Annotated in this window: 54 protein-coding genes, 2 tRNA genes and 1 riboswitch (1 of these 57 only partly in view); of the genes, 26 read left to right on the forward strand and 30 right to left on the reverse strand. The window is 65.5% G+C overall.

Annotation, left to right across the window (positions count from 1 at the left end; translation table 11 throughout):
- Position 1: 1 nt before the first annotated feature.
- Together ACESL9_RS05280 and ACESL9_RS05285 are read right to left on the reverse strand one after the other, a co-directional pair.
- Positions 2–76 (reverse strand) — tRNA-Gln (locus tag ACESL9_RS05280).
- A 114-nt stretch (positions 77–190) separates the two neighbouring features.
- Positions 191–685 carry an SH3 domain-containing protein gene (locus tag ACESL9_RS05285; protein ID WP_372613331.1) on the reverse strand — a complete coding sequence of 165 codons (495 nt, stop codon included), beginning with the start codon at positions 683–685 and terminating at the stop codon, positions 191–193.
- Positions 686–795: 110 nt separating this feature from the next.
- Here ACESL9_RS05285 and ACESL9_RS05290 point away from each other — a divergent pair, with 110 nt between their 5' ends.
- The 3 genes from ACESL9_RS05290 to ACESL9_RS05300 all read left to right on the forward strand — a co-directional run bounded on the left by ACESL9_RS05290 (position 796) and on the right by ACESL9_RS05300 (position 6,498).
- On the forward strand, positions 796–1,782 hold the full coding sequence (locus ACESL9_RS05290; protein WP_372613329.1) for a 2-hydroxyacid dehydrogenase: 987 nt from the start codon (positions 796–798) through the stop codon (positions 1,780–1,782).
- A 293-nt stretch (positions 1,783–2,075) separates the two neighbouring features.
- The gene (gene ggt, locus ACESL9_RS05295) at positions 2,076–3,848 is read left to right on the forward strand and encodes a gamma-glutamyltransferase (RefSeq protein ID WP_372613336.1); all 1,773 of its coding nucleotides are present in this window, start codon (positions 2,076–2,078) and stop codon (positions 3,846–3,848) included.
- A 145-nt stretch (positions 3,849–3,993) separates the two neighbouring features.
- Entirely contained in the window at positions 3,994–6,498 is a 2,505-nt protein-coding gene (locus ACESL9_RS05300) for an FAD-dependent oxidoreductase (protein ID WP_372613327.1), read from the forward strand.
- Between the two features lie 207 nt (positions 6,499–6,705).
- Here the strand turns inward: ACESL9_RS05300 and ACESL9_RS05305 are convergent, their stop codons facing one another.
- The 7 genes from ACESL9_RS05305 to ACESL9_RS05335 form a co-directional block, all read right to left on the reverse strand.
- Entirely contained in the window at positions 6,706–7,509 is an 804-nt protein-coding gene (locus ACESL9_RS05305; protein WP_372674572.1) for a GH25 family lysozyme, read from the reverse strand.
- Positions 7,510–7,638: 129 nt separating this feature from the next.
- Positions 7,639–7,977, reverse strand: coding sequence for a carboxymuconolactone decarboxylase family protein (locus tag ACESL9_RS05310; protein ID WP_372613323.1), 339 nt, complete (start codon positions 7,975–7,977; stop codon positions 7,639–7,641).
- 107 nt (positions 7,978–8,084) lie between these two features.
- The gene (locus ACESL9_RS05315) at positions 8,085–8,744 is read right to left on the reverse strand and encodes a DUF938 domain-containing protein (RefSeq protein ID WP_372674573.1); all 660 of its coding nucleotides are present in this window, start codon (positions 8,742–8,744) and stop codon (positions 8,085–8,087) included.
- 52 nt (positions 8,745–8,796) lie between these two features.
- Positions 8,797–9,876, reverse strand: coding sequence for an NAD(P)/FAD-dependent oxidoreductase (locus tag ACESL9_RS05320; RefSeq protein ID WP_372613319.1), 1,080 nt, complete (start codon positions 9,874–9,876; stop codon positions 8,797–8,799).
- Positions 9,873–10,817, reverse strand: a complete 945-nt coding sequence (locus ACESL9_RS05325; RefSeq protein ID WP_372613317.1) for an aldo/keto reductase — start codon at positions 10,815–10,817, stop codon at positions 9,873–9,875. Before ACESL9_RS05325 ends, ACESL9_RS05320 begins: the two co-directional genes overlap by 4 nt.
- Before the next feature lie 104 nt (positions 10,818–10,921).
- On the reverse strand, positions 10,922–12,466 hold the full coding sequence (locus ACESL9_RS05330) for an alanine/glycine:cation symporter family protein (protein WP_372613315.1): 1,545 nt from the start codon (positions 12,464–12,466) through the stop codon (positions 10,922–10,924).
- Positions 12,467–12,492: 26 nt separating this feature from the next.
- Positions 12,493–12,927, reverse strand: a complete 435-nt coding sequence (locus ACESL9_RS05335; RefSeq protein WP_372613313.1) for a universal stress protein — start codon at positions 12,925–12,927, stop codon at positions 12,493–12,495.
- A gap of 157 nt (positions 12,928–13,084) precedes the next feature.
- Between ACESL9_RS05335 and ACESL9_RS05340 the strand changes: the two genes are divergently transcribed.
- Positions 13,085–13,543 carry an Lrp/AsnC family transcriptional regulator gene (locus ACESL9_RS05340; RefSeq protein WP_372613311.1) on the forward strand — a complete coding sequence of 153 codons (459 nt, stop codon included), beginning with the start codon at positions 13,085–13,087 and terminating at the stop codon, positions 13,541–13,543.
- A gap of 166 nt (positions 13,544–13,709) precedes the next feature.
- Here ACESL9_RS05340 and ACESL9_RS05345 read toward each other — a convergent pair whose 3' ends face one another.
- The 4 genes from ACESL9_RS05345 to ACESL9_RS05360 are packed head-to-tail and all read right to left on the reverse strand — an operon-like array spanning position 13,710 to position 18,346.
- Entirely contained in the window at positions 13,710–14,783 is a 1,074-nt protein-coding gene (locus tag ACESL9_RS05345) for a BMP family ABC transporter substrate-binding protein (protein ID WP_372613309.1), read from the reverse strand.
- Between the two features lie 47 nt (positions 14,784–14,830).
- Entirely contained in the window at positions 14,831–15,751 is a 921-nt protein-coding gene (locus ACESL9_RS05350; RefSeq protein WP_372613334.1) for an ABC transporter permease, read from the reverse strand.
- Positions 15,751–16,833 carry an ABC transporter permease gene (locus ACESL9_RS05355; RefSeq protein WP_372613307.1) on the reverse strand — a complete coding sequence of 361 codons (1,083 nt, stop codon included), beginning with the start codon at positions 16,831–16,833 and terminating at the stop codon, positions 15,751–15,753. Before ACESL9_RS05355 ends, ACESL9_RS05350 begins: the two co-directional genes overlap by 1 nt.
- Complete coding sequence (locus tag ACESL9_RS05360; RefSeq protein WP_372613305.1) at positions 16,820–18,346, reverse strand: ABC transporter ATP-binding protein; 1,527 nt, start codon at positions 18,344–18,346, stop codon at positions 16,820–16,822. The genes ACESL9_RS05355 and ACESL9_RS05360 overlap by 14 nt, the downstream gene beginning before the upstream one ends.
- Positions 18,347–18,611: 265 nt before the next feature.
- Between ACESL9_RS05360 and ACESL9_RS05365 the strand changes: the two genes are divergently transcribed.
- Both ACESL9_RS05365 and dnaE read left to right on the forward strand, forming a co-directional pair.
- Positions 18,612–19,439 carry a DUF6544 family protein gene (locus ACESL9_RS05365; protein ID WP_372674574.1) on the forward strand — a complete coding sequence of 276 codons (828 nt, stop codon included), beginning with the start codon at positions 18,612–18,614 and terminating at the stop codon, positions 19,437–19,439.
- Positions 19,440–19,512: 73 nt separating this feature from the next.
- On the forward strand, positions 19,513–23,025 hold the full coding sequence (gene dnaE / locus ACESL9_RS05370; RefSeq protein ID WP_372613301.1) for a DNA polymerase III subunit alpha: 3,513 nt from the start codon (positions 19,513–19,515) through the stop codon (positions 23,023–23,025).
- Between the two features lie 36 nt (positions 23,026–23,061).
- Here the strand turns inward: dnaE and ACESL9_RS05375 are convergent, their stop codons facing one another.
- Genes ACESL9_RS05375 through ACESL9_RS05395 form a run of 5 tightly spaced genes read right to left on the reverse strand, consistent with a single transcriptional unit; the run spans position 23,062 to position 27,173 of the window.
- Complete coding sequence (locus tag ACESL9_RS05375; protein WP_372613299.1) at positions 23,062–23,688, reverse strand: hypothetical protein; 627 nt, start codon at positions 23,686–23,688, stop codon at positions 23,062–23,064.
- Positions 23,689–23,731: 43 nt separating this feature from the next.
- On the reverse strand, positions 23,732–23,866 hold the full coding sequence (locus ACESL9_RS05380; RefSeq protein WP_372613297.1) for an aa3-type cytochrome c oxidase subunit IV: 135 nt from the start codon (positions 23,864–23,866) through the stop codon (positions 23,732–23,734).
- 55 nt (positions 23,867–23,921) lie between these two features.
- Entirely contained in the window at positions 23,922–24,407 is a 486-nt protein-coding gene (locus tag ACESL9_RS05385; RefSeq protein ID WP_372613295.1) for a DUF6173 family protein, read from the reverse strand.
- On the reverse strand, positions 24,370–25,452 hold the full coding sequence (locus ACESL9_RS05390) for an MBL fold metallo-hydrolase (protein ID WP_372613333.1): 1,083 nt from the start codon (positions 25,450–25,452) through the stop codon (positions 24,370–24,372). Before ACESL9_RS05390 ends, ACESL9_RS05385 begins: the two co-directional genes overlap by 38 nt.
- Positions 25,452–27,173, reverse strand: a complete 1,722-nt coding sequence (locus ACESL9_RS05395) for an acyl-CoA dehydrogenase (RefSeq protein WP_372613293.1) — start codon at positions 27,171–27,173, stop codon at positions 25,452–25,454. The genes ACESL9_RS05390 and ACESL9_RS05395 overlap by 1 nt, the downstream gene beginning before the upstream one ends.
- 115 nt (positions 27,174–27,288) lie before the next feature.
- Between ACESL9_RS05395 and ACESL9_RS05400 the strand changes: the two genes are divergently transcribed.
- Entirely contained in the window at positions 27,289–28,236 is a 948-nt protein-coding gene (locus ACESL9_RS05400; RefSeq protein WP_372613291.1) for an L-threonylcarbamoyladenylate synthase, read from the forward strand.
- Between the two features lie 138 nt (positions 28,237–28,374).
- Here the strand turns inward: ACESL9_RS05400 and ACESL9_RS05405 are convergent, their stop codons facing one another.
- Positions 28,375–28,965: a YqgE/AlgH family protein gene (locus tag ACESL9_RS05405; RefSeq protein WP_372674575.1), complete on the reverse strand. Its 591-nt coding sequence runs from the start codon at positions 28,963–28,965 to the stop codon at positions 28,375–28,377.
- A 144-nt stretch (positions 28,966–29,109) separates the two neighbouring features.
- Between ACESL9_RS05405 and ACESL9_RS05410 the strand changes: the two genes are divergently transcribed.
- Positions 29,110–29,916 (forward strand): protein-disulfide reductase DsbD domain-containing protein, encoded by an 807-nt coding sequence (locus ACESL9_RS05410; RefSeq protein ID WP_372674576.1) that lies wholly within the window; start codon positions 29,110–29,112, stop codon positions 29,914–29,916.
- Positions 29,917–30,011: 95 nt separating this feature from the next.
- Here ACESL9_RS05410 and ACESL9_RS05415 read toward each other — a convergent pair whose 3' ends face one another.
- Both ACESL9_RS05415 and ACESL9_RS05420 read right to left on the reverse strand, forming a co-directional pair.
- Entirely contained in the window at positions 30,012–30,335 is a 324-nt protein-coding gene (locus ACESL9_RS05415) for an AzlD domain-containing protein (RefSeq protein ID WP_372613285.1), read from the reverse strand.
- Complete coding sequence (locus tag ACESL9_RS05420) at positions 30,335–31,069, reverse strand: AzlC family ABC transporter permease (RefSeq protein WP_372613283.1); 735 nt, start codon at positions 31,067–31,069, stop codon at positions 30,335–30,337. Before ACESL9_RS05420 ends, ACESL9_RS05415 begins: the two co-directional genes overlap by 1 nt.
- Positions 31,070–31,150: 81 nt before the next feature.
- Between ACESL9_RS05420 and mobA the strand changes: the two genes are divergently transcribed.
- Positions 31,151–31,777: a molybdenum cofactor guanylyltransferase MobA gene (mobA, locus tag ACESL9_RS05425; protein ID WP_372613281.1), complete on the forward strand. Its 627-nt coding sequence runs from the start codon at positions 31,151–31,153 to the stop codon at positions 31,775–31,777.
- A 131-nt stretch (positions 31,778–31,908) separates the two neighbouring features.
- Here the strand turns inward: mobA and ACESL9_RS05430 are convergent, their stop codons facing one another.
- Positions 31,909–32,934, reverse strand: a complete 1,026-nt coding sequence (locus tag ACESL9_RS05430; RefSeq protein ID WP_372613279.1) for a hypothetical protein — start codon at positions 32,932–32,934, stop codon at positions 31,909–31,911.
- A gap of 22 nt (positions 32,935–32,956) precedes the next feature.
- Positions 32,957–33,427: a transcription elongation factor GreA gene (greA, locus tag ACESL9_RS05435; RefSeq protein ID WP_372613277.1), complete on the reverse strand. Its 471-nt coding sequence runs from the start codon at positions 33,425–33,427 to the stop codon at positions 32,957–32,959.
- Between the two features lie 242 nt (positions 33,428–33,669).
- Here greA and ACESL9_RS05440 point away from each other — a divergent pair, with 242 nt between their 5' ends.
- From ACESL9_RS05440 to ACESL9_RS05460, 5 genes are all read left to right on the forward strand, one after another.
- Positions 33,670–35,313, forward strand: a complete 1,644-nt coding sequence (locus tag ACESL9_RS05440) for an electron transfer flavoprotein-ubiquinone oxidoreductase (protein ID WP_372613275.1) — start codon at positions 33,670–33,672, stop codon at positions 35,311–35,313.
- Between the two features lie 169 nt (positions 35,314–35,482).
- Positions 35,483–37,192 (forward strand): tetratricopeptide repeat protein, encoded by a 1,710-nt coding sequence (locus ACESL9_RS05445; RefSeq protein ID WP_372613273.1) that lies wholly within the window; start codon positions 35,483–35,485, stop codon positions 37,190–37,192.
- Positions 37,182–38,027, forward strand: a complete 846-nt coding sequence (locus tag ACESL9_RS05450; protein WP_372613271.1) for a 4-(cytidine 5'-diphospho)-2-C-methyl-D-erythritol kinase — start codon at positions 37,182–37,184, stop codon at positions 38,025–38,027. Before ACESL9_RS05445 ends, ACESL9_RS05450 begins: the two co-directional genes overlap by 11 nt.
- 129 nt (positions 38,028–38,156) lie before the next feature.
- Positions 38,157–38,480 carry a hypothetical protein gene (locus ACESL9_RS05455; protein WP_372613269.1) on the forward strand — a complete coding sequence of 108 codons (324 nt, stop codon included), beginning with the start codon at positions 38,157–38,159 and terminating at the stop codon, positions 38,478–38,480.
- Between the two features lie 343 nt (positions 38,481–38,823).
- Positions 38,824–39,270: an MmcB family DNA repair protein gene (locus tag ACESL9_RS05460; RefSeq protein ID WP_372613267.1), complete on the forward strand. Its 447-nt coding sequence runs from the start codon at positions 38,824–38,826 to the stop codon at positions 39,268–39,270.
- 10 nt (positions 39,271–39,280) lie between these two features.
- Here ACESL9_RS05460 and ACESL9_RS05465 read toward each other — a convergent pair whose 3' ends face one another.
- The gene (locus tag ACESL9_RS05465; RefSeq protein ID WP_372613265.1) at positions 39,281–39,469 is read right to left on the reverse strand and encodes a DUF6324 family protein; all 189 of its coding nucleotides are present in this window, start codon (positions 39,467–39,469) and stop codon (positions 39,281–39,283) included.
- Between the two features lie 98 nt (positions 39,470–39,567).
- Between ACESL9_RS05465 and ACESL9_RS05470 the strand changes: the two genes are divergently transcribed.
- Together ACESL9_RS05470 and ACESL9_RS05475 are read left to right on the forward strand one after the other, a co-directional pair.
- Positions 39,568–40,050 carry a GNAT family N-acetyltransferase gene (locus ACESL9_RS05470; RefSeq protein WP_372613263.1) on the forward strand — a complete coding sequence of 161 codons (483 nt, stop codon included), beginning with the start codon at positions 39,568–39,570 and terminating at the stop codon, positions 40,048–40,050.
- A gap of 224 nt (positions 40,051–40,274) precedes the next feature.
- A tRNA-His gene (locus ACESL9_RS05475) sits at positions 40,275–40,351 on the forward strand.
- On the opposite strand, the gene ACESL9_RS05480 is transcribed toward ACESL9_RS05475, so the two are convergent.
- Positions 40,352–40,654, reverse strand: a complete 303-nt coding sequence (locus ACESL9_RS05480) for a DUF6476 family protein (RefSeq protein WP_372613261.1) — start codon at positions 40,652–40,654, stop codon at positions 40,352–40,354.
- Between ACESL9_RS05480 and ACESL9_RS05485 the strand changes: the two genes are divergently transcribed.
- The 4 genes from ACESL9_RS05485 (at position 40,654) to ACESL9_RS05500 (ending at position 43,779) form a co-directional block, all read left to right on the forward strand.
- Entirely contained in the window at positions 40,654–41,712 is a 1,059-nt protein-coding gene (locus ACESL9_RS05485; protein ID WP_372674577.1) for an RluA family pseudouridine synthase, read from the forward strand. The two genes, ACESL9_RS05480 and ACESL9_RS05485, sit on opposite strands and share 1 nt — an antisense overlap.
- A gap of 193 nt (positions 41,713–41,905) precedes the next feature.
- A complete protein-coding gene (gene rpoH / locus ACESL9_RS05490) occupies positions 41,906–42,802 on the forward strand; it encodes an RNA polymerase sigma factor RpoH (protein ID WP_372613257.1) in 897 nt (298 codons plus the stop codon).
- Between the two features lie 126 nt (positions 42,803–42,928).
- A complete protein-coding gene (locus ACESL9_RS05495) occupies positions 42,929–43,375 on the forward strand; it encodes a host attachment protein (RefSeq protein WP_372613255.1) in 447 nt (148 codons plus the stop codon).
- A gap of 104 nt (positions 43,376–43,479) precedes the next feature.
- A complete protein-coding gene (locus tag ACESL9_RS05500; RefSeq protein WP_372613253.1) occupies positions 43,480–43,779 on the forward strand; it encodes a DUF4389 domain-containing protein in 300 nt (99 codons plus the stop codon).
- Positions 43,780–43,806: 27 nt separating this feature from the next.
- On the opposite strand, the gene purD is transcribed toward ACESL9_RS05500, so the two are convergent.
- Positions 43,807–45,069 (reverse strand): phosphoribosylamine--glycine ligase, encoded by a 1,263-nt coding sequence (gene purD / locus ACESL9_RS05505; protein WP_372613251.1) that lies wholly within the window; start codon positions 45,067–45,069, stop codon positions 43,807–43,809.
- Positions 45,070–45,142: 73 nt separating this feature from the next.
- On the opposite strand from purD, the gene xseA reads away from it, so the two are divergent.
- Positions 45,143–46,690, forward strand: coding sequence for an exodeoxyribonuclease VII large subunit (gene xseA, locus ACESL9_RS05510; RefSeq protein WP_372613249.1), 1,548 nt, complete (start codon positions 45,143–45,145; stop codon positions 46,688–46,690).
- A 131-nt stretch (positions 46,691–46,821) separates the two neighbouring features.
- On the opposite strand, the gene ACESL9_RS05515 is transcribed toward xseA, so the two are convergent.
- Both ACESL9_RS05515 and ACESL9_RS05520 read right to left on the reverse strand, forming a co-directional pair.
- Positions 46,822–47,217, reverse strand: coding sequence for a hypothetical protein (locus ACESL9_RS05515; protein WP_372613247.1), 396 nt, complete (start codon positions 47,215–47,217; stop codon positions 46,822–46,824).
- 10 nt (positions 47,218–47,227) lie between these two features.
- Entirely contained in the window at positions 47,228–48,253 is a 1,026-nt protein-coding gene (locus ACESL9_RS05520) for an alkane 1-monooxygenase (RefSeq protein WP_372613245.1), read from the reverse strand.
- A 289-nt stretch (positions 48,254–48,542) separates the two neighbouring features.
- Between ACESL9_RS05520 and ftsY the strand changes: the two genes are divergently transcribed.
- From ftsY to ACESL9_RS05535, 3 genes are all read left to right on the forward strand, one after another.
- Positions 48,543–50,111, forward strand: a complete 1,569-nt coding sequence (gene ftsY, locus ACESL9_RS05525; protein ID WP_372613243.1) for a signal recognition particle-docking protein FtsY — start codon at positions 48,543–48,545, stop codon at positions 50,109–50,111.
- A gap of 64 nt (positions 50,112–50,175) precedes the next feature.
- Positions 50,176–51,078 carry an EamA family transporter gene (locus ACESL9_RS05530; protein ID WP_372613241.1) on the forward strand — a complete coding sequence of 301 codons (903 nt, stop codon included), beginning with the start codon at positions 50,176–50,178 and terminating at the stop codon, positions 51,076–51,078.
- A gap of 13 nt (positions 51,079–51,091) precedes the next feature.
- Positions 51,092–51,709: an inner membrane-spanning protein YciB gene (locus tag ACESL9_RS05535; RefSeq protein ID WP_372613239.1), complete on the forward strand. Its 618-nt coding sequence runs from the start codon at positions 51,092–51,094 to the stop codon at positions 51,707–51,709.
- Between the two features lie 198 nt (positions 51,710–51,907).
- On the opposite strand, the gene ACESL9_RS05540 is transcribed toward ACESL9_RS05535, so the two are convergent.
- Positions 51,908–52,615: a glutathione S-transferase N-terminal domain-containing protein gene (locus ACESL9_RS05540; RefSeq protein WP_372674578.1), complete on the reverse strand. Its 708-nt coding sequence runs from the start codon at positions 52,613–52,615 to the stop codon at positions 51,908–51,910.
- 21 nt (positions 52,616–52,636) lie between these two features.
- Complete coding sequence (locus ACESL9_RS05545) at positions 52,637–53,584, reverse strand: alpha/beta hydrolase (protein WP_372674579.1); 948 nt, start codon at positions 53,582–53,584, stop codon at positions 52,637–52,639.
- A 134-nt stretch (positions 53,585–53,718) separates the two neighbouring features.
- A riboswitch (SAM riboswitch) is annotated at positions 53,719–53,796 on the forward strand.
- 63 nt (positions 53,797–53,859) lie between these two features.
- Here ACESL9_RS05545 and metZ point away from each other — a divergent pair.
- Both metZ and folE2 read left to right on the forward strand, forming a co-directional pair.
- Complete coding sequence (gene metZ, locus ACESL9_RS05550; protein ID WP_372613233.1) at positions 53,860–55,041, forward strand: O-succinylhomoserine sulfhydrylase; 1,182 nt, start codon at positions 53,860–53,862, stop codon at positions 55,039–55,041.
- A 199-nt stretch (positions 55,042–55,240) separates the two neighbouring features.
- Positions 55,241–55,380 carry the 5' end (the start) of a GTP cyclohydrolase FolE2 gene (gene folE2, locus ACESL9_RS05555; RefSeq protein ID WP_372613230.1) on the forward strand. It continues 955 nt past the right edge of the window, so the window shows 140 of its 1,095 coding nt (coding positions 1–140); it begins with the start codon at positions 55,241–55,243; its stop codon lies off the right edge, out of view.

The raw sequence follows: 55,380 nt of genomic DNA on the forward strand, positions 1-55,380 counted from the left end.
CTGGCTGGGGTGGTAGGATTCGAACCTACGGTACACGGTACCAAAAACCGCTGCCTTACCACTTGGCTACACCCCAATGTGGCGTGGTAATTACGCAAGGATCAGCGTGCTTGCAAGAGCCGTGGTCAATATTTTTCATTCTCCACCAGCCCGGCCTTTTGCTGCCGTGTCTGCTGGTGCGGGATAGCACTCAATCTTCGGTCTCGTCGGAGGTGACCCCCCACAAGGCGCTCTTGCGGGCCCAGCCCTTGTGGCCGCCTGCGGTAACGTGGCACCAGTCGTTCTTGCATTCCCCAAGCCTTGCGATCACGCCCATTTCGAAATGCGCGCCCACGGGGGCCTCGGGGTCGGGTGTCAGGAAAACTTCAAGCATGTCTTCCTCAACGATCACGGTGCGGATGCCGGACAGGAGTGAGTAGTGCACCCATCCGCCCGCGCCGTCCCGGTCGCGGACCCGCCGCCAGTGGCCATGTTCGGCGGTGATTTCCACCGGCATGCCCCTGCGCTGGAACACCCAGTCGATGCGATGGGTGAGCGAGGGGCCGCGCCGGACATTGGTTTCTTCGGTCTTGGTCGACACGAAGCGGGGAATGGGAAGATTGGTGACGCCGCCGCGCGTCTCACTCGCCATGAGGCCAGCCGAGGATAGAAAGAGCACCAAAAGAGAGAGAATGGCCCTGCGCATCGGACTGCCTGATATTCCTCGTGAAATCGCCAAGAGGTTCTTGTGCCTCGGCTGACTATCCGTCACTTTGCCAGTAACGCGCGCCCAAGGAAAGCGAAGGGAGGACCTATATGCCAACTGGACGTCTGAGTGTTGTCGTAACGCGACGTTTGCCCGAAGCGGTCGAGACGCGGATGAAGGAACTCTTCGATGTGCGGCTGCGCGACGATGACACTCCGATGACGCGGGCGGAGTTGACGGAAGCGGTGGAGAGCGCCGATATTCTGGTGCCGACGATCACCGACGAGATCGATGCGAACCTGCTGGCGCGCGCAGGCAACCAACTGAAACTTATCGCGAATTATGGCTCCGGGGTGGATCATATCGACGTGGCTTCGGCCCGGCAGCGTGGTATCCTGGTGTCCAACACGCCCGGCGTTTCGGCGGATGATACGGCGGATATGACGATGGCGTTGATGTTGGCGGTGAAGCGGCGGATTCCGGAGGGGCTGGCGCGGATGAAGGAGGGCGCCTGGGCGGGTTGGGCGCCGACCGCGCTTTTGGGGCAGCGGGTGCATGGCAAGCGGCTGGGCATCCTCGGGATGGGGCGGATCGGGCAGGCGGTCGCGCAGCGGGCGCGGGCCTTTGGCATGCAGATCCATTACCACAATCGCCGCCGGCTGCGCGAGGAGATCGAGGCGCAGTACGAGGCCACCTACTGGGAGAGCCTCGACCAGATGGCTGCGCGGATGGACGTGATCAGCATCAACTGCCCGCATACCCCCTCGACCTTTCACCTTATGAATGCCAGGCGGTTGAAATTGCTCAAGAAAGACGCGGTCCTCGTCAACACGTCGCGGGGCGAGGTGATCGACGAGAACGCCCTTGTCCGACGGCTGGAAGCGGACGAGATCGGCGGTGCGGGGCTGGACGTTTTCGAGCATGGAAACGCGGTCAATCCGAAGCTGCGCGAACTGCCCAACGTGGTGTTGAGCCCGCACATGGCGAGCGCCACGCAGGAGGGGCGGCTGGAGATGGGCGAGAAGGTCATCATCAATATCAAGACCTTCGACGACGGTCACCGCCCGCCCGACCTGGTGGTGCCGTCGATGCTGTGAGGCCAGAGGTTAACGCCGCAACGGGCGCGAAATCCGGGGGGTGACTCCCGGCTGCTGCCCGGCTGCCGGGCGTATGACAGGCGCCACGGTACGGAGACCGGTCGGAACCGGTTAACGCAGCGTGCGCCGGCGACCGGGCGCCGCGACCGGGACAGTGGGCGGGGATTGGTGGATTGCCAAAGTGGCGTTTTTTTGCGCAGTCTGGCGGTGGGGGTGACAAGCGCACGAGGAAGGGCACGATGAAGGCGAGCGAGCAGGGCCGGGGCAGCGCCCTTTGGGCGGGTGTCCTTGCGATGACGGTCTGGGCCGGGGCGGCGGCTCTGCCGGCGTGGGCGCAGGATGCGGCCGATGCGTTGGCCCCCGAGGCCGCGACCGAGACGGGGCGGGCCGCGATCAGCGAGTTGAGCGCCGGGGCGCAGGCTGCCAAGGACGCGGGAACGCCGGTCACCGGCCGCGACTGGATGGTATCGGTGGCCAACCCCTATGCCGCGGAGGCGGGCGCGCAGGTTCTGGCCGAAGGGGGGACCGCGGCGGATGCGATGGTCGCGGTGCAGGCTGTGCTTGGGCTGGTCGAGCCGCAAAGCTCGGGCTTGGGGGGTGGTGCGTTCCTCGTCTGGCACGATGGCGAGAGCGGTGAGACCACCACGCTCGACGGGCGCGAAAAGGCGCCGCTGGCTGCCGGGCCGACACTGTTTCTCGATCAGGACGGTGAGCCGCTGGACTTCTTTGAGGCGGTTGTGGGGGGACGTTCGGTGGGTGTGCCGGGCACGCCCGCACTGATGCAGGGCGCCCATGCGCGCTGGGGGCGGCTGGATTGGGCAGGGCTCTTTTCCGATGCGATCCGCCTCGCCGAGGAGGGGTTCATCGTGTCGCCGCGGCTTTCCGCGCTGGTGGCTGCGGATGCAACGCGGTTGGCGCGCGATCCGATGGCGCAGTCCTATTTCCTTCCCGGTGGGTTGCCGCTGGTCGAAGGGCAATTGCTGCGCAATCCCGAATATGCCGCCACGCTGAGGGCCATCGCGGGGCAGGGGGCGCGACAGGTCTATGCCGGCAAGATCGCCAAGGCGATCGTTGAAAAGGTGCAGGGCGCCGAAGGCAATCCGGGCCGGTTGACCGAGATCGACATGAGCCTCTACAGGGTGATCGAACGCTCGCCCGTTTGTGTGCCTTATCGCGGGCATGATGTCTGTGGCATGGGTCCGCCCAGTTCCGGCGGGTTGACCGTTGGGCAAACCCTTGGGATTCTGGCGGATTTCGACCTCGCGGCGATGGGGCCGGAGAGCGCCGAGGCATGGGGGCTTATCGGCGATGCCAGCCGTCTCGCCTTTGCCGACCGGGGCCGCTACATGGCCGACAGCGATTTCGTGCCGGTGCCGGTCAAGGGGCTGGTGGAGGCCGATTACATGGCGCGCCGGGCCGCGCTTTTGCGCGGTGACACGGCATTGCGCGAGGTCGAACCCGGTGAGCCGGAGTTCGACCATGCGCTCGACTGGGCCGATGATGCCGGGGTCGAGCGGCCCTCGACCTCGCATATCTCGATCGTCGATTCCCATGGCAATGCGTTGTCGATGACGACGAGCATCGAGAACGCGTTCGGATCGCGGCTCATGGTGGCGGGGTTCCTGCTCAACAACCAATTGACCGATTTCTCGTTTCGCAGCCATCGCGACGGGGTGCCGGTGGCCAACCGGGTGGAGCCGGGCAAGCGGCCGCGGTCCTCCATGGCGCCGACCATCGTGCTCAAGGATGGTGCGCCGGTGCTGGTTGTGGGCAGCCCCGGGGGCAGCCGGATCATCGGCTACGTGGCCAAGACGATCATTGCGCATATCGACTGGGGCATGGATGTGCAGCAGGCCGTGGCCCTGCCGCATCTGGTCAACCGCTTCGGCACATATGATGTCGAGCGCGGAAGCGCGGCAGAGGCGCTTGAGGCGCCGTTGCGCGAGATGGGGTTCGATGTCGAAACGCCGCCGCTCAATTCCGGGCTGCACGCGATCGCGCGGGGCGCCGACGGGCTGAGCGGCGGGGCCGATCCGCGCCGCGAGGGGATCGCGATCGGGGAGTGAGGCGCTGCGCCGCTTCGAAGGGCTCTTGACCCGCCGGGAACTGGGTCAGGTCGTTTTTATGTGATCAGCGGTCGGATGAATGATGCGCGGGCGCCGTGGTTTCGGCCATACGGGGGATGAATGCATTCCCGGGGAGTCGAAGATCATGAAAACCCAAGTCAAAGCCCTTGTCGTCGGCGGCGGAGCCATCGGCACGTCGATCGCCTATCACCTCGCCCGGGGCGGTTGGTCCGACGTGATGCTGATCGAGCGGGACGAGTTGACCAGTGGCTCGACCTGGCACGCGGCGGGGTTGTTGCCACTGTTCAACATGTCCTATGCGACAACCCATATCCACCAGTATTCGGTCGAGTTCTACAAGACGCTGGAAGAGGAAACCGGCCTCAACCCCGGATTCTTCACCGTCGGCAACCTGCGCATGGCCCAGACGCAGGAGCGGATGGATGAATACATGCTCTATGCCGCCACCGCCGAGACCTGTGGCGTGACCTATGAGTGGATGACGCCGGACGAGATCAGGGATCGCTGGCCACTGGTGCGCACCGAGGATCTGAAGGGTGCGATCTATCACCCCACCGATGGCTATATCAACCCGGCCGACCTGACCATGGCGATGGCCAAGGGCGCGCGGCAGCGCGGGGTGAGCATCGAGCGCAAGTGGCAGGCCGATGCGTTCGAGTGGAAGGGCGATCACTGGGACGTGACGCTCACGAAAATGGTCGAGCGGGGCGGCAACCTCGTGCCCGGAGAGGAGCAGGTGGTGGTGAGTGCCGAGCACGTGGTGACCGCGAGCGGCAACCACGCCCAGCGCACCGCCCGGATGCTGGGGATCAAGATGCCCGCGATCCCGGTCGAGCATCAGTTCATCGTGACCGAGCCGGATGCCGAACTGGTCAAATGGCGCGAGGCGGGCAACCCGCAGCACCCGGTGCTGCGCGACGCGGATGCGAAATGGTATGTGCGCGAGGAGCGCGGTGGCTGGATTCTCGGCCCCTATGAGCGGGGCGCCCCCGCGCGGTTCGAATATGGCGTGCCCGACAGTTTCCGCGCCGATCTCTTCCCGCTCGATCTCGAGCGGATCGAAGAGGAATACATGAGCATGATCCACCGGATTCCCAGCACGGAAGAGGTGGGACTCAAGGACGACTATAACGGGCCGATCTGCTACACGCCCGACGGCAACCCGCTTGTCGGGCCTGCGCCGGGGCTGCGCAACGTGTGGCTGGCCGAGGGGTTTTCCTTTGGCATCACCGCGGCGGGTGGCACCGGGCATTACCTTGCGCAGCTCATGGTCGGTGGCGAGGCCGAGATCGACATGGCGAGCCTCGATCCCAAGCGGTTCTCGTCGAACTGGATGACCACCGAGTTCGCCGCGCGCAAGAACGAGGAAGCCTATGACCACGTCTATATCCTCCACCACCCGGATGAAGAACGCCCGGCAGCGCGCCCGCTGCGTACAGCACCCGCCTATGACCGTCAAAAGGCACTGGGTGCGCAATTCGGCTGGGTGAACGGCTGGGAGCGGCCCAACTATTACGGCCCGCTCGATGCGCCCGAAAGCTTTGATCACGACGCGCGCAGCTTTCGCCGGGGCGGATGGTGGCAATACGCGGTGGACGAGGCCCGCGCGATCCGCGAGGGGGTGGGGATGATCGACGCCACCGCCTTTACCAAGCACGTGGTCAAGGGACCGGGGGCGACCGCGTTCCTCGACTGGTTCACCTGCAACAAGCTGCCCAAGGTCGGACGCATCAACCTGACCTATGCGCTCACCGATCATGGCACGACGCGCACGGAATATACCATCGTGCGGATGAAGGAGCATGAGTATTACTGCGTGTCCTCGGGCGGCTGGACCGAGTATGACGGCGATTTCCTGCGCAAGTCGGCGGCCGACAAGGCCGATGAATTCGGCTATATCGAGATCCAGGACGTGACCACGCAATGGGGCGTCTTTGCCATCGCCGGGCCGAAAACGCGGGACGTTCTGAAAGAGGTGATCCGCGACGCCGATCCCGACACGGTGCTGTCGAACAAGCGGTTCCCGTGGCTTTCGGCCCGCCCGATCGAATTGGGCATGTGCCCGGTCAACGCGATCCGCGTAGCCTATACCGGCGAGTTGGGCTGGGAGCTGCATCACCCCATCGAGATGCAGAATTACCTGTGGGATCTTCTGCTGGCCGCGGGTGAGAAGCATGGGCTGAAGCTCGTCGGCGCGCGGGCGCAGAACTGGCTGCGCCAGGAGAAGAGCTATCGCGCCTTCGGCAACGAGCTGGGCCGTGATGCGACGCCGCTCGAGGCCGACCTGCCGCGCTTTGTCGACTTGTCCAAGGAGTTCCATGGCAAGGCGGCGATGGAGGCGACGGGGATACGCTCGAAATGCGTGACGCTCCTGATCGACGGGCCGGACGACGCCGACCCCTGGGGGCGCGAGGCGCTTTATGACGGGGAGACCCGGGTGGGGCGTCTTACATCGGGGGGCTATTCGGTGGCCTTCGGCAAGAGCATCGGCATGGGCTATGTGAAGCCGGAGCAGGCGAAGGTGGGACAGAAGCTCATGGTCAGGATGCAGGACAAGCTCTGGCCCGCCGAGGTGGTCGAGGACAGCCCCTATGACCCGACCAACGCCAATATCCGCGTGGATGGGTGAGGGCCGAGCCCTGAAGATGTTGCAAGGGCCGGGGGGAAGCTCTCGGCCCTTGGTGGTTGGGGCGGCACGCCTAGGTAGAAAAATGAGCCCATTGCGGGCCATTTGACATGCGGGCAGCGCCCGACCGCCGCCCGAGCGGGCGCTGCCCGGGCGGCTTCGCCGCTGTTCCGGGCAAGGGTTTCTTCGCTTGTTCTGCGACCGCCCGTCTCACACCTGCCGCGATGCGAGCCATGCCTGCCACTGCGCCGCCGAGCCGTTGAACGCGTTGAGATCGGTGGCGCCCTCTATGCCCGGCACGATGCCGGTGGCGGTGTATTGCCAGAAGCGCCAGGGCTGGCCGGGGTAGACCCGGTTCACGTTCTCGGCGGTGGCGCGGAGCCAGAATTCCTCGCCCAGGCGGCCCAGGTCGGTCTGCAGGTAGAATTCGGGCGTGGTATAGACGATCGGGCGCTGGCCGTAGTGACGTTCCAGTGCCGCGAGGAAGATCCGCGCCTGCCTGCGCACCTCGGCCCCGGGCGGGCGCTTGGTGCAGGTGGGCGAGAACGGGTTCCATTCCATGTCGAGCACCGGGGGCAGCATCCCGCGCGTGCGCGGCACGTTGCGGATGAACCAGCGCGCCTGCACCTCGGGCGGGGTGCAGAAATAATAGAAGTGATAGGCCCCGCGCGGGACCCTGGCGCGCCCCGCGCCGCGCCAGTGGTCGGCGAACAACGGGTCGCGCAGGTCGCCGCCCTCGGTCGCCTTGATGAAGGCGAAACTGACGCCCGCCGCGCGCGCCGCGGGCCAATCGACCGCGCTCTGGAACCGGGCCATGTCGATGCCGTGAACCGCGAAACCGTCGGGGGCGGGGGCAGCGAAACTCACGGGTTTGCTGTCGCCGAAACGTGGCGGGTTGAGGACGGGCGCGCGCATCGTGCCGGAGGTTGCCGGCACCGGCTGGCCCGTGCCGCAGCCTGCAAGCGCGAGCATCGGCAGGCCGAACGCGACGCCGCGGCGGGTGAGTCTGCTCATGCTGGCCTCCGGGGATGACATGTTGTGCGGGGTCCACCCGATGGGAGCCTATCGGGCGCGGCTTGGCAAGCCTCTTGTGTGCCCGTGCCTCGAATGGGCGGAAACCCGGCCCCGGCGATCTGCCAGGTGTCAGGCCGCGGACAGTTCGTCATAGATCGCCAGTGCCTCGGCCGAGACCATCAGCCCCGGTCCCCCGGCCATCTGGATGCACATGGCCAGAACGTCGGCCACCTCGTCACGGGTGGCGCCGGCCTTGATCAGCGCCTCGACGTGAAAGGCGATGCAGGGCATGCAATGGGTGGCCACGGCGATGCCCAGTGCCACGTATTCCTTTTCCTTGAAACTCAGCGCCCCGTTTTCCTTGACCGCCTTCGACAGCCCGGCAAAGCCCTTGGTCGCCTCGGGAATGGTCTTGTTGAGTTCGCGCAGGTTGTTGCGGGTTTCGGCGATCGTGTCTGTCCAGGACATATTCTTCTCCTTGCATGTTGGTAAGAGGCAAAGAGCATGGCGCAGGGCGTGCGGCCTTGATCCGTGTCAAGTGGCGTGGTTTCCGTCACGGAAGGCGGCGGGGCCGCTCAGCCCGGCTTGCGCGCGGCCAGCAGCAGGTTGTTGGCGGGCATCTCGACCACGTGCGCCATGTCGAGCCACGCGCCCTGGAGCCAGTCGATCACGTCCCAGTCATCCTTGTATCCGATTTCCGGATCCTGGGCGGTGAGCGAGGCGTGAAACCGCGCGTCGCCTTCGGAGGTGGCCGCGCCGTCGCGCAGGAAGGGGCCATAGATCGCGAGCATTCCGCCGGGCGCCAGCGCCTGTGCGGCCTCGGTGATCAGGGCCCGCGCCTCGGGTTCGGAAACGAGGTGCAAGAGGTTCACCACAACGACCAGGTCCTGACCGGCCTGCGCCGCGCCCCAGCCGGGGGCGGTGGCGTCGAGCGCGATGGCGGGGGCAAGGTTGGGCAAACCGGCCTCGGCCACATAGGCGTCGATGCTGGCGCGGCGGGCCGCGTCGATCTCGGAAGGTTGCCAGTCAAGCCCTGGCATTGCCTGCGCCAGCGCCACGGCATGTTGCCCTGTGCCACTTGCGAGTTCGAGCGCGCGGCCCGCCGAGGGGCCAATATCGGCGATCACGGCGCAGATCGCATCGGCATTGCGCGCGGCCGAGGGTGCCACCAGTTTGCCCCTGTCGGTGGCATTGGCGACAGCGGCGCTGTCGGGCAGGTTCAGGCGGCGAGGCATGGGCGCATCTGGCTCTTTCTTGGGAAAAATACTCGAAAACCCGTCGCTTGCCTCACGCGAAACGCCGTGGAGATAGCGCGGCGACGAGATCGGGGTCGAGCGCGGGTGTGCGCCCGAGCACGAGGTCGGCGACAAGCTCACTTACCGCGGGGGCGGTCTGGAACCCGTATCCGCCCTGGCCCGCGGACCAGAAGAAGGCGGGGTGTTCGGGCGACTGGCCCAGCACCATCTTGCGGTCGGGGGAAAAGGTGCGAAGCCCGGCCCAGTTCGCGGTGACGCGGGTGACGGGTTCGCTCACCATTTCCTCGTAGCGCGCCAGCCCCTCGGCCAGCACCATGTCGTCGGCCCAGGCGTCATGCGGTGTGCTCGGCTCTTCCTCGGAGGGCGAGACGATGAGCTGTCCCGCGTCGGGCTTGGCATACCAGCGTTCCCCGGTGCCAAAGAACATCGGCCAGGTCGACACGTCATGCCCGCCCGGGGCGGGGATGCGGGCCATCGAACGGCGGCAGGGGGTGAAGCCGATGGGCGAGAGCCCGGCCATCTCGGCCACCTGCCCGGCCCATGGCCCGGCGGCGTTGAGCAGGAGCGGCGCCTGGTGGGTCTCGCCGCTTTCGGTCGTGACCTGCCAGGTTTCGCCGTGGCGGGTGATGCGGCTCACGCGTGATCTCAGGTGGATCGCGCCGCCATTTGTCCTGATCTCGCGGGCGCAGTCCTGGATGAGCAGGTCGGTGTCGATGTCATGCGCCCGGTCGGCATGGGCGGCAAAGGCGACCATATCGGGGTTGACGATGGGCACCAGCGCGCGGGCCTCGTCGACGGTGATCTCTTCGAGGTCCATCACCGCGCAATCCTTTTCGAACGCCGCGCGCTCATCGGCCCGGGCGAGAAAGAGCACGCCGCGCGGACGGCAATAGCGCATGTCGCCGCCGATGTAGAAATCGGAGCTGGCAAGGCTGAGCTGGACGGTGGTGGGAGGGCCGTAATGCGGCTCGAAGAGGGCGGCGGAACGGCCCGACGCGTGATAGGCCAGCGCCTCCTCGGCCTCGATCACGGTGACGTTCATATGCGGGGCAAGGCGGGCACCGGCGGAAAGGCCCGCGATTCCGCCGCCGATGATGAGAATGTCGGTCATGTTTCCTCGATCCGGTCGGTTGCGGGGGGTGGCGCGGGCGCGAGCGCCGAGAGCCGCGCATAAAGCGCGTCATCCATCTCGAACGTGATGGCAGCGAGCGAGGGGGCAAGCTGCTCGGACGAGCGGGCCGAGAGGATCGGCATGGGGGCGGCCGGGTGGCGCGCCACCCATGCGGCGGCGAGCGTGGCGGGATGGGTGCCGATCTCTTCGGCGATCTCCTTGAGCCCGCGCGCGGCGGCGTGCATGAAATCGGGCGCGTAGCGCGCGGCATAGCGCCGGTCCTCGGTCAGGCGGCCCTTGATCCTGTCAGCGTCATCGCCGGAATATTTCCCGGTCAGCAGCCCGCCGCCCAGCGGTGAATAGGGTGCGCAGGCGATGCCTTGCGCGGCGCACATCGGCAGGATCTCGACCTCGGCCTGGCGTTTGACGAGGTTGTACATCGGCTGGACGATATCGACCCCGTGGCCCATGTCGCGCAGAATCGCGTCGGCCTTCATCACCTGCCATGCGGCGAAATTCGACAGGCCGACATAGCGGATCTTCCCCTCGTCCCTGAGCCGGGCCAGCACCTCGAGCTGATCCTTGAGCGGGGTTTCCGCGTCATGGCGGTGCAGGTAGAGAATATCGACCGTCTCCATCCCGAGCCGTTCCAGCGACACCTCGAAATCGGCGCGCAGTTTCGCGGCTGGGGTACCGTCGGCATAGCCCACCTTGGTCGCGATCACGAGGCCCGCGCGCTCCGGCTTGACGAGGGGGGCGAGGATCTTTTCGGAATTGCCGTTGGTATAGATATGCGCGGTGTCGAAATGCGTGATCCCGGCGCTGCGGGCGGCGCGGAACATGGCGGCCGAGCTGCGTTCGTCGGCCGCGCCGCCGAATTGCATCGTGCCGAAGGCGAAACGGGAAATCGGCGTCCCGTCGGGTGAGGTGAGCGTCGTCATGGGCTCAACCTGCCACGAAAGACGGCGCTGAGAAAGAGGCGAAAGGGAAAGGGGCCGGTCTGGCCGGCCCCTTTCGTTCGGTTCGGGCTGCCCGGTCGGGCAGGTTACTGGAACTTCCTGATCTCGCCCGATTTCAGGCGGCCGAGATAGCTGTCGAGTTCGCGCTTGACGATCGGCATCAGGAAATAGAGACCGATGATGTTGACCACCGCCATGGCAAAGATCGCCGCGTCCGAGAAGTCGATCACCGGGCCAAGCTGTGCCGCCGCCCCGATCACCACGAAGATGCAGAAGATCACCTTGAAAACCAGTTCCTTGGTCTCGCCCTCGCCGAAGAGGAAGGTCCAGGCCTTGAGGCCGTAATAGGACCAGGTGATCATCGTGGAGAAGGCAAACAGCACCACGGCCAGCGCCAGCACATAGGGGAACCAGCCGATGGAACTGCCGAAGGCGGCCGAGGTCAGGCCGACGCCCGAGGTGTCGCCGACGGTCTGAACGGCTGTGCCCGCCTCGTTGAGCAGGTAGAGCCCGGTTTCGGGATCGGTCACCAGTTGCTGCGTGATGATGATCACCAGCGCGGTCATGGTGCAGACGACGACCGTGTCGATGAACGGCTCAAGCAGCGAGACGAAGCCTTCGGTGATCGGTTCGTTGGTCTTGACCGCCGAGTGGGCGATCGCCGCCGAGCCGACGCCGGCCTCGTTGGAAAACGCGGCCCGCTTGAAGCCCTGGATCAGCGCGCCGACCATGCCGCCCGCGACTCCGAGCCCGGTGAATGCGCCGGCGAAGATCTGGCCAAAGGCCCAGCCGATCAGGTGATAGTTCATCGCGATGATGATCAGCGCGGTGCCGACATAGAGGATGCCCATGACCGGCACGATCTTTTCGGTGACCTTGGCAATCGACCTGATCCCGCCGATGATCACCGCATAGACAACGCCGGCGAAGATGATGCCGGTGATCCAGCCGGGATACTGCCCGACAACGCCGGTGATCTGCTGATGCGCCTGGTTGGCCTGGAACATGTTGCCGCCACCCAGCGCGCCGAGGATACAGAAGATCGAGAACAGCACGGCGAGGACCTTGCCCCCCGGCAGCCCGCGTTCGGCAAACCCCTTGGTCAGGTAATACATCGGGCCGCCCGAAACGCGCCCGTCGGGATATTCGTTACGGTATTTTACACCGAGCGTGCATTCGGTGAATTTCGACGCCATGCCCATCAGGCCCGCAAGGATCATCCAGAACGTGGCCCCCGGCCCGCCGATGCCGATGGCGACTGCCACACCGGCGATATTGCCGAGCCCGACCGTGCCCGAAAGCGCCGTCGCCAGCGCCTGGAAATGGCTCACTTCGCCGGCATTGTTGGGGTCGGAATAGTCGCCCTTGACCAGGGCGATGGCATGGCGGGCCACGCGAAACTGAACAAAGCCGAAATAGAGCGTGAAGACCGTGGCGCCGATCACCAGCCAACCCACGATCCAGGGAAAGGACGTGCCGGGAAAATTGGAGAAAATGAGATTGACGAACCAGCCGGTGGAATCGGCAAAGATCCGGTTGACCGTCTCGTCGATGGATTGCGCCGCGGCGGGCGCGGCGAGGCCGGTAAGGGCCAAGGCACCGAAAACGGCGCGGGTGAGATTGGTTATCATGGTTTTTTTGTCCCTGTTGAACTTGGTTATGGCACGATGGTGCAGGGCACCGGCGCGATCTGGGTCAGGGTGCCGGCAACCGACCCGAAGACCCGCCGGGCCAGCCCGCCTTCGCCGTGGCGCCCGACGATGATCTGCTCGGCCTTTTCCTCGCGTGCGATGTCACAGATCGTGTCGGCGATCTGGCCATAGCGCATCGCGCCCCTGGCCTTGAGGCCGCTGCTTTCCAGCTTTTCCAGCACCGGCGCGAGGATCGCGGTTTCGGCACGCTCAAGCTCTTGCTGGCGGCGCTTGTGCCGCTCTTCCAGTTCGGTTGGCGTCAGAAAGGAATAGGGTGACCATTCCAGTACATGCGCAACGACGATCTCGCCGCCCTGTGCCTTGGCACGGGATACCGCGAAATCGAGCGCCCGGCGCGCCGCGTCGCTGTCGTCGTAGCCGACGACGAAGATATTGCTCATCTTTTCCTCCTTCGAGGGTTCCTTGGGGTTGCTTGCGCCGTTTTGACGCAGGTTCAGAATAGGCAGATCGTTGAAAGAAAAAATCCCAAGCTTGCATCAGAGTCGAAAAATTTTGCAAAATAATCGAAGAAAATCAGGAAAATTGGAAAGATTTACAATGGATCGGATAGATACGAAAATACTTTCCATATTGCAGCGTGAGGGGCAGATCTCGATGGCGCGCCTCTCCGAACGGGTCGGATTGTCGCTTTCGGCCTGTCACAGGCGGGTCAAGAACCTTGAGAGCGACGGCAAGATCTCGCACTACGCTGCCCGGCTCAACCGGCGCGCGGTGGGGCTCGAATTCCAGGTCTTCATCGAGATCAAGCTCGAATCCCAGCGCAAGGAGAATATCCGCACCTTCGAGGCGGCGATCCGCGAGATGGACGAGGTGCTCGAATGTCACCTGATCTCGGGCGAGTTCGATTACCTGATCCGTGTCGCCGCGCGCTCGACCGAGGATTATGAGAAGCTCTATCGTGACCGGCTGTCGGAACTCCCCTCGGTCACGCAGATGAAAACACTGCTGAGCCTGTCGACAGTGAAGGAGTTCCAAGGGTTCTATCTGGGAAGGTAGGCGGGCAAGCCAGGGGGCGATGCTCGGGCGGGAGCGTGCCGGAACATGCGCGGGAGCCTCAGGGACGCGGTTTCGGACCGGGCTGGCCCTCGGCGGCCCCTTCGCGCAATGAAAAAGGCCCTGCGCGAGGGCAGGGCCTTTTCCCGTGTCGTCGCGGAAAGGTCGATCAATCCGGGATTTCGCTACTCAGACCCTCGACATAGAAATCCATGCCCAGGAGCGTGCCGTCATCGGCCACTTCGCCCTCGGCAAGCCACGGCGTGCCGTCCTGCTTGTTCAGCGGGCCGGTGAAGGGGTGGTATTCGCCGTTGGCGATTGCCTCTTTCATGGCCAGTGCCTCTTCCTTCACATCTTCCGGAACCGCGTCGGTGATCTCGCCGATGCCGACCATGCCCGGGCCGATGCCGTCCCATGTGTCCTTGGTTTCCCATGTGCCGTCCATCACCGCCTGAACCCGGTCGATGTAGTAGGGTGCCCAGTCGTCGATGATCGACGACACGCGCGGGCTGGGCTTGTATTCGGCCATGTCGGATGCCTGTCCGAAGCCGATCACGTTGCCTGCTTTCTCCGCGGCGGCGAGCGGGGCGGTCGAATCGGTGTGTTGCAGGATCACGTCGGCGCCCTGTTCGATCAGGACCTTGGCGGCGTCGGCCTCTTTCGCCGGGTCGAACCACGTATAGGCCCAGATGATCTTGAACTCGACATCGGGGTTGGCCTTGCGGGCGTGAATGAAGGCCGAGTTGATGCCGCGGATGACCTCGGGGATCGGGAAGGAGGCGATATAACCGACGGTGTTCGACTCGGTCATCTTGCCGGCAATGTGGCCCTGGATGGCGCGGCCCTCGTAGAAGCGCGCGGAATAGACCGAGACATTCTCGGCGGTCTTGTAGCCGGTGGCGTGTTCGAATTTCACGTCCGGGAACTTCTTGGCCACGTTGACGGTCGCATCCATGAAGCCGAACGATGTGGTAAAGATCAGGTCCGCCCCCTGAAGCGCCATCTGGCTGATCGCGCGTTCGGCGTCCGCGCCCTCGGGCACGCTTTCCTGATAGACGGTTTCGACCTTGTCGCCGAAATGCTCGACCACGGCCTTGCGGGCCTGGTCGTGTTCATAGGTCCAGCCGCCGTCGCCGACGGGCCCGACATAGATGAAGCCGACCTTGGTCTTGTCCTGTGCCACTGCCGTGGTGGCTAGGCCAAGCGCCATGGCGGCACTGGCAAGGATATGGGTGAGTTTCATGATTGGTGACTCCCTGTTGGTTCGAGTTGGCAGCATCCCCGGGCCGATCAGCCCGAGGCGTGGAATATACGGCCAAGAGACGCGGGGGCGCGGCTCTTGTCCGCTGACATGATGACCAGCACGAGGATGGTAATCAGATAGGGTGACATGGACAGATATTCGACCGGAATGGCAAGCCCCGCGGCCTGCAAATTGAGTTGCAGAACGGTCACGCCGCCGAAAAGCCAGGCACCGAGCAGCACCCGGCCCGGTTTCCAGCTTGCAAAGACAACGAGCGCCAGCGCAATCCAGCCCGCGCCCGAGGTCATGCCTTCGGTCCATTGGGGCACGCGTATGAGGCTGATATAGGCGCCGCCCAGCCCGGCACAGGCGCCCCCGAACAGGATCGCGAGGATACGGATGCGCACCACCTTGTAGCCCAGCGCATGGGCGGCATGGTGGTTTTCGCCCACCGCGCGCAGGATCAGACCGGCGCGCGTGTACTTGAGCATGAACCAGACCGCGGCCACCAGTCCGAGCCCGAAATAGACCATCAGGTCATGCGAAAAGAACACACGCCCGATAAACGGAATATCCGACAGGAGCGGGATCTTGAAGGCCGGGGGCTGGACCGGTTTCAGACCCACGTAATCCTGGCCCAGGAGCGATGAAAGCCCCAGCCCGAAAAGCGTGAGCGCAAGGCCCGAGGCCACCTGGTTGGCCAGCGCGAGCTGGGTTAGCGCGGCAAAGAGCAACGCCAGCCCCGCACCCCCCGCCGCCGCCGCGGCGAAGCCGAGCATCGGCGAGCCGCTTTCGATGGTGACCGCGAACCCGAAGATCGCGCCGGTGATCATCATGCCCTCGACCCCGAGATTGAGAACGCCGGCGCGTTCGACGACCAGCTCGCCGATGCCGGCCAGCAGGATCGGCGTGGCCGCCACCATGAGCGAGGCCAGCAGCAGGGCCGGCGTGATCGAATCCATGTCCATCATGTGGCCTCCCGTTTGACGAGGCTGATACGGTAATTGGTCAACATGTCCACTGCCAGCAGGAAGAAGAGCAGCATCCCCTGGAAAAGCTGGATTGCCGCCGAGGGCAGGCCGAGGTTGCCCTGCGCGATCTCGCCACCGATATAGGTGAGCGCCATCAGCAGACCTGCCAGAAGGATACCTACCGGGTGCAGCCGCCCGAGAAAGGCCACGATGATCGCGGTAAAGCCATAGCCCACGTTGAAGTCGATGCTGATCTGGCCCGACGGGCCCGAGACCTCGAACATGCCCGCAAGGCCCGCCATCAGCCCGGAAATCCCGAGGCAGAAGAGGACGATCCGCGCCGGGTTGACGCCCGAGAAGCGCGCGGCGCGCGGCGCCTCGCCGGTGAGGCGGATCGAGAAGCCCAGCATGTGCCGGTTGAGCAGCACATAGGCAAAGATCACCGCCAGGAAGGCGGTGAGCACGCCCCAATGCATGCCCGTGCCGATGATGATCTCGTCATTGAAGGCCGAGGGATATTCCTTGAGGTTGCGTGAACCGGGAAAGCCCCGGCCCTCGGGGTTCTTCATCCGCCCCAGCGCCATCGCCGCGAGCAGGTTCTCGGCCACATAGACCAGCATCAGCGAGACCAGGATCTCGTTGGTGCCGAATTTCACCTTGAGAAGCGCCGGGATCATGCCCCAGACCATCCCGCCCAATGCCCCCGCGAGCACCATCAGCGGGAAGATATACCACGCCTCGAGCGGATAGAATGCGAGCGCCACGGCCGCACCGCAAAGCGCGCCCACGATGTATTGCCCCTCCGCGCCGATGTTCCAGATCCCGGCGCGAAAGCCCAGCGACAGCCCGATCGCGATGAGGATGAGCGGGCCACCCTTGACCAGCAGTTGCGGGCGATAATAGGCGGCGAAATCGCCAAAGAGCGGATCCCAGAAAATGGTGCGGATCGCCTCGACCGGGTTCTTGCCCAGCGCGGCAAACAGCAGCCCCCCCGCGAACATGGTGGCGATGACGGCCAGGACGGGCGTGAGATAGGCGAACACCCGGCTGGGTTGCGGGCGTTTCTCAAGCTTCAACATGCGCCACCTCCATCCCGTCATGGGCGCCGCCCATCATGAGGCCAATTTCCTCGATCGTCAGATCCGCGGTGCGCCGTGTCTCGGTCAGTCGCCCCTCGTTCAGCGCGGCGAAATGGTCGGCCACTTCCATGAGTTCGTCGAGATCCTGACTGATCACCAGAACGGCGGTGCCATCGCCCGCCAGGTCAAGCAGTGCCTGGCGGATCGCGGCGGCGGCCGAGGCATCGACACCCCAGGTTGGCTGGTTCACCACCAGGACCTCGGGGCGCTGGAGCACCTCGCGGCCGATGACGAATTTCTGCAGGTTGCCCCCCGAGAGCGACCGCGCAACGCTGTCCGGTCCTGGGGTGCGGACATCGAATGTCTCGATGATCCTCTCGGCGAACTTGCGTGCCTTGCCCCACCTGAGAAAGCCGTTCGTCGCCAGATCTTCGCGCACCACGCCGGTCAGCAGCGCGTTCTCGGTCAGGCTCATGTCGGGGGCGGCGGCATGGCCGAGGCGCTCCTCGGGGGCGGCGAGCAGGCCGCGGCGGCGCCGCGCGGTGGGGCCGAGATGGCCGATATCCTGCCCCTTGAGGCGGATCGCGTCTCGCGCGGCGCGCATTTCGCCCGAGAGCGCGGCCAGCAACTCGTCCTGGCCGTTTCCCGCGACCCCGCCGATGCCCAGAACCTCGCCAGTGTGCAGCCGCAGGTGCACGTTCTTGAGCGCGGTCCCGAACTTGGTGGGCGCAGGCAGCGTGAGCCCCGACACATCGAGCACCGCCGCGCCGGGCGTCGCGCCGGCCCCTTTCGGGGTTTGCAGTTCGCTGCCGACCATCATCTCGGCCATTTGGCGCGCGCTCTTCTCGCGCGGGTCACAGGTGCCCACGTTCTTGCCCAGCCGCAGGATCGTGGCGGTATCGCAAAGGGTGCGGATCTCTTCGAGCTTGTGACTGATATAGAGGATCGAGGTGCCTTCCTGGCGCAGCTTGTTGAGGGTTTCGAACAGGATCTCGACCTCTTGCGGGGTCAGGACGCTGGTCGGTTCGTCCATGATCAGGAGCTTGGGATCCTGCAGCAGGCAACGGATGATCTCGACCCGCTGGCGTTCCCCGGCCGAAAGGCCGCCGACGGTGCGGTAGGGGTCGAGCGGCAGGCCGTATTCCTCGGAGACGGTGCGGATGCGCGCGGCCAGGTCGCGCAGCGGCGGCGGGTTTTCCATGCCGAGCGCGATGTTCTCGGACACGTCAAGCGCGTCGAAGAGCGAGAAATGCTGGAACACCATGGCGACACCCGCAAGGCGCGCCGAGCGCGGCTCTGGCGGGGCGTAGGGCGCACCGCGCATTTCCATCGTGCCGCTATCGGGTTTGACAAGGCCGTAGATCATCTTGACGAGGGTGGATTTCCCCGCGCCGTTCTCGCCCAGCAGCGCATGAATCTCGCCGGTGCCTATATCGAACGAAACGGAGTCGTTGGCCACGACACCGGGATAGGCCTTGGTCAGACCTTGAATCGAAAGCAACGTCCCTGTCACGCGGTTTCCCCTTGGCGCGCCGCCGGGGCGGCCGCTGGCTGCGTCTGTTTCATTCTTCGGGCCTGCGCCCCCTGATTATGACAACAAGAAAACGGGTTTGTCCGGATTCGTGCAAGCAGGGATTCGCCGTGGCACCCATAAACTCTTTCAATGATGCGTAGATAATCAAGGTGATATTTTCGATGGGCGGCGATAAACATATGCAAATTGACGGGGTGCACGGGAAAGAGGCAGGCGCGCCGTGTCCCCGGTCGGGGGGTGTGACATGATGATGGTGGTGAAAGGTGTTGTTGGCGGGCTGGCGGTGCTGGGCGGTTTGCAGATGTGGGCCGCGTGGCGGTTTCGCAAGCAGGCTGCGGCATTGGCCGGACAGGTCATGGCAGGGCCTGCACCGGACGGGATGCGCGACGAACTCCCGGATGCGGTTGCCGCGCTTGGCCTGCGAGGCACGGGCGGGCAAGAGCCGGCGGCGTGCGCGGTGCGCCTGACGCAAGAGGCAGAGATGGCATTGGCCCCGGGCAAGGGGTGGCAGCCGATTGCAGCGCGACAGGTGATCGGCGTTGCGGCCCCCGGTTTTGTCTGGGAGGCGTGGCAGACGCGCGGTCCGTTGGTGACCCTGCGGGTGATCGACAGCTTCGTGGAGGGGCGCGGCCTGCTGGCGGCGCGGCTCTTGGGGTCGGTGCCTGTGGCGCGTGTGGAGGGCGACGAGATGGATCGGGGCGAGGCGATGCGCTATCTTGCCGAATTGCCATGGGCACCGGACGCCGTTCTGGCAAACCGTGCGGTCCAGTGGCGGGTGTTGGAAGATGGCCGGATCGAGGCGCGGCTGGCCATGACACCACGCGACGCGGTGGTGTGTTTCGCGTTGGATGCCGGCGGCGACATCGTAGAGATGAATGCACGCGACCGCCCGGCGACCGGGCCGGACGGGAGCAGCGTCTTGCGCGACTGGCACGGGCGGTTCCACGACTATGACATGATCGGCGGACGGCGCGTGCCCCTGCGCGCCGAGGTCGGTTATGTCGGGGACGAGGGCTTCGCCCCCTATTGGCGGGGGCGGATCACAAGTTTGGTCGCAGAGCCGGCTGGGTAAGGTGGACCGTCCCGGGGCGTTTTCCGTCGGGTTGATGCTTTCGCATGTGCCGTGCTGCGGGTAGTCTCGGGGTATGAGCAGTGATCCCCGATTCATTCATCTTCGCGTGCATTCCGAATATTCGCTTCTGGAAGGGGCGGTGCGGCTCAAGTCGTTGCCGGCGCTGTGCGACAAGATGCAGATGCCCGCGGTCGCGCTGACCGACACCAACAACATGTTCGCGGCGCTGGAGTTTTCCGTGACGCTGAGCGGGGCGGGGGTGCAGCCGATCATCGGGTGCCAGGTCGATCTGGCCTATGTCGACTCCGCGCCGGGGGAAAAGCCGCGGATGCCCGCGCCGGTGGTTCTGCTGGCGCAGAACGAGGGCGGGTACGGGAACCTGATGAAGCTCAATTCCTGCCTTTACGTGGACAAGCACGGCGGGTTGGTGCAGGTCACGATGGACGAGCTCGAGCGGTATTCCGGCGGGCTGATCTGCCTGACCGGGGGCCCCGACGGGCCGGTCGGGCGGCTGTTGCAGGGCGGGCAGAAACCGGCGGCGCGGGCGTTGATGGAGCGCTTTGCGGCGATGTTCGGCGACCGGCTTTATGTCGAGTTGCAGCGCCACCCGGGCGAAAACGGCCTTCCACAGGCCGAGCGGGCGACCGAGCGCGGCCTGGTCGAGATGGCCTATGACATGGATCTGCCACTGGTCGCGACGAATGACGCCTATTTTCCGCAAAGCGAGATGTACGAGGCGCATGATGCGCTGATCTGTATCGCCGATGGTGCCTATGTCGATCAGTCCGAGCCGCGCCGCCGCCTGACTCCGCAGCATTATTTCAAGAGCCCGCAGGAAATGGTGACCTTGTTCGCCGATCTGCCCGAGGCAGTCGAGAACACGGTGGAAATCGCGCAGCGCTGCGCGTTCATGGCCTACCGGCGCGACCCGATCCTGCCGCGTTTCGCCGAGGACGAGGTCGAGGAATTGCGCCGCCAGGCCAAGGAGGGGTTGGCCGCGCGGCTGGCGGTCATTCCCCATGCGGCGCCGGTGGAAGACTACGAAAAGCGGCTCGAATTCGAGCTGGGCATCATCGAGGGGATGGGCTTTCCCGGCTATTTCCTGATCGTGGCCGATTTCATCAAATGGGCCAAGGAACATGACATCCCGGTCGGGCCGGGGCGCGGCTCGGGTGCTGGGAGCCTCGTGGCCTATGCGCTGACCATCACCGATCTGGACCCGTTGCGTTACAGCCTGCTGTTCGAGCGGTTCCTCAACCCCGAGCGGGTCAGCATGCCCGATTTTGACATCGACTTCTGCATGGATCGCCGCGAAGAGGTGATCCGCTATGTGCAGGAGACCTATGGCCGCGACAAGGTGGGGCAGATCATCACCTTTGGCGCGCTCTTGTCCAAGGCCGCGGTGCGCGACGTGGGTCGGGTGTTGCAGATGCCCTATGGACAGGTTGACCGGCTTTCGAAGATGATCCCGGTCGAAGGCGTCAAGCCGGTGTCGATCGAGCAGGCGCTGGCGCAGGAGGACCGGCTGCGCGAGGCAGCGCGCGCCGAGGAAGTCGTGGACCGGCTGCTGAATTACGGGATGAAGCTCGAAGGGCTCTTGCGAAACGCCTCGACCCATGCGGCGGGGGTGGTGATCGGGGATCGACCGCTTGACGAGCTGGTGCCGCTTTACCAGGACCCGCGCTCGGACATGCCGGCGACGCAGTTCAACATGAAATGGGTCGAGCAGGCGGGGCTGGTGAAGTTCGACTTCCTGGGGCTGAAAACCCTGACCGTGATCCAGAACGCGATGGACCTGATCCACGGTGAGGGGCGCAGCCTGCATGTCGCGGCGGATGGCAGCACCATCTACACGCCCTTCCCGGGGGCCGAGAACGATATCGGGCAGATCCCGCTCGATGACGCCAAGACCTATGAACTCTATGCCCGCGCCCGCACCGTGGCGGTGTTCCAGGTGGAAAGCTCGGGCATGATGGACGCGCTCAAGCGGATGAAGCCCGACTGCATCGAGGACATCATCGCGCTGGTGGCGCTCTATCGCCCCGGTCCGATGGAAAACATCCCGAAATTCTGCGAGGTCAAGAACGGCTTGTCCGAGCGCGATACGCTGCATCCCAGCATCGATCATATCCTGGATGAAACCCAGGGCATCATCGTCTACCAGGAACAGGTGATGCAGATCGCGCAGGAAATGGCGGGTTACAGCCTTGGTGGTGCCGACCTGCTGCGCCGGGCGATGGGCAAGAAGATCCAGGCGGCGATGGACGCCGAGCGGCCCAAGTTCATCGCGGGCGCCAAGGAGAACGGCGTTGACGAGGCCAAGGCCGTCGAGGTGTGGAACCTCTTGGACAAGTTCGCCAACTACGGCTTCAACAAGTCCCACGCGGCGGCCTATGCGGTGGTCAGTTACCAGACCGCGTGGCTCAAGGCCAATCACCCGGTGGAGTTCATGGCCGGGGTGATGAATTGCGATATTCACCTCACCGACAAGCTGGGCGTCTATTTCGAAGAGGTGAAAAAGGGGCTGCGGCTGGACTGGTTGCCGCCCTGCGTGAACCGCTCCGAGGCGATGTTCACCGTGCGCGGGCAGGTGCTGCACTATGCGCTGGGCGCGCTCAAGAACGTGGGTGTCGAGGCGATGCGGCTCATCACCGACGCGCGGCGCGTGGACGGGCAGGACAAGCCATTTGCCACCCTGTTCGATTTCGCGCGGCGGGTCGATCTCAAGCGGGTGGGCAAGCGGTCGCTTGAAATGCTGGCACGGGCCGGGGCGTTCGACGAGTTGGACCAGAACCGCCGCCGGGTGTTCGAGTCGCTTGAGGCGCTGATGGGGTATTCGGCCGCGGTGCATGAGCAAAAGAGCTCGAACCAGGTGTCGCTTTTCGGGGATGCGGGCGACGATCTGCCCGAACCGCGCCTTTCGCCGGTAAACGACTGGCTGCCCGCCGAGCGGCTGGGCGAGGAGTTCCGCGCGGTGGGTTTCTACCTTTCGGGGCATCCGCTTGACGATTACGCCGCGGTGCTCAAGCGCAAGGGGGTGATGAGCCTCGACGAGGTCAGCGCCAAGGCAGAGGCCGGGCCGCATCTGGCCAAGCTGGCCGGGGTGGTCGCAGGGCGGCAGGAGCGCAAGTCGGCGCGCGGCAACCGCTTTGCCTTCGTTCAGCTCTCGGACGTGAGCGGCGCCTACGAGGTGACGCTGTTTTCGGAAACGCTCGAGAAATCGCGCGATTTCCTGGAAACCGGCGAGAAGGTGGTGATCACCGCCGAGGCAACGATGGAGGCCGACCAGCTCAAGCTGCTGGGCCGCTCCGTGGCGCCGATCGACGCGGTGGTGGCCGATGCGGGGGCGGTGGGTCTGAGGATTTTCGTCGAGGATCAGGCCGCGATCCGTGCGGTGGCCGATGTTCTCTCGGACGCGCAGGACAAGATCCGCAACGCCGGGCGCGGGCCGATCCGGTTCTGCCTGATGAATCCCGAACTGCCCGGCGAGGTAGAGGTCGATACAGGACGCGAGTTCCCGGTGAACCCACAGATCAAGGGCGCGATCCGCAGCCTTCCGGGGGTGGTGGAGGTGCAGGAGGTCTGAGCCTGTCGGCAGACGCCGGTTCCGGGGGCGGCGGGATCAACCGGAGCTTTGCGACAGTGCAAAGCGCGCCGGGTCCCAGTCTTCGAGAACGCGGGAATTGTCGTCGCTGTCATATTCATGCAGCACCCGTTCGCGCACGCCCGGCACCTCGCGGATCTGCTCGGCGAGCTTGACCGGCAACATGGTCTGGCGGATCCCTTCGAGCCCGGGCAACTGGCGCAGGATCGCGCTCGTCGAATGGGCACAATAGGCGTTGGGCACGGCGCCATAACCCTGCGCCAGCGCAAACGCCCGTTCGGCCGCCTCTGGCGTGACATCGAGTTCCTGGATGATCACATGCCATGTCTTGCGGGCGTGGTAGCGCGTGTAGACATCGGCCACCGCCGGGGTGATGCCGTATAGCAGGTCGTTACGCTCGGGGATCGTGTCGTGATGGAAGCTGCCCGACGGATCCCAGATGACCCGCTGCGAGGCATTGATCATCAGCGAGGAATGCCCGCCCGCCCCGGTTTCGTTGCTGACCATGGTGAACAAGGTCACGCGCGGCGGACCCAGATGGCGGTATTGCGCCGCCTGCACGGCCTCTTCGGGTGCCCAGACCGGGTCGGCGGCGCAGCCCGCCAGAAGGACAAGCCCGATCAGGGCCGCAAGTAGCTTGCGCATACCAGGCGATGCCCCTTTCGGAGATCAGAACCAGAACCCGAAATCAGGCATTCACCAGAGCGATGAAAAGCAAAAGGAGAATGATCGCGACAGCGGACCAGGTCATGTACTTCACGAACCCTTCAAAGGTCTTTTCCTGAACCGTGATGTCCATTTCACCGTGCTTGTGTTCACTCATTTCTGCGCTCCGATACTGATGTTGCGGATGTGGATAGACGATTTGCGCGGGCCTGTCACCCTTGCTTGTCACCGGATTTGGCGGTTTCGTTCTCCTTGTCGAGATCTTGTGCCAGGCGAAACCCGATGCGGCGCGGCACGGCGCGATCGACCTGCCGGGGCAGGGCGCGCAGCATCACGTTCAGCTGGCTGACATGCTGGATCAACTGGGTGCGCGTGCCGGTGGCGTCCGACCCGTAGAACGTGACGATGTCGGGGTCGAAGAATCCCATCCCCTCGATCCGGATCACGCCCGTGTCGCCGCCGGTAAAGCCCATCGCGACCTCGTGCTCGTTGTCGAGCTGTTCCTCGAAATTCTGAATATAGAGGATCAGCCGCTCATAGGCCCATTCGGCGGGGCTTTTGTGCTTGAGCGGCTTTTGCCTGACCGCGTCGGGCACGTCGTTGCACGCTTCGGTTTCGGGGTCGGCATGGACCTCGTGGCGGCGCGGAATCGCGCTGTCTTCATAGGCTTCGGCCGATGTCCTGATCTCGTCCTGCATCGTCGTTCCCCCCTTGCTGCCAGAGCCACGCCCCATCGGCGCGGCGGGTGCGCGTCACGCGCCCCTCGTGCAGCAGATGATTGAGATGCGCGACCGTTTCCACAAGGGCCATACCATAGATTCCCTCGTCGATCCTGCGCTTGAATAGCGGGGCAAAGCACTCCGAGGCCAGCCGGGGCTGGTCCAGATGCGCCTCGAGCCGGGCGAGCGCGCCATGGTGATTGTCGAGCAACTGGCGCAGTCGCAGCGGCAGACCGGTAAAGGGCAGCTTGTGCCCCGACAGCACCAGTTGGTCGGCGCGCGCATATTGCGCCAGGCGCTCGCAGGCTTCCATCCACTCGCCCAGCGGCTCGGCCTCGGGTTCGGTCGGATAGACGCCGATATTGGGGCTGATCGAACTGATGACCTGATCGCCCGCGATCACCAGGTTGTCGTCGCGACTCCAGAGCGTGACATGTTCGGGCGCGTGGCCGTTGCCCATGTGCACATCCCAGTCGCGCCCGCCCATGCGGATCACCTCGCCCTGCTGCACGCGGGTATAGCCGACCGGAAGGTCATGGCACATATCGGCGAAGTTGAATGGCCGCTCGCGCATCCGCTTGTCGAGCATGGCCGCATCCATGCCCGCGCCGCGCCAGAACGCCTCGGCCTGCGCGGTCGGATGCTCCTCGACATCGAGGATCAGCATCCGCGCCATGAGATAGGCCGTGCGCGAGGTCCAGAGTTCGGCCCCGCGCGCGACGAACCAGCCTGCCATGCCGACGTGATCGGGATGGTGATGGGTCAGCATCACCCGGCCCACCGGCTTGCCCGCGAGCGGCCCGTCGAGCAACCGCTCCCAAAGCGCCTCGGTCCGGCCGGTTTTCATCCCGGCGTCGATGATGGTCCAGTGGTCGCCCTCGTCCAGGGCGTAGATATTGACGTGATCGAGCGCCATCGGCAGCGGTAGGCGCAGCCATAATACACCGGGGGCCACCTCGACCGCCTCGCCTTCGGCGGGCGGGGTCTCCCACGGATAGGTCAGATGCCCGGCGCTGCCATCCATCATGCCGCCCCCAGATCGTCGTCGGTGAGCGCATAGAGATCGCCTGCGCCCTGCGTTGCGTGGGCCAGTTGCGCGGCGTATTCGGGCAGAAGCCGCTGGATATAGAAGCGTGCCAGCCGCGTGCGCGGGCCATCGCCCTCTTCGGCGCAGGCCGCGCGCAGGTGGTAATGCGCCCCAAGAACCCGCGCCCAGCCCATGAGGAACGGCACCGCCCCGGCAAAGCGTTCGGTGACGTCGCCCTGCGACACCATCCATTCGGTCGCCTCGCGCAGGGCCTCGACCGCGTCCCAGACGGCACCGGCCATGCGCGGCTGTTTCGGACGCGCGGCCTCGGCCTGTTTGGCGATCTCCTCGATCAGCGCATAGCCCGCCTCGCCCCCGTCCATGAGCTTGCGGCCGGCAAGGTCCATTGCCTGGATGCCGTTCGTGCCCTCGTAGATCGCAGTGACCCGCACGTCGCGGCTGAACTGGGCGGCGCCGGTTTCCTCGATGAACCCCATGCCGCCATGCACCTGCACGCCCAGCTCGGCCACGCGCATGCCGGTTTCCGAGCCGAACGCCTTGGCGATGGGAGTGAGGAAGGCCCCGCGTGCCTGCCATTCCTTGTCGCCCGTGGCATTGCCCATGTCGATCGCCACCGCACAGGCCAGCCCGATCGCGCGCGCGGCGAAGATGTCGGCCTTCATCGTGGCCAGCATCCGGCGCACATCGGCATGCTCGATGATCGTGCCCTTGCCGTCCTTGACCGGGGTGCGGCCCTGCTTGCGGTCCTGCGCATAGGCCAGCGCATGCTGATAGGCGGCCTCGGCCACGCCGATCCCCTGGACACCGACGCCAAGGCGGGCATTGTTCATCATCGTGAACATCGCCGCCATGCCGCCATGTTCGGGGCCCACCATCCAGCCGGTCGCGCCGTCATATTGCATCACGCAGGTCGGGCTGCCATGCACCCCCAGCTTGTGTTCGAGGCTGACCACCTTGAGTGCGTTGGCCTTGCCCGGCTTGCCATCCGCATCCGGGATATACTTGGGCACCAGGAAAAGGCTGATTCCCTTCGGCCCCGGCACCCCGTCGGGCAGCCGCGCAAGCACCAGGTGACAGACGTTTTCCATGAAATCGCCGTCGCCCCAGGTGATATAGATCTTCTGCCCCGTGATGGCATAGGTGCCGTCGCCGTTGGCCTCGGCCCGGGTGCTGAGCGCGCCCACGTCCGAGCCGGCCTGCGGCTCGGTCAGGTTCATGGTGCCGTTCCACTCGCCGCTGATCAGCTTGGGCAGGTACAGCGCCTTGATCTCGTCGCTGGCATGATGTTCCAGCGCCTCGATCTGGCCCTGGGTCAGAAGCGGGTTGAGCTGAAGCGCCATGCAGGCGCCGCTCATCATTTCGTTCACGGCGCTCATCATCGCCATCGGAAGGCCCATCCCGCCATATTCGGGATCTGCCGAGATCCCCAGCCAGCCGCCCTCGCGGATCGCGGCATACCCTTCGGCAAAGCCCGGCGGGGTGCGCACCACGCCGTTTTCGAGATAGGCACCGTTCAGGTCGCCCTCGCGCTGCAGCGGGGCGAGCTTGTCCTCGCACATGCGCCCGGCTTCGCCGAGGATCGCGGTCACCATGTCGGGGCTGGCCTCGGAAAACCGTTCGGTTTCGGCAACTTGCGAAAACCCGACGACATGGTCGAACATATAGGCATAATCGGCGATCGGCGCGCTATAGGGCATCACTCAACTCCTTGACTGGCGGCTTGGCTTCGGATGCGGGCGCTTGTATGCAGACCCACAGCCCAGCGTAAAGCAAGACTTGCGCCTTCACATATCAAAACGCGGCGTCAATGCCATGACCGAACTTGCCACCCTTCGCCTCGATGCCGATGACCGCGGGCTTGACCGCGCCGCCGCCATCCTGGGTGCGGGCGGGCTCGTCGCCTTTCCCACCGAAACGGTTTACGGGCTGGGCGCGGATGCGCGCAATGGCCGGGCGGTGGCGCGGATCTTCGCCGCAAAGGGGCGGCCGCGCTTCAACCCGCTGATCGTGCACCTGGCCGAGGCGCAGGCCGCGCGGGCGTTCGTCGCGTGGTCCGACAAAGCCGAGACGCTCGCCACCCGGTTCTGGCCCGGCCCGCTGACCCTCGTGCTGCCGCTTTTACCCGGGAGTCCGATCTCGCCGCTCGTCACCGCCGACCTGCCCAGCCTTGCGCTGCGCGTACCCGCCCATCCGCTGGCGCGGGCGCTACTGCGGCGCTTCGGCGGCCCGGTGGCAGCGCCTTCGGCCAACCCCTCGGGCCGGATCAGCCCGACCAATGCCGATCATGTCGCCGCCGGCCTCTCGGGCCGGATCGAGGCCATTCTCGATGGTGGCCCCTGCCCGGTGGGGGTCGAGAGCACCATCGTCGGCCTGACCGACGACATCCCGCGCCTGCTGCGCCCCGGCGGGCTTGCCAGCGAGGAAATCGAGGCGGCGCTGGGCTGCCCGCTGGCCACGTCGGGGCCGGAGGTCACCGCCCCGGGCCAGTTGGCTTCGCATTACGCGCCAACGGCGCCGGTGCGCCTCAACGCGACCGGGAAACGCCCCGGCGAGCGGCTTTTGGGCTTCGGGGCGGCGGCCGAGGCCGATCTCAATCTCTCGCCCGGCGGTGATCTGACCGAGGCCGCGGCCAATCTTTTCGCCATGCTGCACCGGATCGACGACGGAACCGCGCCCATCGCCGTGTCACCCATTCCCGAAACCGGCCTTGGCCGCGCGATCAACGACCGGCTGCGCCGTGCAGCGGCCCCGCGAGACTGAACCCGCTGTTCTTTCTTGGGAAAAATACTCAAATTCCGGCACGGGCCACTGGGCCGGCCCGCCGAGAGATGCGTCACCTCTCCACATGCTGGAAACTCCACATGCTGGAAACAATTTGCGCGGAAGCGCACATTTGGATCAGGCCCGCCCCGCCGCCGCCGAGAGGCTCAGCGGGTCCACGCCCAGCGTGCGCAGCGCGGCGCTCCACTTGCGGACGTCTGCGGTGTCGAACACCAGGTCGGCCCCGGCTTCGGCAGTGAGCCAGCCATTGGCCAGGATCTCGCTTTCGAGTTGCCCCGGCCCCCAGCCGGCATAGCCCAGCGCCATGATCGCCCGCATCGGCCCCCGCCCGGCGGCCAGCTCCTCGAGAATGTCGAGCGTCGCGGTCAGGGCGAAATCGTCATTCACACGCAGCGTCGAGATCGGCGAGGTGTAATCGCCCGAATGCAGCACGAATCCCCGACCGTGTTCCACCGGTCCGCCGAAATACACCGGCAGGTCGCGCGCGCATCCGCCCTCGCCCAGTTCAAGCTGCTCGACCAGGGCCGAAAGCCGCAGGTCGTCTGTGGGCTTGTTCACGATCAGGCCCATTGCCCCCTCGTCGGAGTGGGCGCAAACGAATACCACGGATTTGTCGAACCGCGCATCGCCCATCCCCGGCATCGCGATCAACAGCGTGCCGGTCAGGTCCATATCGAGGTCGTCAGCGCCCGGCATTCTACCTGCCATCGGTCTGACCTTGGTTTGCCATGTTCATGGACCATACATGCGCTTCCACGGGCTGATGTTCAAGCGCGGGATTTGCGCCACATTCGCCGATTCTCGCTGGAAAGTGAGTTGTTCTTTACCGCGCCCCCGCGCATCACTGCGCTCATGATCAGACTGACCGCCCTGCTTTGTGCCCTTTGTCTCGCCGCGCTGCCGTTGCGCGCCAACCCTTACGCCGACATGGTCTCCATGCGTCTTGTTCCCGGCTGGCAGATGTCGGATGGCACGCTCATGGCCGGGCTTGAATTCCGGCTCGCCACGGGTTGGAAAACCTATTGGCGCGCACCCGGCGACGCCGGCATTCCGCCCGTGTTCGACTGGTCGGGCTCGCGCAATCTCGGGGCGCTCGATATCGAATGGCCCCGGCCGGAGGTGTTCGACCAGAACGGCATGCGCAGCATCGGCTATGAGGGTGACGTGATCCTGCCGCTCGTGATCACGCCTGACCGCGCCGGGCGGCCCGTGCAACTGGCCGGCCATATCGAAATCGGCATCTGCCAGGACGTCTGCGTTCCGGTCCAGCTCGACCTCGACGCCGTGACGCTGGAGGCGCGCGCCGATGCGCCCCCGGTGCCCGCCATCGCGGCCGCGCTGGCCGATCGGCCCGTGCGCGGAGACGAGGCGGGGCTCTCTCATCACGAGTGTGCCATCGCGCCCGGCGATGACGGGTTGATCCTGACCGCGCGGTTCACCCTGCCGCCCATAGGCGAGACGGAAACCGCCGCGCTGGAAACCGCCAACCCGATGATCTGGGTCTCCGAGCCGGAGATGGAGCGCGCGGGCGACACGCTCACCGCGCGGTTCGAGTTGATGAGTGACACGGGCCAGCCCTTCGCGCTCGACCGGTCGGGCCTTCGCTTCACGCTGCTGGGCGAATCGCGCGCCGTCGACATTCGTGGTTGCGGTGGATGATGCGATCGCCGCCACAGGCGCCGCGCTGCTGATCTTCCGCTGACAGGGTGCGCTGCGTTCCGGCCTTTGCCCGTCGCAGGCGTTGGCGGAACGCTTCAGCCGGCGATGTAAAGCCCGGCATAGAGCGTCAGCGCGCCCAGAACGATCGCGGCCAGCACGTTTTTCGTGGCCAGACCGATCCCGAGGGTCATGAACGCCGCGGCCATGCGTGGCGCATCGAACTGTTCGCCCGTGGCCGCGGGCCAGAGCACCATCGGCGCGACCAGCGCCGGGATGACCGCCACTGCCGTATAGCGCAGGTGCCGCAGGATCCAGGCGGGCAGCGGCCGGTTGCCGATTACCCCGAGGAAGACGAAGCGCAGAAAGAAGCTGCCGATGCCAAGCCCGGCAATCACGATCCAGATGGTGACATGATCCATCAGCGCACCTCACCGGATTTCAGGTTCTTCATTCGCCGCTCCAGCATCACTTCGACCTGAGCGCCGGTCATCATGCCGCCCAGCCCGCCCACGAGCAGCCCCAGGTTGAAGGGCAGCCAGGCGAAGCTCAGCGCGAGGATCACCGCGACGAAGGCCGCAGCGACATGGGCGAGGGTGCGCAGCATCGGTGCGATGATTGCCAGGAAGGTGATCGGCACCGCGAAATCCAGCGCCAAGGCGGGTGGGATCGCCTGCCCGATCAGTGCGCCGGCCAGCGAGGCGAGGATCCATAGCGGCAGGACTGGCGCGCAGGTGCCGAAAAAGAAGATCAGCTTGGTGCGCAGGTCCCAGTCGGGGTTGCGCTCATACGCGGCGACGGAGCAGGCATAGCTTTGATCGACGGTGAGATAGGCCACGAAAACCCTTGTCCAGAAGGGCGCCGCGCCCAGGTGCGGGGTCAGCGCGGCGGAATACATCGCCAGCCGAAGGTTGACCGCCAGCGCCGAGATCAGGACGATCAGGGTGGGCGCCTGCTCCTGCATGAGTTGCAGCGCCGTGAACTGCGCGGCCCCGGCCACGACCGTGGTGGAAAAGATGAATGTTTCCAGAACGCTAAGCCCCGCCTCGGTGGCCACGACGCCAAACAGCATGGCAAAGGGCACGACAACGAGGATGAAGGGCGCCGCGCCGCGCACGCCCATCCAGAAGGCGGATTTATCGGTGGCAGGCAGCATCGCTTGACCCTAGTTTGATTGCCAACCGCCTAACCTGTCGGAGCCGGGGATGCAAACCAGTTGCCTTGTGAAGGAAAGCACATGATCCGCCCGTCCGGAGCAATTCCCGGCGTGATCCTTGCCGGTGGACTGGCCACGCGGCTGGGGGGCGGCGACAAGACGCTTTTGCCTCTGGGCGAGGGCCGGATTCTCGATCACGTGCTTGCGCGGCTCAGGCCGCAGGTGGCGGATGTCGCGCTCAACGCCAATGGCGATGCGACGCGGTTCGCGGCCTACGACCTTCCGGTGATCTCCGACAGCGTGGCCGGCTTTCCCGGCCCGCTCGCCGGTATCCTTGCGGCGATGGACTGGGCCGCGGGGCAGGGCGCGCAACGGGTGGTCACGGTTGCGGGGGACACGCCGTTCTTTCCGCCCGACCTGGTGGCGCGGCTCGGCGAGGCGGGGCAGGGCAAATCCGCCTGCCCGGTGATCGCGGCCACGGCAGAGGGGTGGCATCCGATCTTCGGCCTGTGGCCGGTGGGCTTGCGCGACGAGCTGCGCGCGGCGCTGGCGGGCGGCGCGCGCCGGGTGATGCGCTGGGCCGGGGAGCACGGCGCGCGCGTGGCGATGTTCGAGGCGCATCCGTTCGATCCTTTCTTCAACATCAATACGCCCGATGACCTTGCTTCGGCGCGGGAAATGCTCGGGACGGAGGAAAGAAGTCGGTGATCGATGGGGCCGATTGCGCATGATCCTCGTCATCGGGTGGCCGAGCGAGGGGATCACCCCCACTCTCTGGGAGTTCCAGGTCAGATGAAGCAAGGGGCCGGTGCCGCCCGACCATAGCCCCGCGCGCGCGGTCAGTCGAAGGTACCGGCCACCCGACCCAGCAGCATGAAGGCCCGCGCCGTGCGGGTGTTGGCCAGATCCGAGATTTCCGTGTCGCTGGCCTCTTGCGCGAAACCGGCGAACATCTGGTCGAACTTGCGCAGGAAATGATGCGCCGCATCGCGGAAAATGGGGTCCTGTCGCATCCGCCCGGCTGTCAGTGCCAGTGACGACCGGTCGCGCACCCCGCCAAGGGCAGCCACCGCGCGGCCGCGTTCCCCGGTGGCGAACCTGCGCCAGATCTCGGGGCGCGCCATGTCGGGGCGCAGATCGTCCATGTAGATCCCGTCCTGGCTGAGCAGGGTCAGCACGTCCTGGCTGGCCTGAATGAGCTCCTTGGCCTGCCGGTCCCTGAGCGCCTTGCGCAGGGCCGCGAAGCCTTCGGTGTCCTCGGCGGTCTCGGGAAAGTTCAGCGCCCGGATGAAATCGGCCCGCCCGAGCGGCGGCGCCATGTCCTCGGCCCGCGTGCCAAGAGGCAACGCCGCCTGATTCGACTGCGCCGGTTCCGCTGCCCGTGCCGGCGCCGGGGCCGGGCGCTCGCGCGAGGAGTGAAATGTCGCCAGGGCGGTTTCGGTCTTTTTCTGGGCCGCCGCGATCTCGTCGAGTTTCTTCTGGACCGAAGCGTCGCTCGTCCCGCCGCCGCCCCGGGATTGTGCGACATAGGCCTGACGGATCGCATCGATCGCCGCCTGAAGCCGCTGGCTTTCTTCGCGCATGACCCTTGATGCGCGCGCCGCCGTGGCCGCGACCCAGATCATCGCCACCGGCATGAAGACGGCCAGCATGGTCATGACAAAGCGCAGCCCGTCCGTGCCGGTTTCCGGCTCCCGGGTCCGGGGTGCGGGCGTTTCCAGCACGAGAAAGAACGTGGCTGCCCCGATCAGCCAGAGCGCCGAAAGCACCAGCGCGATGATCTCGATCCCGGTGATGACGGGGCGTGATGCGCGGTCATAGATGCCAAGTGGTGTTGTTGGTCGGCTTTCGTTCGGATCGGCCATCGCGGGGCCCTCTCAGGCGTGCTCAGACATATTCTATGTTGAGCACTTCATAGCTGCGTTCACCGCCCGGCGTGCGCACTTCGACGCTGTCGCCTTCTTCCTTGCCGATCAGGGCGCGGGCGATGGGCGACTTGATGTTGAGCTTGCCGGCCTCGATATCGGCCTCGTACTCGCCGACGATCTGATAGGTCTTTTCCTCGTCGGTGTCCTCGTCGACAAGCGTGACGGTCGCGCCGAACTTGATCGCGCCGGAGAGCTTCTTGGGGTCGATCACGTCGGCAAGGCTGATCACGCCTTCAAGCTCCTTGATGCGGCCCTCGATGAAGCTCTGTTTCTCCTTGGCGGAATGATACTCGGCATTCTCGCTCAGGTCGCCATGCTCGCGCGCCTCGGCGATGGCGCGGATGATGGCAGGGCGGTCCTCGGACTTGAGCTTCTTCAGTTCGGTCTGCAGGGCATCGAACCCTGCGCGCGTCATCGGGATTTTTTCCATGATCGTCATTCCACATTAAAATGGGGGCGACGATGATCTCGCCTACCCCGTTCGTTCCCAATACACTGCCTTCAATGGCGCTTTGATTGCAATAGGTCACGTCGGTCTTGCGCGCAACCGGTCGGGCCGGCACGCCCGCACCACTTTCTCGGGGAGGTGACGTCCTGTCGCGATTGACGCGACTTGGCCCCCCCGTGTATCCAGCGTTGAAGTGTCTTTGCCACTCAGAAGAGGAGCCGCACATGGCCGATGTCGAACGCGAAGCGATGGAATACGACGTGGTGATCGTCGGCGCGGGGCCGGCGGGTCTGTCCGCGGCGATCCGGCTCAAGCAGCTTGATCCCGATCTGGATGTCGTCGTCCTCGAGAAGGGTTCGGAGGTCGGTGCGCATATCCTGTCGGGCGCGGTGCTCGACCCCTGCGGGCTCGATGCGCTCATACCCGACTGGAAGGAGAAGGGCGCGCCTCTCAACGTACCGGTGAAGGAAGACAATTTCTACATGCTGGGCGAAGCCGGCGGAATCCGCGTCCCCAACTGGCCGATGCCGCCGCTGATGAACAACCACGGCAATTACATCGTCTCGATGGGCAATGTCTGCCGCTGGATGGCCGAGCAGGCCGAGGAACTCGGCGTCGAGATCTTCCCGGGCATGGCCTGTTCCGAACTGGTTTATGACGGCGACCGGATCAAGGGCGTGGTGGCCGGGGTGTTCGGTCTGGAACCCGATGGCAGCATCGGCCCGAATACCGAGCCGGGCATGGAATTGCATGGCAAATACGTGTTCCTGTCAGAGGGGGTACGCGGAAGCCTCGCGAAAGAGGTAATGGCGAAATATGACCTTTCGAAGGGCAAGGAGCCGCAGAAATTCGGTCTCGGCATGAAAGAGATCTGGGAGATCGACCCGGCCAAGCACAAGGAAGGTTCCGTGACCCACACGATGGGTTGGCCGCTGGGCAGCAATGCGGGTGGGGGGTCTTTCATATATCATCTTGATAACAATCAGGTTTACGTGGGTTTCGTGGTCCACCTGAACTATGCCAATCCGCATCTATACCCCTACATGGAATTCCAGCGGTTCAAGCATCACCCTATGGTGGCCGAGCTTCTGGAAGGCGGCAAGCGCGTGGCCTATGGCGCGCGGGCCATTTCAGAGGGCGGGTACCAGTCGATGCCCAAGATGGTGGTCCCCGGCCTTGCGCTGCTGGGCTGTTCGGTGGGCATGGTCAATGTTCCGCGGATCAAGGGCAATCACAACGCGATGCTCTCGGGCAAGGCGGCTGCCGAGGCTGCCCATGCCGCGATCGAGGCGGGCCGCGAGGGCGACGAGCTCACCGCCTACGAGCAGGAGGTTCGCGAAGGCGCCATCGGCAAGGACCTCAAGAAGGTGCGCAACGTCAAGCCGATGTGGTCGAACTGGGGCCTGCTGCCAAGCCTTGCGCTGGGCGGTTTCGACATGTGGTGCAACACCGCCGGTTTCTCGCTTTTCGGGACCATGAAACATGGCAAGACCGACGCGCAGGCGACCGAACCGGCCGAAAAGCACAAGCCGATCGAGTATCCCAAGCCCGATGGCAAGCTCAGCTTTGACCGGCTGACCAATGTCAGCTTCTCGATGACCAACCACGATGAAAACCAGCCCTGCCATCTGCACCTCAAGGACCCGTCGGTGCCGATCTCGGTCAACGTCCCGAAATACGCCGAACCGGCCCAGCGCTATTGCCCGGCCGGGGTTTACGAGGTGGTCGAGAAGGACGGCAAGCAGGAATTCGTGATCAATTTCCAGAACTGCGTGCACTGCAAGACCTGCGATATCAAGGACCCCAGCCAGAACATCAACTGGGTTACGCCGCAGGGCGGTGACGGGCCGAATTATCCCAACATGTGACCCGCGTCACTGACGAACGGGGCCCGCGCGGCCCCGTTTACATGCTGACGGCCTACCCCACTCGAAAGTTACCGCGGCTTTTGCCAAGGCGTGGATGCGCCGCATTGCGTTTGGCGCAAGGTCGGTTAGTCTGACGCGGCAATTCCACGGGCGAAAGGCAGGGCGATCAATGACCGTATCCAAATGGGCAGCAACTCTGGCGCTTGTCATGCAACTCGGGGCGGCACCGGCCGTGGCCGAGGGGTTGGTGGGGTCCTATCTTGCCGGGCGCCAGGCGCGGTACTTGGGCGATTTCGAGAATGCGGCGCTCTACTATACGCAGGCGCTCACGCGTGATCCGGGCAATCCGTCACTGATGGAGTCGGTCGTGCTTGCCAACCTGTCGCTGGGTCGCGTTGATCGTGCCCTGCCGGTGGCGCGCTCGATGGAAGAGCAGGAACTGCGCAGTCAGCTTGCACATATGGTGCTCCTGGCGGACGAGGCGTCGAACGACCGGTATGACGACATCCTCGAGCGGATCGCCGATGAGCGCGGCATCGGGCCGCTGGTCGACGGGTTGATCAAGGGATGGGCGCATCTGGGCAAGGGGGCGATGGCGGATGCGGTCGCCGCCTTCGACGAGGTGGCCGAGGATCGCGGTCAGCGCAGTTTCGCACTTTATCACAAGGCGCTTGCGCTGGCGCTGGTGGGCGACCTGGAAAGCGCCGAGGAGATCCTTGGCCAGAGTGGCCCCGGATCGGCGATGCAGACCCGGCGCGGCGTGATGGCACGCGTGCAGGTGCTCAGCCAGCTTGACCGCAACGGCGATGCGATCGCCGTTCTCGACGAGGTTTTCGGTCAGGGTCTCGATCCCGAACTCTCCGCGATGCGCGATGCGCTCGAGGCGGGGGAAACCCTGCCTTTCGATATCGTGTCGAGCCCGCGCGACGGTATGTCCGAGGTGCTTCATGCAGTGGCCGGGGCGTTGCGGGGCGAGGCCCGTGACGACGACACGATCCTGTTTGCGCGCCTGTCCGAATACCTGCGCCCCGATAATGTCGATGCAATCCTGCTGACGGCGGAGATCCTGGAAAGCCTCGAACAGCATGAGCTGGCCGCCGAAAGTTACCGCAAGGTGCCGCAGGATCACAGCGCGTTTCACGCCGCCGAACTGGGCCGGGCCGACACGCTGCGCCGTGCGGGAAAACCCGACGCCGCGATCGAGGTTCTCACCCGCCTGTCCGAGACCCATGGCGATCTGCCGGCGGTTCACAGCGCGCTGGGCGACCTGATGCGCACGCTCGACCGCTATGAAGAGGCCGCGGCGGCCTATGATCGCGCGTTGGAGGGGTTTCCCCAGGAGGACGAGAGCCAGTGGTTCCTCTATTACGCGCGCGGCATCTGTCACGAACGGATCAAGGACTGGCCCGCGGCCGAGGCCGATTTCCGCAAGGCGCTCGAACTCAACCCGGGGCGGCCCGAGGTGCTCAACTACCTGGGCTACTCGCTGGTCGAACGACGCGAGAATCTCGACGAGGCATTGGCGATGATCGAAGAGGCCGTCGCCGAACAGCCCGACTCGGGCTACATCGTCGACAGCCTCGGCTGGGCGCTTTATCGGCTTGGCCGCTATGAAGAGGCGGTAGGCCATATGGAGCGCGCGACCGAGTTGATGCCGGTCGATCCCATCGTGAACGACCACCTGGGCGATGTCTATTGGGCGGTCGGGCGTTTCCGCGAGGCAGAATTCCAGTGGCGGCGCGCGCTTTCCTTCGTCGAATACGGTGATGCCACCGAAGATGCCGATCCCGACCGGATCCGCCGCAAGATCGAGGTCGGGCTGGATCAGGTCCTCGAGGAAGAAGGTGCCAAGCCGCTGCGCGTGGCCGATGGCGAGTGAGGCCAGCCGGAGCGTCGCCGAGGCGCTCGCGCCGGCCAAGATCAACCTCACCCTGCATGTAACCGGGCAGCGCGCGGATGGGTATCACCTGCTCGACAGCCTGGTGATGTTCGCCGACCTGGGCGACCGGCTCGGCGTGGCATTGGCCGATGCGCCCGTGTTGACCGTCACCGGGCCCATGGCGGCGGGTGTGCCGCTGGACGGGGACAACCTCGCGCTCAGGGCGGCGGCGCATATGGGGGTGAACGCGGCGGTCACGCTGGAAAAACACCTTCCGGCCGCGGCGGGCATCGGGGGCGGATCGTCGGATGCCGCGGCCGCGTTGCGGGCCCTTGCCGCGCTGTCCGGGCAGGCTCTGCCCGAGGACGCGGAACGGCTGGGCGCGGACGTGCCGGCCTGCCTCTTCGGGCGCGCGGTGCGGATGCGCGGTGTGGGGGAGTGGCTCACCCCATATGGCGGCGCTCCGGCGTTGCCGGCGCTTCTGGTCAATCCGGGTGTTGAATTGTCCACCGCTCGGGTCTTTGCCGGGCTTGAACACCGCGACAACCCGCCCATGCCCGAGAGCCTGCCGCGCTTTGCGACCCCGCGCGCCATGGCCGGGTGGCTTGCGACCATGCGCAACGATCTCGAAGCCCCGGCGCGCGCGCTTTCGCCGATTGTCGGCACAGCGCTCGACGCGCTGCGCGCCACGGCAGGGGCGCATCTGGTGCGCATGTCCGGCTCGGGCGCGACGGTGTTCGCGATCTACGACACCGGTGGCGAGGCGGGCGCCGCAGCAGAGGTGATTCGCGCCGCTCATCCCGGCTGGTGGGTGCAGCCGGTCACGCTCGGCTAGGGGGATCGTGAATGTCGGCTGCGTAATAGCCGCGTCATATTGGCCGTTTACTGCCGCGTGCGCCCATGGCCCTTGAAGATGTTCCAATATCGGCTACCTTTGACTGAAGCAAAGGAAAGGGGGCATTTCATGCCGAAACTTATCCGGATGTATATCATCAACGTATTGATCGGCTTTGCCATCGCGGCGGGTTTCGTCGTGATGCTGCTTTATTTCAATATCGCCAACCTGTGGCACCTCGTGACTCATTCCGACATGGGCTGGCTCGCCGTGCTGATCCTGTGGATCTCCAACGGAGTCATCTTTGCCGGTGTGCAGTTCGGCATCGCGGTCATGCGGATGAAGGATGACGATGACGACGGTCCCGGTGGCGGCCTGCGCGAACGGGTCACACCGCCCGAACGCGAGCCGGTGCTGGTGCGCGTGCCGGCGGGCAAGCCGCGCCGCAACTGACGAACCTGATCGTTCGACTTGCGAAAACGCACCCCGAGGGGTGCGTTTTTCGTTTGGGGGTGGGAAAAGCGGCGGAACCACCCGGACCGTGGGGTTATCTCATTCCCGAGGACCTGTTTGCACAGGTGGGCGCCAGGTAACGAGGCCAGGACCACGACAGAGCCAGCTCCCTCGGAAGTATTTAAGGCCACCGGAATGCAACCGTGTCACGAGAGGGGCAGAACCGCCAACTCCTACCTAGGTGCCACGGGGGCGCTCGGCAAGGGGCAAATCCCATCACCTGCCTGACCAGCAGTTCCTGACCGGGCTTGCTTCGTGTTCATCTTTTGTTCATAGTTTCCGCATGACCGATCCGTTGCTTACCGATCCGCTTCAGCCCGGCCAGCTTCTCGCGCGCGGCGTGTGCCGTCATCTCTGGAGCCATGATTTCGCGACGATCGAGGAATTCACGCCCGAGCGTGGCAAACGTGTCGACGTGATGGCGCTTGGACCCAGGGGCGAGATCTGGGTGATCGAATGCAAGTCGAGCCGCGTCGATTTCACTTCGGACCGGAAATGGAACGGTTACCTGGAATGGTGCGACCGCTATTTCTGGGCGGTGGACGTGGATTTCCCGACCGAACTCTTGCCCGATGACACCGGGCTGATCATCGCCGATGCCTACAGTGCCGAACTGATCCGCATGGGCCCCGAAGAGAAGCTGCCTCCCGCCCGGCGCAAGGCGCTCACCCTGCGATTCGCCAGACAGGCGGCGCGCCGGTTGCAGGGATTGCGCGATCCGCGGGTGTGAAGCGCGCCCCCTACTTCTTGCGCGCCCGGGCCGCGCGGGCGGCGGCCATGATTTCCTCGGCGATCTCCTCGGCTTCTTCGGGTTCGAAATCCATCGGTATCTCGGTGCTGCCCGCCTCGACGAAGAGCCGCACCATGCCCGTGTCGGTCGGGCCGATCTGCAGATTTGCCTCGATGTCGCGTTCGTCGTTGATGCCCATGGCGGTGCCCTCGTGATGTTGTCGCTTCGGGATGCGACGTTTGCAGCTAGCGAGTTTGCCCTTGCGATGCAAGACCCGCGGGCGCAATCTCGGCCCCCATGAACGACGTGATCCTGCGAGATTTCGAGACCGGCGACGCCGATTGGCTGGTCGAGCAGCACGGCGTGCTTTATGCGCGCGACGAGGGCTTTGACCGGACCTTCGCGGCGCTCGTGGCCGAGATCCTGGCCGATTTCATCCGCCACCACGATCCCGCCTGCGAACGTGGGTGGATCGCCGAAGAGGGCGGCAAAAGGCTGGGCTCGATCTTCTGTGTGCGGCTGGATGAAGCGACCGCGAAACTGCGGCTTTTCCTTCTTTTGCCCGAGGCACGGGGCAGGGGGCTGGGGCGCCATCTGCTCGACACCTGCATGGCTTACGCGCGCGACCGGGGCTATCGGCAGATGCGGCTCTGGACCCATGAAAGTCACCGCGCGGCCTGTGTCCATTATGCCCGCACCGGCTGGCGCCGCGTTTCGTCGAAACCCGTGCGCGCCTTCGGTATCGACCTCGTCGAGCAGGAATGGGAAATCGACCTCTAGGCGGCATTCCGGGCTTGCCCCGGCACGGACGGCCCCGCCCACCCACCCGCCGCCCGTGCCGGGGCAAGGGGCCGTCCCGAACCCGTCATGCGATCCCGGAGGGTGGGAACATGAGTATTTTTGCCAAGAAAGAGACAAGGGTCGGGCAGGGTGAATCCGATTCCGCGCAACGGGCCATAACCCCCTTGCATTTGGGCCCGCACAAAGCTAAATCGCCCCCCAGTGCCGCCTTAGCTCAGTTGGTTAGAGCGCTGGATTGTGGATCCAGAGGTCCCCTGTTCAAGCCAGGGAGGCGGTACCATCATTCCCCGGTCGTGATCTCGATCTCCTGAACCAGAGCACCGGTGTCGGGGCTGTAGATCAGGATGCGGTCATCCTCGGTCACCACGGCATACCATGTTTCGGACTGGGTAAAGGCCACCGCCTTCGCACCCTCGGGCAGGGTGATCCGTTCGGGCAGGGGCGGAGGGCTGGTCTGGAGCCTGATGACAAGGAGCGTGATGATGACTAGAACACCCACGATCATCGTCGCGGTCAGGACCGTGACTAGGACGCGCAGGAATTTCAGCGTCCGCGTATCCACCGCCTGGGGAGTGTCATCCATTGGCTGAAACCCGTCTCTGCTTTGCCATCGCGGCCGATCCGCCCAACCGCCTTGATAAGGCGCTTTCGCGCGATGTGCCAGAGGCGGCGTCGCTGTCACGCTCGCGCCTTGCGCGGCTGCTGGCCGGGGGGGCGGTGCGCGTCAACGGTGACGTGGCCGACAATCCCAAGGCACGCGTGGCCGAGGGCGATCGGGTCGAGATCATGCTGGAAGAGCCCAGCGAAAGCCATATCGGCCCCGAGGACATCCCGCTGAACGTGGTCTACGAGGATGGCGAACTGATCGTGATCGACAAGCCCGCCGGCATGGTCGTGCATCCCGCGCCCGGCACGCCGCAGGGCACGCTGGTGAATGCGCTCCTGCATCACTGCGGCACGACGCTTTCGGGGGTGGGGGGCGTGGCCCGGCCCGGCATCGTGCACCGCATCGACAAGGACACCTCGGGCCTGCTGGTGGTGGCCAAGTCCGACCGCGCGCATCAGGGGTTGGCCGCGCAATTCGAGAAACACAGCGTCATCCGGCATTACCTCGCCATCGTCCACGGCGTCCCCGAGGCCAGCGATCCGCGCCTGCGCGGCACCCGCGGCGTGAGTTTCGAGACCGGCAACATCATGAAGGTCACCAGCGGCCTGGCCCGTCACAAGCATGACCGCCAGCGCCAGGCGGTGCTGTTCGACGGTGGCCGACACGCCGTGACCCGCGCGCGCGTTCTGGAGAGCTTCGGCACGCCGCCGGCGCTGGCGCTGGTCGAATGCTGGCTGGAAACCGGCCGCACGCACCAGATCCGTGTGCACATGGCCCATGCCGGCCACGGCCTGGTGGGTGATCCGGTCTATGGCGGGCGGCGCAAGCTGCCCTTGCGCGCCTTGTCCCCTGCCGGGCTGGCGGCGGCGCGTGATTTCCCGCGCCAGGCACTGCATGCCGCCACGTTGGGGTTCGTCCATCCCGTGACCGGCGACCAGATGCAATTCACCTCGCCCCTGCCGATGGACATGGCCCGGCTTATCGACGCGCTGCGCGGGGCCGTGCGGGCATCGAACGCACCCGGCAAAAACTGATCCAACCGTGCCGGTCGGCAGTATCTGGATCAGTGATGTGCACGACAGCGTGAGAAGTCTGACATATGGGATGCAACCGGCGACCGAATACCCTAGTGTTTTCGTAACGCTTCCAGGCCATGGTCTTGAATCATTCTAAATCAATACTTAACTTTATGTTAAGTCGATAAACATCGGAAGGGACAATCGAATCATGAGCAACTATGCAAATCTCCCGGTCCCCACACCCGAAGGCGGGCTGAACCGCTACATGCAGGAAATCCGCAAGTTTCCGCTTCTGGAACCGGAGGAGGAATACATGCTGGCCAAGCGCTGGGTCGAGGATCAGGACACCGAGGCCGCGCACAAGATGGTCACCTCGCACCTGCGCCTCGCGGCCAAGATCGCGATGGGTTATCGTGGCTATGGCCTGCCCCAGGCCGAGGTGATCTCCGAGGCCAATGTCGGCCTCATGCAGGCGGTCAAACGCTTTGACCCAGAACGCGGCTTTCGCCTTGCGACCTATGCGATGTGGTGGATCCGCGCCTCGATCCAGGAATATATCCTGCGCTCCTGGAGCCTTGTGAAGCTGGGCACCACCAGCGCGCAGAAGAAGCTCTTTTTCAACCTGCGCAAGGCCAAGGCCCGGATCGGCGCGCTCGAAGACGGCGACATGCGCCCCGAGAACGTCAAGAAGATCGCCCATGATCTCGGCGTGACCGAGGACGAGGTGATCTCGATGAACCGTCGCCTGTCGGGCGGCGATGCCTCGCTCAACGCGACCGTGGGTCAAGAGGGCGAAGGCACGATGCAGTGGCAGGACTGGCTCGAGGATGAATCCGCCGACCAGGCTTCGGACTACGAGGCGCGCGACGAGCTTGAGGCGCGGCGCGAATTGCTGGCGGTCGCGATGGACGTGCTCAATGAGCGCGAGCGCGACATCCTGACCCAACGCCGGCTGAGCGACGAAGCGGTCACGCTCGAAGACCTGTCGGGCCAGTACAATGTAAGCCGCGAACGTATCCGCCAGATCGAGGTGCGGGCATTCGAGAAACTGCAAGAACGGATGCGCGAACTGGCTGCCGAGCGGGGCATGGCGCCCGCCGCCTGATCCCCCGGGCCGTGGGAAGATTGCTGCCGTGCTCGGCAACGCGCTTTGCCGGCTGACATACGACTGGTTTGACAGATCATATCCGGTCGCTCTCGGCCTTTGGATATCCGACGAAAGGACACACCGATGAAACCCGTCAAGACGCTCATACTGCTGGCCAGTGAATCCCGTTTGCGGCTTTGCGCCAATTCGGGCGTGGGCAAGGGGGTGGACGAAATCGCCGCGCGGACCATCGAGGAATTCGACGATATCGCGCGGCGATATGCCGATGCGCCGGGCCAGCAGCGGGCCGCGCCCGGGATGGCAGGACACGAATTCGAGCGTCCCACCTCGGAACGGCGCCAGAAACGCGAAGATTTCGCGACCCATGTCCTTGAGATGACGACCGAGGCGTTCGAAGCGGGCGGGTATGACCGCTTGCTGATCGCGGCGCCGCCCGCGATGCTGGGTGCGCTGCGCGACGAGATGTCCGAGAAGCTCAAATCCGTGCTCCTTGCCGATCTCGACAAGGATCTCACCAAACTGCCGCTGGCCGATCTGCCCGGTCACCTGGAAGACATTATCGCGCTCTGACAGACGGTGGCGCGGGCCGTGTGGCCCGGTTTGGCGATGGTCTTGGCCCGCGCTTGTGGTATATCTGTGCGCAGACCATACCTCGTCAGCCGATGGAGCCGCACTTGGACGCCGAAGACAAACTCTCCGGTCGCCTGCATGGCGAACAGTTCGAGCCCGAACAACCGGATTCGATCCCGCTTCGCATTCTCTACTCGATCCTGATCGCGATGATGCTCAGCGTCAGCCATACTGTGCTTGGCGTTCTGACCGTGATCCAGATCGTGATCATGTTGCTGAGCAAGGGCAAGCCGAATCCCAACATTGCCGAATTCGGCACCGGTCTCGGGGTCTGGATGGCCAAGGCCGCCCGCTACATGACGGGCTCCAACGTCAAGCCATGGCCCTGGACCGAACTCGACTGACGCTGCCGCACAACAGGCCCCGGCCACTCACAACGCCCGCCAGCCGATATCGCGGCGGCAGAACCCTTGGGGCCAGTCGATCCTGTCGATCATCGCATAGGCCCGATCTCGCGCCTCCTGCAAGCTCGCGCCGCGCGCGGTGATGTTCAGAACCCGCCCGCCATTGGCCACGAACTGGCCTCGCTCTCGCGCGGTGCCCGCGTGAAACACCATCTGGAACGAATCCTCGGGGCATTCTTCCAGCCCGCCGATCACGCTGCCCTTTTCATAAGCGCCGGGATAGCCCTCTGCCGCCATCACCACCGTCATCGCGTGATCGGCGGCCCAGTTGACCGAACAGTCCGAAAGTCGCCCCTCTGCTGCCGCCTGCATCAGGTCAAAGACCTGTGCGCCGAGGCGCATCATCAGAGCCTGGCACTCCGGGTCACCGAAGCGTACGTTGTATTCCACCAGTCGGGGCTGCCCGTCGCGGATCATCAACCCCACGTAAAGCACCCCCTGGTAGGGCGTGCCGCGCCGCGCCATTTCCTTCAGCGTCGGATAGACGATCTCGTCCATGGTCTTCTGCGCCACCGCGTCAGTCAGCACCGGGGCGGGGGAATAGGCGCCCATCCCGCCGGTATTGGGGCCGGTGTCGCCTTCGCCCACCCGCTTGTGGTCCTGCGCCGTGCCGATGGGCAGCGCGTCCTCGCCATCGCACAGGACGAAGAACGATGCCTCCTCGCCCTCCATGAATTCCTCGATCACCACTTCGGCCCCGGCCTCTCCGAATGCGCCGCCGAACATGTCCTCGAGCGCCTCCAGCGCCTGATCGACGGTTTCGGCCACGACAACGCCCTTGCCCGCGGCCAGCCCGTCGGCCTTGATCACGATCGGCGCCCCGTGCTCTCTGACATGGGCCCGCGCCGCCGCGTGATCGGTGAAATGGGCATAGCCCGCCGTCGGCGCGCCCGCCGCGTCGCAGATCGCCTTGGTAAAGCTCTTCGAGGCTTCCAGCCGTGCTGCCGCCGCCGAGGGGCCGAAGACCGAGATCCCTGCCGCGCGCAACCGGTCGGCCACCCCCGCGGCCAGCGGCGCCTCGGGGCCGACGATCACGAAATCAATGGCGTTCTGCTCGGCGAAGGTGGCGACGGCCCCCGGGTCCATGATGTCGAGCCGCGCGCATTCCGCGATCTGGGCGATGCCCGCATTGCCCGGCGCCACGATGAGCTTGTCGCATTTGGGGTTCTGCATCACCGCCCAGGCAAGGGCATGTTCCCGCCCGCCGCCGCCGAGAATGAGGATGTTCATGGGCTGCCCTTCCGCTTGGCCTTTGCTGGGCGGCGTTCTAAGGTCGGACGCGACAAGACACAAGCGAGGCCGAATGTCCGACCTGATCGACGACCCATCCCCAGGCAAGAACGAACCCGAGTTCACCGTCTCGGAGTTCTCGAACGCGATCAAGCGCGTGATCGAGGGCGAGTTCGGTCATGTCCGCATCCGCGGCGAGATCGGCCGCGTGTCGCGCCCGCGCTCGGGCCATGTCTATCTCGACCTCAAGGATGACCGCTCGGTCCTGTCGGGCGTGATCTGGAAAGGGGTGGCCGCGCGCCTCTCGGTCCAGCCCGAGGAAGGCATGGAGATGGTGGCGACCGGCCGCATCACCACCTTCGGCGGGCAGTCGCGCTACCAGATCGTGATCGAGGATCTGAAACCGGCGGGGCTGGGCGCGCTGATGGCGATGCTGGAAAAGCGCAAGGCCGCGCTTGCCGCCGAGGGGCTCTTTGCGCCCGAGCGCAAGCGGAAACTGCCCTACCTGCCCGAGGTGATCGGGGTCGTGACCTCGCCCTCGGGCGCGGTGATCCGCGACATCCTGCACCGGCTGCGCGATCGCTTCCCGCGCAAGGTGCTGATCTGGCCCGTGGCGGTGCAGGGCGAGAAATGCGCGCCCGAGGTGGCGAACGCGATCCGCGGCTTCAACGCGCTTGAACCCGGTGGGCGCATCCCGCGCCCCGACCTTCTGATCGTGGCGCGCGGCGGGGGCAGCATCGAGGATCTCTGGGGCTTCAACGAGGAAGTGGTCGCCCGCGCCGCCGCCGCGTCGGACATTCCGCTCATTTCCGCGGTGGGGCACGAGACCGACACCACGCTGATCGACTTCGTTTCCGACAAGCGCGCGCCGACCCCCACCGCGGCGGCCGAGCTGGCCGTGCCGGTGCGGCTCGACCTTCTGGCCTGGGTCGAGGGGCAGGGCGCGCGCATGTCCCATGCGGCGGGACAGGGCATCGCCGCGCGCGGCCAGCGCCTGCGCGATCTGGCGCGCGCTCTGCCCCGGCCGCAAACCCTGACCGAAGGTGCCGCGCAACGGCTCGACCGCGCGGGTGAGCGGCTTCCGGCTGCGCTCATCACCGGTGTGCAACGCCGCAAGGTGCGTCTCTCCGAGGCGGCGGGCGGGCTGCGCCCGGCCACGTTGCGCCGCCAGATCGGGCAGGAAGGGCGGCATCTGGCCGCGCTCGCTCCGCGGCTTCGCGCCGGGCTGCTTCAGACCATCCGCGCCCGACGCGATGCGCTGGGCCACCGCGCCGACCGGTTGACCCTCACGCCGATCACCCGCGACATCGCGCGCAAAAGCGAAGGGCTGCAATCGCTTGCCCAGCGGGTTGCCGAGGCGGGCCAGCGCCGCATCGCCGAGACGCGTCGCCGTCTCGACGCGCTGGACCGGCTGCACGAGACGCTGGGCTACAAGGCCACGCTCAAACGCGGCTATGCCGTGGTGCGCGGCGAGGCGGGGGTGCTCACCACGAAATCAGCCGCCGAAACGGCCGGCGCGCTCGAAATCGAGTTCCAGGACGGACGGCTGAAAATCGGCGGTGGCACCACGTCGAAGGCGCGCAAGCCCGGCAAGCCACCCGAACAGGGCAGCCTGTTCTGAGGTTTCGGGACAAATTGCACGACGCAGGCGCAAGGAGCACCCGACCGCGGCCCTGTGCTGCCCTCTCGCCAGGGTCTGGGCGAACCTGACTTGCTCCAAACCCATCAACACTTCAACCCGAGACCGCTTCGTCAAACACCCACTTCCGGCCCCTCGCACTGCAAGGGTTGACGCGTCTGCTGCATCTCGAAAAGCTCGGTCGCCCCCGATTGGCCCATGAACCGCGCGTTCAGTCCGCCGTCGTCCTGTTCGAACACCCAGCAATGCGGTTCGGGCGTATCCTCGTAGACGAAACAGATCATCCCATCGGCCTCGTACCAATGCCCCTCCATGCAACGACCATCCAGAAACGACCAGCGCACCCGCCGACCGTCGAGGTATTCCTCGGCGCCATAGGGCTGCCCGTCCTCGCCATAGTAAAACGTCTTGCCCCGGGTCAGCGCATCGAACGCGTCGGCATCCAGCGGTTCGCCAGCCGCGGCGATGCTGCCCCACAGCCCGAAGAACAGAATGAAAAGCCACCTCATGGGGCGCACCCTAACCGCTTTGCCCAATCTGTGAAAGTGCGCGCCGCATGACCCGGTGCCAGAGCGGCGGGACAAGCGCGATCACCGCCATCACCGGAAGCGCATGGGGCAGCATCGGCATGGTCTTGCGCAGGCGCAGCCCCGGATAGGGCCGGCTCGGATGCAGATGGTGGTCGGAATGGCGCGGCGCGTTGACCATCAGGGCCGAGGAAAACCAGTGCGGCGTGTTCCAGCTATGCGCGTCGCTCACCGGCTCGGGCCGCCCGTCCGCCCCGTGTCTTCGCCGCAGCCCGTAATGCTGCACGTAATCGGCGAGCAGGATCTGCAACTGCGCGTAAAGCGCAAGGACCAGGAACGCCGCCAGCCCCCTGGCCCCGAAGATCAGCGCCGATGCGAGCACGAAGCCCGCCGCACCGCCGACATACTGAACATAGGGGTGCCCGATCCACGGTTTGCCCGCCCGCCTGCGGCGCGTGCTTTCGGCGCGCAAGCCGGCCATGAACGACCCCGCCCAGGCGCGCGGCGCAAAGCGCCAGAACCCCTGGCCCCGCCGCGCCGAATTGGGGTCGGCCTCGGTGCCGACATGGGCATGATGCACCAGGACATGGGCCGAGGCATGATGCCCGAAGAGCATCGAGACATAGACCCAGCGCCCCAACAGCCGGGGCATGCGGGCAGCGCGGTGAATGAGCTCATGCGCGTTCGGGTGGCTGACCTGCCCCAGCCAGAGCGCCGCCGCGATCACCGTGGCCACCGCACTGGCCCAGCCATGATTGCCCCAGGCCACCGCCGCAGGCACGGCCCCCAGCACCGCGAAATGCGCAAGGCCCAGCCCCACCGACAGCCCTTTGCCCGCGGGAAACTCGGCCCCTTCCGCGCGCTCCGGCAAGAGCCGCGGGACATAGCGGTCAAGCGCCGCCGTCAACCCGGTCATGTAGACCAGCGCCGCCCACCCCCAAACTCCACCGAGACCCGCCGCCAGCAGGATCAGACCCACCGGCAACAGCGTGGCCAGGGCAAAAAGGCTCATCTGCATCGGGCGGTCCTTTCATGATGCGCGGCGCATCCGGCCAGAGCATGTGGCCTCTGACCGGGCGGGGTGAGTTCGAGCAAGCGCAACATGCCCCGAAGGATAGAACCGCCCGCATCCACGCGCAATCGCCCCCGTTCGGCTGGCCCCGGTCGGGTGATCGCGCGTGCCGAAGCGCCCTTCAACCGGGCAATTTCGCCCGGAACCGGACCCGTGCCCTGGCCCGCAGGTCGCAATGGCGCCTTTTCCTTCCGGTCAAGGCGTATTAACTGGGAGGAAAAGCCGGAGTCTCTCAATGTCGTTTTTCCGAAAACTCAAGGATCGCCTGTTCAAATCCTCTTCCAAGCTCGAAGAGGGTCTGGATGCGATCGTCGAGGACGGGGGCGTCGAGGAAGAGATCGAGGTCGAAACCCCCGACGAGCAGCCGGACCCGGACAGGAAACCCGACCCGGAAACAACGCCCGATGCCGAACCCGAATCGGAGCCCGCGCCAGAAGACGAGCCCGAACCGGAGCCCGATCCCTTCCCCGAACCGGCCCCCGAGGAGCCGACCGAGCCCGAGCCGCAACCCGAGCCCGAGCCGAGCCCCGACGATGAACCGGCCCCGCCCGAACAGCCACCGTTCGAAGACCCGGCACCATCCCCCGCCCCCGAGGAATTTCCCGCGCCGCCGCAGGTCGAACCCGAGCCCCTGCCCGAACCCACGCCCGAACCCGAGCCGGTCCCGGCACCGGACGAGCCCGGCCAGCCCGCCCCCGAGGAAGAGCCCGAGGGCGACCCCGACACCGGGCCGGAGGAAATTCCCCCGGGCGGGGACCCGCTCCCCGATCCCGCCCCCGAGGAGTCACCGGACGACAGCCCCGAGGAGTCTCCGCAACCCGTCGATCCCGCACCCGGACAGGCGCCGCTCGAAATCCCCGAACCCGGCCCGGACGAGCTTTCCGGGTCCGTCACGACCGATCCGACCGAACGGCGGCCCGGCTTTCTCTCGCGCCTTCTGCGTCGTGAACGCAAAACCGTCACCCGGCGGGTGCTCGACGATGACATGCTCGAACAGATCGAGGAGCTGCTCATCGCCTCGGACATGGGCGTCGATACCGCGCTGCGCGTCACCGCCAACATGGCCGAGGGCCGCTTTGGCACGCGGGTCTCGACGCAGGAGATCAAGGAGCTTCTTGCCGCCGAGATTGCCCGCGTGATGGACGCGGTCGCCCGCCCGATGCCGCTCTATCCCGACACGCCGCAGGTGGTGCTGGTGGTCGGCGTGAACGGCTCGGGCAAGACCACAACCATCGGCAAGCTGGCCGCGCAGTTCAAGGCCGCGGGCAAGAGCGTGATCATCGCCGCGGGCGACACGTTCCGCGCCGCGGCGGTCGAACAGTTGCAGGTGTGGGGCGCGCGCGCCGGCGTGCCGGTGCTCACCGCGCCCGAAGGCTCCGACCCGGCAAGCCTTGCCTATGACGCGCTTTCCAGGGCGCGTGCCGACGGCGCCGACCTGCTGATGATCGACACTGCCGGGCGGCTCCAGAACCGCAAGGATCTGATGGAGGAGCTGGCCAAGATCGTCCGCGTCCTGCGCAAGCTCGATCCGACCGCGCCGCACAACACGCTCCTGGTCCTCGACGCCACCACCGGCCAGAACGCCCTCAACCAGGTCGAGGTGTTCCGCCAGATCGCCGATGTGAGCGGCCTCGTGATGACCAAGCTCGACGGCACCGCCAAGGGCGGCGTGCTGGTCGCGCTGGCGGATAAGTTCGGCCTGCCGATCCATGCCATCGGGGTGGGCGAACAGATCGACGACCTCGCCCCCTTCGATCCCGAAGAGTTTGCCGCCGCCCTGACCGGGCTCGAACGCAAGGCATGATCTTCGTGCCCGACCTCTCGATCCTCCCTTCATCTCGTATGGGAATACGCGGCGCGGGTCGCGCATGAGCGACTGGCTCATCTCCCTGGAAGGCACCGCGGCGGGCAAGCAACTCGCCACCTTCCTGGCACTCAGCGCGGCATTGCTGCACGCGATCTTCGGCGCGCTGCAAAAGGGGCGCTATGATCCGTGGCTTTCGCGCGGATCGATCGACGGCGCCTATGGCCTGATGGCAGCCCCCTTCGCGCTTTTCGTCGTGCCCTGGCCCGAGCCGCACATGTGGCCGATCTTCGCCGCCGCCTACGTGATCCATACCGTCTACAAGCTCCTGCAGGCCCAGGCCTATTCCAAGGGCGCCTACACGGTCGTTTACCCGGTGGTGCGCGGCACCGGCCCGCTTTTCACCGTGTTCGGCGCGTGGCTGCTCTTCGGCGAGGTCTTCAACGCTGTGCAATGGGCGGGCGTCGCGACGCTCCTTGCCGGTATCTACGGGCTTGCACTTTATAACCTGCGCACCATCACGCTCGATCGCGACACGATGCCGTTGGCGCTGGGGCTGGCGGTGGTGACCGGGCTTTTCGTGGCCCTCTATACCACCTGGGATGCATACGGCATCCGCGCCACGGCCGACCCGTTCACCTTCCTTGCCTGGCTCTTCTTCATCGACGGGCTGACCTTTCCGGTGATTGCCGGGCTGCGCTACCGCGCGATGCTCTCGCCACCACCGCTGGCGCCTCTCTTGCGCATGGGGGTGCTGGGCGGGCTCATCGCCTTTGCCAGCTTTGGGTCGATCATGCTGGCCACGCGGCTCGACAAGGTGGGGCAGGCGGCGGTGCTGCGCGAAACCTCGACCGTTTTCGCCGCCCTCATCGCCTGGCTGATGCTGGGCGAGCGCACCGGACCACGGCGAATCGCCCTTATGGCCTTGATCGCCGCCGGAGCCGTGATAGTTGAGTTGGGTGGATAGGAGCGACACACCCATGGCAGAGCCGCGAGAAATCAACCCGATGCTGAAAATGGCCCTCGAACTGGGCCCGGTTCTGGCCTTTTTCGTCGCCTATCTCTGGCTCAAGGATCACGTCTTCATCATCGCGGGCACCGACTATTCTGGCTTCATCCTGGTGACGGCGGGTTTCGTGCCGCTGATGATGGTGAGCACCGGAATCCTGTGGAAACTCACCGGCCATCTCAGCCGGATGCAACTCTTCACGCTGGTGCTGGTGGTGATCTTCGGCGGGCTCACGGTCTGGCTCAACGATCCGCGCTTCATCAAGATGAAGCCGACGATCCTCTATCTCGCTTTTGGCGGAATCCTCGGTTTCGGTCTCCTGCGCGGCAAATCGCTCCTGCGGGTGGTGATGGACACGATGGTGCCCCTCACCCACGCGGGCTGGATCATCCTCACCCGCCGGTTGATGTTCTTCTTCTTCGGCCTCGCCATTGCCAACGAACTGGTCTGGCGCCTGATGTCCGAAGCCGCCTGGGTCAATTTCAAGACCTTCGGCCTCACCGCCGCGATCTTCATCTTCTTCATGACCCAGGGCGGCCTTTTCCGCGATTACGGCACTGGCGAGGGTGACGATGATTCGCAAGCCTGAGGCTGTTGCGCGTGATCGAATTCATTTCGCCCGGGCTGCTTGCAGTCCGGGCAGCGCCCGACCCGCACCATGGGCGGGCGCTTCACGCCCACCCCGGGCCGGGCGCTGCCCTTTCTTTGGGTGTCGGCCGAATTCCAATCGACGCAACATACTACAACATCCGCGCGCCCGGTTTCCGGTTTTTCGGCAAAAATCCCCTCATCCCTTCCGACCGAAGAGAACCCCGTGGCTCTCCTTGTTCTCCTGCGGGGTCTGGCGCAGCTCGGCATGAAGCGCCCGTCCTGCCTTGACCCCCGGACGGCTGCCCACCGCCTCCAGCCAGCGGGCGAAATGCGGCTTGTCGTCCAGTGTCTGCTGCTGCCCTTCCCACAGCGACGCCCAGGGCCAGATCGCCATGTCGGCGATCGAATAGAAATCGCCCGCAACGTATTCGTTTTCCGCCAGCCGCGTATCGAGAACCTTGTAGAGCCGTGCCACTTCGCCGCGATAGCGGTCCTGCGCATAGGGAAGCACATGCGGCGGGTCCATCACGGGTGCGTATTTCAGGAAATGATGCGCCTGCCCCGCCATCGGCCCGACACCGCCCATCTGCCACATCAGCCATTCCTCGACGGCGATCTGCTCGCGCTCGGATGACCCGTAGAACCGCCCCGTCTTGCGCGCAAGGTACATCAGGATCGCGCCGGATTCGAACACCGAGACCGGCGCGCCCCCCGGCCCTTCGGGATCGACGATCGCCGGCATCCTGTTGTTGGGCGAAATCGCCAGGAACTCCGGCGCGAACTGCGCGCCCTTGCCGATATTGACCAGCTTCACCGCGTAAGGCAGCCCCATCTCCTCCAGCGCGATGGAGGCTTTCCACCCGTTCGGCGTGGGCCAGAAATAAAGCTCGACAGGTTCGGTCATGACACAACTCCCTTTCGGGCGTCATGATGGCGCATTTCGCCCCATTGGCAAGAGCGCGAGCGACGGCCGCCACGTGACCGCCGCGCCCCGGGGCGGCTCGGGCGCGGCCACCCGCAGCGCGTCGAGCGGGATCGCGTCGGCCTGCCGCATCAGGGTCGCATAGAACGGCAAGGCACCCCGGCGCAGATAGGGCGACCAGTGACAGACTGCCGGCCGCGTCTCTCCCAGCGGATGACCCAGCGCCGCCAGCCGCTCGACCACGTCCTGCTGGTCGAGGCGCAGCGTCACCCGTCTCGGCCCATCGAGCGGCATGCGCCCCAGCACCCGGTCACCGGGTTTCAAACGCCGCCGCTGCACAGGGCCGACCAGCCGTTCCAGCATAATGTCGAACCCGGCATTCTCGCGCCCTGTCACCGCGATGACGTTGGCTTGCCGGCCCGCGCCCCGGGCCAGCGCCGCCTCGGCCGCGCTGCGAAACTCGGCCGGGTTGAGCAATATCGCCCGCCCGACCGTGCCCGGTTGGAGCTGCGCCATGGCCCGCATGACCACCCGCGCCCCAAGGCTGTGACCGATCGCATGCACCGTCCGTCCCGGCGCTGCCGCGCGGATCACCCGCACCGCGCGCGCCAGTGCCCGCCCGGCAAGCGCGGCCCGGCGATAGGCATCCCAGATCGTGCCGCGCGCCTCCCAGCCGAAGGCGAGGCCAAGCCCCTCATCCGCCGCGCCGCTGCCGAATCCCAGCCCCCGGGGCCAGCTTTTCGCCTTCCAGCTCGGGCCGTCCTCCATCGCCAGGATATGCGCATGCGGGCAATGCGCCCCGTATCCGGGCCGGAAACTGAAACCGTGCACCATCACGATCACCGGTCCGGTGCTGTCCCGCGCGGCCCGGGCCAGCGCGCCCTCTGCCGATCCCTCGGCGCGATGCAGCACCAGCCCCGCATCGGCAGAATTCACCCGGATCACAGGCATCCGACCTTCTCCCACAACATCTTGTGGGTCTGCTATCGCGCAGCCCCATGAAACCCGCGTGAAACATGGATTACAAATCCATGACGTTGCCAGGGCGCCACGAATCGAATTGACGCGCGACCGTCCCGCGATTACACGCACCCCGTGGCGATTTGTTACCGGATTGCGGGCCACGTTAAACATGCCGCTAAAGAGGTCATCGCAGGGCTGCCCCCCGTCGCATGACCGCGACCGGGGGTTTTTTCATGGGGGTCCGCCCCCGAAAGGAGCGCGTGATGAGCGACAAATGGAATGCCCGAACCGCACTGGTGCATGGCGGCACCCGCCGCTCGCAATATGGCGAGGTGAGCGAGGCGATCTTCCTCACCCAGGGGTTCGTCTACGAGAGCGCCGAAGCCGCCGAGGCCCGCTTTGTCGAGGCCGGAGCCGACGAATTCATCTATGCCCGCTACGGCAACCCCACCGTGGCGATGTTCGAAGAGCGGATCGCGCGGCTCGAAGGGGCCGAGGATGCCTTTGCCACCGCCTCCGGTATGGCCGCCGTCAATGCCGCGCTCATGTCCTGCCTCAAGGCCGGCGATCACGTTGTTGCCGCCCGCGCGCTCTTCGGTTCCTGCCTCTACATCCTCGAAGACCTGTTGCCCCGTTTCGGCGTCGAGGTGACATTCGTCGACGGCACCGATCTGGGCCAGTGGCGCGCCGCCATCCGCCCCGGCACCCGCGCCGTCTTTTTCGAGTCCACCGCCAACCCCACGCTCGAAGTGATCGACATCCGCGCGGTGGCCGACATCGCGCACGAAGACGGTGCGCTGGTCATTGTCGACAACGTCTTTGCCACCCCGGTCTTTTCCCGCGCCATCGCGCTCGGCGCCGACGTGGTGGTCTATTCCGCGACCAAGCACATCGACGGGCAGGGCCGCGCGCTGGGCGGCGTGGTGCTCGGCACGCATGATTTCATCCGCAAGACGGTCGAACCCTACATGAAACATACCGGCGGCGCGATGTCGCCCTTCACCGCCTGGATCATGCTCAAGGGGTTGGAAACCATCGACCTGCGGGTGCGCGCACAGGCCGCCAGCGCCCTGAAACTGGCCGAGGCGCTCGAAGGCCATCCCAAGCTGGCACGCATCCTCTTTCCCGGCCTGGCCAGCCACCCGCAACACGACCTGGTCCGCGCCCAGACGGGACAGGGCGGCACCGTGGTCTCTCTCGACCTCAAGGGCGGGCAGGCGGCGGCCTTCCGTTTCCTCAACGCGCTTGAAATCGTGGTGATCTCGAACAACCTCGGTGACGCGAAATCCATCGCCACCCACCCGGCGACGACCACGCATCAGCGCCTCACCGATGTTCAGCGCGCGGCGCTCGGCATCACGCCGGGCCTGATCCGGTTCTCCGTGGGGCTCGAAGACCCCGACGACCTCGTTGCCGACGTGATGGGCGCGCTCGACCGGGCCTGACACCGGGCCTGCCCGGTCCTTCATCTTGCCAGAAATACTCAAGGCTCCGCCGTTGCCGCGTCGCATTCCCTTGCGGCAGGGGCGCAAAAAACTGATCCATGCCCGCCCCCTCGCGTATACCCCGGCATAAGCATTGGCAATTTTGCAGTGTCGGCACTACATTGCAACTGGCAGCATCGGCCCATAGGGGGGCAGGCACATGAACAAGATCACGCCCGATTTCGACAAGGCACCCACGCGCGACGAAGCCGAAACCGCGCTCGCCCGTTTGCGCCAATGGGCCGAACAGGCCAGCCCCGCGGAACGGGCCGAGCTCGATCCCGCGCTTGCCCGCCTGAT

Source organism: Aquicoccus sp. (assembly GCF_041686535.1).
In the GTDB taxonomy this organism is placed as follows: domain Bacteria; phylum Pseudomonadota; class Alphaproteobacteria; order Rhodobacterales; family Rhodobacteraceae; genus Aquicoccus.

Coding starts and splice junctions, on each gene's coding strand:
- ACESL9_RS05395 (WP_372613293.1), bottom strand. CDS start 27,173: ATGCCCTATAGCGCGCCGATCGCCGATTATGCCTATATGTTCGACCAT.
- ACESL9_RS05390 (WP_372613333.1), bottom strand. CDS start 25,452: ATGGATGGCAGCGCCGGGCATCTGACCTATCCGTGGGAGACCCCGCCC.
- ACESL9_RS05365 (WP_372674574.1), top strand. CDS start 18,612: ATGATGATGGTGGTGAAAGGTGTTGTTGGCGGGCTGGCGGTGCTGGGC.
- purD (WP_372613251.1), bottom strand. CDS start 45,069: ATGAACATCCTCATTCTCGGCGGCGGCGGGCGGGAACATGCCCTTGCC.
- ACESL9_RS05455 (WP_372613269.1), top strand. CDS start 38,157: ATGCCGAAACTTATCCGGATGTATATCATCAACGTATTGATCGGCTTT.
- ACESL9_RS05320 (WP_372613319.1), bottom strand. CDS start 9,876: ATGACCGACATTCTCATCATCGGCGGCGGAATCGCGGGCCTTTCCGCC.
- ACESL9_RS05465 (WP_372613265.1), bottom strand. CDS start 39,469: ATGGGCATCAACGACGAACGCGACATCGAGGCAAATCTGCAGATCGGC.
- ACESL9_RS05515 (WP_372613247.1), bottom strand. CDS start 47,217: ATGAGGTGGCTTTTCATTCTGTTCTTCGGGCTGTGGGGCAGCATCGCC.
- ftsY (WP_372613243.1), top strand. CDS start 48,543: ATGTCGTTTTTCCGAAAACTCAAGGATCGCCTGTTCAAATCCTCTTCC.
- ACESL9_RS05520 (WP_372613245.1), bottom strand. CDS start 48,253: ATGCAGATGAGCCTTTTTGCCCTGGCCACGCTGTTGCCGGTGGGTCTG.
- ACESL9_RS05285 (WP_372613331.1), bottom strand. CDS start 685: ATGCGCAGGGCCATTCTCTCTCTTTTGGTGCTCTTTCTATCCTCGGCT.
- ACESL9_RS05470 (WP_372613263.1), top strand. CDS start 39,568: ATGAACGACGTGATCCTGCGAGATTTCGAGACCGGCGACGCCGATTGG.
- ACESL9_RS05375 (WP_372613299.1), bottom strand. CDS start 23,688: ATGCGCAAGCTACTTGCGGCCCTGATCGGGCTTGTCCTTCTGGCGGGC.
- ACESL9_RS05495 (WP_372613255.1), top strand. CDS start 42,929: ATGAAACCCGTCAAGACGCTCATACTGCTGGCCAGTGAATCCCGTTTG.
- ACESL9_RS05300 (WP_372613327.1), top strand. CDS start 3,994: ATGAAAACCCAAGTCAAAGCCCTTGTCGTCGGCGGCGGAGCCATCGGC.
- mobA (WP_372613281.1), top strand. CDS start 31,151: ATGATCCGCCCGTCCGGAGCAATTCCCGGCGTGATCCTTGCCGGTGGA.
- ACESL9_RS05415 (WP_372613285.1), bottom strand. CDS start 30,335: ATGGATCATGTCACCATCTGGATCGTGATTGCCGGGCTTGGCATCGGC.
- dnaE (WP_372613301.1), top strand. CDS start 19,513: ATGAGCAGTGATCCCCGATTCATTCATCTTCGCGTGCATTCCGAATAT.
- ggt (WP_372613336.1), top strand. CDS start 2,076: ATGACGGTCTGGGCCGGGGCGGCGGCTCTGCCGGCGTGGGCGCAGGAT.
- ACESL9_RS05430 (WP_372613279.1), bottom strand. CDS start 32,934: ATGGCCGATCCGAACGAAAGCCGACCAACAACACCACTTGGCATCTAT.
- metZ (WP_372613233.1), top strand. CDS start 53,860: ATGAGCGACAAATGGAATGCCCGAACCGCACTGGTGCATGGCGGCACC.
- ACESL9_RS05420 (WP_372613283.1), bottom strand. CDS start 31,069: ATGCTGCCTGCCACCGATAAATCCGCCTTCTGGATGGGCGTGCGCGGC.
- ACESL9_RS05400 (WP_372613291.1), top strand. CDS start 27,289: ATGACCGAACTTGCCACCCTTCGCCTCGATGCCGATGACCGCGGGCTT.
- ACESL9_RS05340 (WP_372613311.1), top strand. CDS start 13,085: ATGGATCGGATAGATACGAAAATACTTTCCATATTGCAGCGTGAGGGG.
- ACESL9_RS05450 (WP_372613271.1), top strand. CDS start 37,182: ATGGCGAGTGAGGCCAGCCGGAGCGTCGCCGAGGCGCTCGCGCCGGCC.
- ACESL9_RS05290 (WP_372613329.1), top strand. CDS start 796: ATGCCAACTGGACGTCTGAGTGTTGTCGTAACGCGACGTTTGCCCGAA.
- ACESL9_RS05355 (WP_372613307.1), bottom strand. CDS start 16,833: ATGTTGAAGCTTGAGAAACGCCCGCAACCCAGCCGGGTGTTCGCCTAT.
- ACESL9_RS05460 (WP_372613267.1), top strand. CDS start 38,824: ATGACCGATCCGTTGCTTACCGATCCGCTTCAGCCCGGCCAGCTTCTC.
- ACESL9_RS05480 (WP_372613261.1), bottom strand. CDS start 40,654: ATGGATGACACTCCCCAGGCGGTGGATACGCGGACGCTGAAATTCCTG.
- ACESL9_RS05405 (WP_372674575.1), bottom strand. CDS start 28,965: ATGGCAGGTAGAATGCCGGGCGCTGACGACCTCGATATGGACCTGACC.
- ACESL9_RS05380 (WP_372613297.1), bottom strand. CDS start 23,866: ATGAGTGAACACAAGCACGGTGAAATGGACATCACGGTTCAGGAAAAG.
- ACESL9_RS05540 (WP_372674578.1), bottom strand. CDS start 52,615: ATGACCGAACCTGTCGAGCTTTATTTCTGGCCCACGCCGAACGGGTGG.
- ACESL9_RS05325 (WP_372613317.1), bottom strand. CDS start 10,817: ATGACGACGCTCACCTCACCCGACGGGACGCCGATTTCCCGTTTCGCC.
- ACESL9_RS05410 (WP_372674576.1), top strand. CDS start 29,110: ATGATCAGACTGACCGCCCTGCTTTGTGCCCTTTGTCTCGCCGCGCTG.
- ACESL9_RS05445 (WP_372613273.1), top strand. CDS start 35,483: ATGACCGTATCCAAATGGGCAGCAACTCTGGCGCTTGTCATGCAACTC.
- ACESL9_RS05345 (WP_372613309.1), bottom strand. CDS start 14,783: ATGAAACTCACCCATATCCTTGCCAGTGCCGCCATGGCGCTTGGCCTA.
- ACESL9_RS05440 (WP_372613275.1), top strand. CDS start 33,670: ATGGCCGATGTCGAACGCGAAGCGATGGAATACGACGTGGTGATCGTC.
- xseA (WP_372613249.1), top strand. CDS start 45,143: ATGTCCGACCTGATCGACGACCCATCCCCAGGCAAGAACGAACCCGAG.
- ACESL9_RS05530 (WP_372613241.1), top strand. CDS start 50,176: ATGAGCGACTGGCTCATCTCCCTGGAAGGCACCGCGGCGGGCAAGCAA.
- ACESL9_RS05315 (WP_372674573.1), bottom strand. CDS start 8,744: ATGCCTCGCCGCCTGAACCTGCCCGACAGCGCCGCTGTCGCCAATGCC.
- rpoH (WP_372613257.1), top strand. CDS start 41,906: ATGAGCAACTATGCAAATCTCCCGGTCCCCACACCCGAAGGCGGGCTG.
- ACESL9_RS05305 (WP_372674572.1), bottom strand. CDS start 7,509: ATGAGCAGACTCACCCGCCGCGGCGTCGCGTTCGGCCTGCCGATGCTC.
- greA (WP_372613277.1), bottom strand. CDS start 33,427: ATGGAAAAAATCCCGATGACGCGCGCAGGGTTCGATGCCCTGCAGACC.
- ACESL9_RS05535 (WP_372613239.1), top strand. CDS start 51,092: ATGGCAGAGCCGCGAGAAATCAACCCGATGCTGAAAATGGCCCTCGAA.
- ACESL9_RS05310 (WP_372613323.1), bottom strand. CDS start 7,977: ATGTCCTGGACAGACACGATCGCCGAAACCCGCAACAACCTGCGCGAA.
- ACESL9_RS05545 (WP_372674579.1), bottom strand. CDS start 53,584: ATGCCTGTGATCCGGGTGAATTCTGCCGATGCGGGGCTGGTGCTGCAT.
- ACESL9_RS05330 (WP_372613315.1), bottom strand. CDS start 12,466: ATGATAACCAATCTCACCCGCGCCGTTTTCGGTGCCTTGGCCCTTACC.
- ACESL9_RS05385 (WP_372613295.1), bottom strand. CDS start 24,407: ATGCAGGACGAGATCAGGACATCGGCCGAAGCCTATGAAGACAGCGCG.
- ACESL9_RS05335 (WP_372613313.1), bottom strand. CDS start 12,927: ATGAGCAATATCTTCGTCGTCGGCTACGACGACAGCGACGCGGCGCGC.
- ACESL9_RS05350 (WP_372613334.1), bottom strand. CDS start 15,751: ATGGACATGGATTCGATCACGCCGGCCCTGCTGCTGGCCTCGCTCATG.